Source organism: Sinorhizobium terangae, from assembly GCF_009601505.1.
GTDB classification, from domain to species: domain Bacteria; phylum Pseudomonadota; class Alphaproteobacteria; order Rhizobiales; family Rhizobiaceae; genus Sinorhizobium; species Sinorhizobium terangae.
Genome location: NZ_WITC01000007.1, coordinates 1 through 54691 on the forward strand (window position 1 = coordinate 1; position 54691 = coordinate 54691).

A 54691-nucleotide genomic window follows, 5' to 3' on the forward strand; every position below is an offset into this window, starting at 1 on the left:
CCGTGGACCCGGCGATCCGCAAGCTGAAGACGGCCGGATTTGCCGCGACTGTCAACCTGACGGACACGTTGCAGCAGTTCGAGAGCCTTGAGGTGGCGGCGGGTCCTGCGACGCTTCGGGGGCGGATCGAACGCCAGTCCTTCGCGGAGCAGCAGCCGAGCCTGTCGCTGCAGCTCAAGGGCAACCGCATCGACCTGGAGGCGCTGCAGGCATTGGCCGGTCTCGTCGCCGGCGATGCCTCGACCGGGACGCTGCTGCAGCATGCGATCGCCGCCGATCTTTCCGCCGATGCATTTTCCGCTTTCGGTGAGGAGGCGCGTGATGTGCAGGCGGTGCTGACGCTCAAGAACGGCCAATTGCAGGCCGAGCGGGTAGCGATCGGCTCGCTTTCGGGCGCCCAGCTTGCCCTCTCCGGCCGGATGAGCGGCGGCCTCGACCAGCCGGTGCTTTCGGCGAAGATGAAGCTCGCCGCCAAGGATCTGACGCCCTTCCTCGAAATGATCGGCCGACATACAGTCGCCCATCCGGCGCTGCAACGGCTCATCAAGGCCGGCCCCTACTATTCCGACGCTGCCTTGGACGTGACGCTGACGGCCGGCAGCAACGAAGGCAGTGCACCAGTTACCTTCGGGGTGATCGGCACCGCCAATGGCAGCAAGATTGCCGCAAGCTACCAGGCGCCCGATGTCGCCCAGGCGCTCACCGGCAAGGGCATGCTGCTGGAGGCGACGCTCGAAAATCCGCAGACGGTCGTCCTCGTCGGACAGGCGGGCTTCGATCCGCTGCCGTTCGACGCGGATCCCAACGGCATCCTGGCAGTCAAGCTGCAGAGCACGGAAGGTTCCAAGGCGAACGGCACGCTGACCTTCACCACCGAGAAAACGTCGCTCGCCGCCAAGGGTGACGTCGATCTTGCCCGGGACCACTATCTTGAAGGGCAGGCGAAGCTGACGCTGCAGACGCAAGATCTGGAGCCGTTTCTGCTTCTCCAGGGAATCGGGCTGCCGCAGATGGGCAGCGGACTACCGGTGACGCTGTCGACCGACATCACAACCGATGCCGAAAAAGTCGCGCTCTCGGCGATCGAAGGCAAGGTCGACCAGAATGTCTTTTCCGGCGCTCTCGCGATCGACCGCAAGACCGCCGGCAAGGCCGTCGGCGAGTTGGCGCTCGACACGCTCGACCTCGGCTGGCTCGGCGAGGGGATCCTCGGGCAATTCGAGGACGCGTCGATCGGCGGATTATCGATGGCGCCGGTCGCGCAGCCGGCCTGGACAGGATTCGACGTCGCGTTGAACGTCACGGCGAAGCGCTTCTGGCCGGGTGTCTACGGTCCTGTTACCGGCTTCGCCGGCAAACTCGAATGGAAGGGCGACGAGCTTGCGCTGAGTGACGCCACCGGTGATTGGCTCGGGGGCAAGCTCGAGGGGCGGCTGCAGGTCGGCAATGCCAACGGCTCGGGCTTCCTGCGCTCGCGCTTCGATCTCAAGGGCGGCGATCTTGCGGCTGCCGGGTGGGCACGCGAAGGCGGTCCGGTGGCGACCGGCCGGTTCGATCTGGCTTTAGCGATGGAGGCTTCAGGCGCGACGCCCCGGGCGATGGCACATTCGGCGAGCGGATCGGGAACGGCGATCTTCAACGGCGTCACGCTCAACGGCATCAACACGGCGGCGCTGTCGCCGCTGATGGCGGCCGCTGATGCCATGAAGACGGAGATTTCGCCGGACGCGATCCGCAAGGCAGCAGAACAAGTGCTCTTTACCGGTCAGTCGGTCGTCGGTGCAATCAAGGTGCCTTTCAGCGTTGCCGGCGGCACCGCCAGGGCGCAGAGCGTTACAGCCGGCGATGGCAATGCCGCGTTCACCGGCGAAGCGGCGTTCGACCTTGCCGAACAACACATGAATGGCGTGATCGACCTGACGTTCCGGCCGGGCGAAGAGGCGCTTGCTGGTGCGGAGCCGCGCGTACGCCTCGGCTTTGGCGGACCCCTGCACGCACCGGATGTATCGGTGGACGTCACTGACCTTTCGAATTTCCTGTCGCTGAGGGCCTTCGAGCGCGAGCGGCGGCGTGTGGAAACGCTGCAGTCGAATGTGCTTGAGAAGCAGCGGCTTCGCCGCGAAGTGGCGCTTTACAAGGCGCGCGCGGCCGAACGCGAGGTTGCGCGCCTGAGGGCAATCGCCGAGGAACGCCACCGCCAGGCCGCGGCCGCAGAGGCGGCGCGGATGAAAGCTGAGGCGGAGGCGCGCGCGGCGGCCGAACGGCGCGCCGCCGAGGAACTGCGCCTGCGCTTGCGGCAACTCCCGCCGCGGAGTCCCGCAGCACCGCCCCCGCCCCCGCAAAATGTCCATCCACTGTCCGGCGGCAACGCGGCCGGTGAAAACGCCGGCCCGACGCTGAACTTCGACATGCTGCCAGACATCACTGTGCAATAAGCGGGATGAGGAAAAGTGCTAAGCGGTTTTCCGCCCGCATCCCGCGACAAACAGGCAAGTTGGGATGAGGAAAAGTGCGAGGCGGTTTTCCTCCGGCTCGGCGCCGAAACAGTCAAAACCCCTAGAATTTTACTGGTCCATTTGAAGTCGCATTAGCATCCCTCAGGCACAATGCGCCTACAATTGGGGTTGCGAAATGAAATCGCTTGGGCCGGGGCTAGATCGCCGCGCAGTCATCTGGATCGGGAACTGTACCCTCGGTGGCACCGCCGGCTGCACGGCGATCGCGATGCTCATCACCTATTGTTGCACGGCCCACTTCGGCGCGGAGGTCTTGGCCACCACACTCAGCCTCGCCTTCTACATTCCCGTGCTTCTTGGTGTGCCGCTCTTTGCCTTGATCGGCGTCAAGATACAGCAACTGGCACTGACCAACCGGCTGCTTATCCAGGCGAGCCGCTATGACGGGCTGACGGGCTGTCTGAACCGGGGCGCTTTCACGGCCGATGTCATCGATTTCTTCGCGAAACAGAACCTCGCGCCATTTCCGTGTACATCGGCGCTGCTGATCCTCGATGCCGATCATTTCAAGAAGATCAACGATTGCCACGGGCACCTTGCCGGAGATGCGGCGCTCGTCGCGATCGCGGCGGTACTGCGCGATGCGGTAGGCGAAGCGGGTGTGGTGGGGCGGCTCGGTGGTGAAGAATTCGCTGCTTTCGTGCGGTCGACCGATGCGACTGCGACCGGTGCACTGGCGGAGCGCATCCGCCTCGAAGTCGCCGAGGATCGGGGGCGGGAAGGCGGCCGTGCGGATGCGGTTACCGTCAGCATCGGAATTGCCCTCTTCACCTATCCGGCAGTGTACGAGGACATTTTCAGGATCGCCGACGACCAGCTCTATCTCGCCAAGGGAGCGGGGCGGAACTGCGTTTCGATGATGGAGCACTCGCCCCGCGACATACGCGCCATGGCCGAGCAATTGCGCCGCGGTTTCGCGGTACTCCAGGCAGATGGGGTCGACACGATAATCGACAGCCAGGCATCGCGGTTGGCAGGACGCTGACTTCCAGGCGTGGACCGCCGCTTCATCGAAACAACATTCACCAACTCAGCACGATGCGGCGATTGTTGTGCGTTTTTACAAGAGGCACGGCGCGGTTGCGACCTCAGGGCGTTTCGGTTGCGCTGGCGTGTGATTTTACCCAGGCGAGAACGTAGACGCGCAGCGCCGAGGAGAGGTTTCCGCCAGGGTTGCGCCCGTCGTCGACTTCGGCGATCAGCCGGGCGAGCGGCATGGCACGGCTTTGCGCGATAGATTTCAGTTCCTGCCAGAACGGCTCTTCGAGCGTGATACTCGTTCGATGGCCGTGCAGAGTGGCAGAGTGCTTGACGATCGTCATCGCTCACAAGCCGATTCAAGGCGTTGGCAGTCCGATTCCGGAACCTGGCGCAAATCTTGGTGGCGGAATCGTTTTTCGGGATTGCAGACGACGCGGCTTGTCACGCCTTCTCCCCGTCTGGGGCACCGTCCGCTGAGTGTGCGGGCGTTGCCAGCCGGCCCTGGTCAAGCGTCTTGGAAGCTTTCTCGTTCAGGGCGCGGGTAAGCGACTTCTCCGCCTTGGTGCGGCCGAAGGAGATGCGGTTCTGCTCGGCCTGCCTTTCTTTTTCCGTGCGGGCCTGCTTCTTGCGGAACTGGCGCAGGTTGACGACGTCGCCGGCCATCACGCCTCCATATCGTTCAGTTCTTCTTGCGGAACGCGTCGAGCGAGACGACCGAGCCACCGCCATTTTTCGGTTCGCCCGATTTTTCCGCGCTCTTTTCGGCAGGTTCGTCGCCATCTTCGCCGGCCGGGTAAGCGGTGATCTCTGCCGAATCCTCTTCCTCCTCGCTGGCGGCAACGTCGAACTCCAGCTCGAAATTGACCGACGGGTCGTAGAAGCCCCGGACGGCGTTGAAGGGGATCACCAGTTTCTCCGGCGTGTCGGAGAAGGAAAGGCCGATCTCGAAAGCCGCCTCGGTGACCTTCAGGTCCCAGAACTGATGCTGCACGACGATTGTCATCTGCTCGGGGTACTTCGCCTTCAGGTGCTGCGAGATGCGCACGCCGGGGGCGCCGGTCAGAAACGTGATGAAGAAGTGGTGATCGCCGGGCAAATGACCCGTGGCTGCGACTTCGGCCAGCACCTTGCGAATGACGCCTCGAAGCGCGTCCTGCGCCAGAATGTCGTAGCGTATGTGGTCCTGGCCCATATGATCCCCGTCTTCCTTCGAACTCAACTGCTGCATGTTAAAGCGCCGCAGCGACCTTGCGCGCCAAAGCGGCGTGCAGCGCTCTACGGACACTCCTTTGCCCCGTCCGCTTATGACGAGTCAATTATCAAGCATCTATAGACCATTTCGCGACAGGGGAGAAGGTGAAGGCTTCTGTTGCCAGGTGCCTTCGGACCCCGCCTTACGGTGCTACCCGGAAGGGCTTGATTTGAAGTGCCGCACCGCCGTTAGGCAGCGAGACGTGCTTCAGCATAGTTGTCGTTTGCAACTATAAGTTTAGCCCGATAACGGTGGTACAATGCCGAGCAAAAAGTCGATCTTTACGCCCTTGTCGATCCTATTTCGCCCCCATCAAAAGCCGGTCCGCATTTCCAGGCCGGTTTTTGGTGGAGGCGCCGGGTACCGCCCCCGGGTCCAATGGGTTTATTTCATCGCCCGTTTATTGCCATAGCCGCCCGAAGACGGCACACGTGATATAGGTGTTTCCGCCGCCCAAGAAAAGGGGCGGTCAAGCGAAATGTGACGGATATATTATCCAGTGTGCCGCGCGCACGGAAACGCCTTGACTTACCCGATGAGCGTGAAAAACTCCTGCGGCTGCACGCGTTTCGCGAGGAGGGCGGCAGCATGGGAGCAAGTGCAAACTGGAGGCATCATGACTGACTATCTCGCAGACGTGCAGAAATACGACAGCGGCGCCGACGAAGCAGTTGTCAACAAGATCGTGCGCCATCTCGGCATCGCCCTTCGCAACAAGGACTCCGCCCTCGTTTCGGCCTCCGACCCGAAGGAACTCGAGCGCGTCAAGGAAAAGTGGTGCGAGAAGAAGCTCGGCGTCGGCGGCGCGGATGCGGATGCAGCAATCGCAGCCACGGCCAAGGCGATGGCGGACGACCGCTCGAAGTCGCGCGTGACGTTTTACTATCTGGTAGCCAAGAACCTCGGCAAGCTCCAGGCGCTCTGATCCACCGCAGATCTCCCGGATTCGGGAAGGCACGGCTTTCAGACGCGCAAAGATCGCCGTCACTCAGCGACCCCGGCCGTGCAGTCCGGGATCACTCCTGCATGTTTCCTTGAATCGCATCCGAGGCCAAAAACATGCAGCAATTTAAAGTGCTGCTGCGTCCGTAGCGTGTCTGACAAGATGCGCGGCGGTGTAGTGTGCTGCCGCATGCGGGTCGAAGGGCGGAGACAGTCCGGACGGTGTTATGTGTCTTCCTTGGTGCCGACGCTGTCGGGCCACAAGGCGCGGATTTCCTTCGATAAGGTATCGCGCACCTTTGCCGATTGGCCGAGGTCGACATGCCGTGCAAGAACCTGAAACACCGATTTGGTGGCTTCAGCAGGATTGACCGGGCGGCCGGGTTTCATTCCGTCCGCGACGCACTCGAGAAAGTCGTCGAGCGACCGCGTCGCCTTTTCGGGGCGATGGTTGGGACGGTATTGGTCGTAATAGGCGCCCCGCACGAGCAGAGGCAGTTCCGCGCCAAGGTGCGCGGCCACCTCGGGAGGAAGCTTGTCGCGCAGCGTCCGCAGCACAACACTCAATATGTGCCACGCCACTTTCCGGTCCGGGCCGTGATGCTCCATGATTTCGCCGAGCCAGATATTGGTGGTTTGCAGGGTCTTGTCGAAAACATCGAGGCCTGTCGCACTCATGGTCACACCTCTCTTGTCGGTCGAACTTCAATATCGATCTCAAAAGGACTAACCCCAGGCGGCTGCATTTGTTTCGTCGTCCGCCGAGAAAAGCGCGACCGACGTACTCCTATGCGGTCGACCTCGGAACAATCGCGAGCGCGCCGGGTTAGCCAAGGGAGATGCCCGGGCGCCGACCAAGGTGTACCTGGGCGCGGCCAGCAGAAATGGAAGGAAGTCCGATGACATCTTCCAAGCACCCGAAGACACGGCACCCCAACGACAAGGATCTCAAGCAGGACCCCGGCATCGGCCGGAGCAAGGGCATCCGGGGACCGTCCGATTATGAGATGCTGAAGCGCGGCAACACCATAGAAGGCGACGTCGCGAACGACACGACCACGCAGGGCGGGGCGAACCCGCGCCAGCGCGGTCGGACGAACAAATAGGAGGAAAGCCAATGGTCGGCAGGAAGACGCATGAACAGCAACAGCGCGTGCTTCAGCGCCGCGAGGATACGTCCAACGCGAGCAAGGATTTCGATGCCGAGGCGGAACTACACCGCTCCAAGGCGCTGAGAAAAGCCTATCGAAAAGGTGACAGCCTTGACACCGAGCATAGCGATGCGCGCGAGGAAGACGACCGCAGCATGACACGCGGAAAGAACCAGGAAAGCAGGCACCACCAGAGTTCAAAGAGCTGAAGCGAAAACCCTTCGCGGCCATCCCAGATAATGAAAGGAGACGGACCATGGCTCACGCCAGTCGCAAGCATGTCGGAAAGCCGGACAAAGGCAAGGGCTCAGGCAGCGGCGCACAGACTGAAGTAAAAGGTGGTGTTCTTGGTGAGAACGACGTTCTTTCCAATCGGGACAAGGCGCAGCATTCCGATACGCGCGGTCTCGATGAAAGAGCGGTGAGAAACGAACAATACCAGGATCACGCCGCAAACCGGCGTCCGGCGAAAGAGCGTGCCGAGTCGGACGATCAGGGACGCGGGAGGAAATAGCCTCAGCGCCGCCACGGCGGGACGAAACGCCTGTCGCTGTAGGAAGCGAGATATTCGGTGTGGGCAGGGGAAGCCAAAAACCTGGCTTTGAAGTAGGTAAATGCGTCGCAGCTCGGCCCAAATCTCTCAGGCATAATGCGAATTTGCTTTCGAAAATTGCCCGTCCGGCCTACCGCCTCCAACCGGTCAATCCGGGCGAGCATGTCGGGATCGACCTCATAAAGCTCGCCCCTAACACGGTGACCCTCGCCTGGTTCGTCCAGCATCATTGGAGCGAACCATGGTCCGGCAATCAGCATCGGATATTTCCGTGCTGTCCGATAAAACCCGACAAAATGTGCCCGAGCGAGGCCTCGTCCGTGTAGGGGAAAGCCTCTCTTCAACGTGCCGAAGACGAAGACGAGTGTGGTTTCGGACATGACGCGGTTGAACCTCGCCAGGGCTTGTTGTTCGAGAACGCTGACAGCGCCTGCCGCGTTCCTTGAGCACGATGGCTTAGCGCTACAGGCGCTGTCGCGGCATCAAATTGCGGGAAAACGTGCACCAGCCATTGGTTCGCCGGTGGCTTCGTCCTATTTTGGGCGAAGCGAACGAATCGTCGGCGAAAAAGCATGCGGCAATATCTCGATCTCCTCGAACATGTGATTACAACGGGAACCGACCGCGGCGACCGGACGGGAACGGGTACGCGTTCGGTTTTCGGTTACCAGATGCGCTTCGACCTGTCGCAGGGCTTCCCGGTGCTGACCACCAAGAAGCTGCACCTGCGCTCGATCATCCATGAACTGCTGTGGTTCCTCAAAGGCGAGACGAATATCGCCTACCTCAAGGAAAACGGCGTCAGCATCTGGGACGAGTGGGCCGACGAGAGCGGCGAACTGGGGCCGGTCTATGGTTATCAGTGGCGCTCCTGGCCGACACCCGAAGGTGGCCACATCGACCAGATCGCAGCACTCATCGAGGGCCTGAAGACCAATCCGAATTCCCGCCGCCATATCGTTTCGGCCTGGAATCCGGCGCTGGTCGACGAGATGGCGCTGCCGCCCTGCCATTGCCTGTTCCAGTTCTACGTGGCGGACGGCAAGCTCTCCTGCCAGCTTTACCAGCGCTCGGCCGACATCTTCCTCGGCGTGCCGTTCAATATCGCCTCCTATGCGCTGCTGACTTTGATGGTTGCGCAGGTGACGGGGCTGAAGCCCGGCGATTTCGTCCACACGCTCGGTGACGCCCACATCTATCACAACCACTTCGAACAGGCGCGGCTGCAACTGACGCGAACGCCGAAGAAGCTGCCGGAAATGCGCATCAATCCGGCGGTGAAGGATATATTTTCCTTTAAATTCGAAGACTTTACGCTCGTCGGCTACGAAGCTGATTCACATATCAAAGCGCCGGTCGCGGTCTAGGTTGGTAGCTTCCTTCCGCGTTCTTGGGACCCGCGCGGCCGGGAAAAAGCGCCGCGAGCCGGCGTAACAGGGAGGGTTCGATGCTGACACTCATCCATGCGCCACTGTCGCGCTCGTCGCGCATCATCTGGCTGCTCGAGGAAATCGGGGCCGAATACGAGATCCGCTACGTCAACATCCGCCGCTGGGACGGCTCGGGCGGTCCGGACGAGAATAATCCACATCCCCACAAGCAGGTGCCGGCACTTCTGCACAACGGCGCGGTGATCTGGGAGTCGGCCGCCGTCGTGCAATATTTGACCGACCTTTACCCGAACGCCAGCCTTGGCCGGCCGCCGGGCCATCCCGACCGCGGCGCTTATCTTTCCTGGCTCGCCTATTATGCCGGCGTCATCGAGCCGACGGCGCTTGCCCATATTTCCGGCGTGACCGTCAACAATCCGGCGCTGGCAAGGCTCTACAGTGAAATGTGCACCCATGTGATCGGAGTCCTCAGTCGCCAGACCTTTCTGCTCGGCGAGACCATGAGCGCGGCCGATCTGTTGCTGGCGAGCGCGCTGCAATGGATGCGCAAGATCCTGCCCGAAAGCGAGGTGATCGACCGCTACATTCGCGTCACGACCGACCGGGCGGCCCTGCAGCGAGCGCGCGAGATCGACAGCAAGCCGAGTGGTTTCCATGACTGAAGCAAAGACTGAAACGAGCGCTGAACCGAAGATCGTGATCGTCGTCGCGGTTGCGGCCAACGGGGTGATCGGCCGCGAGGGCGGCCTGCCGTGGCGACTCTCGACCGATCTCAAGCGCTTCAAGGCGCTGACGATCGGCAAGCCGGTCGTGATGGGACGGAAGACATGGACCTCGCTCGGGCGCCCACTGCCGGGGCGACCGAACATCGTCATCAGCCGGAATCGCGATTTCGAGGCGCAGGGTGCCGAGGTCGCCCCCTCGCTAGTGGCGGCGCTCGCGTTGGCGCGCAGCCACGCGGCGGCGATCGGCGCAAACGAGATCTGCATTATCGGCGGCGGGGAGATCTACCGCCAGTCGATCGGCATCGCGGACGTGCTGCACGTGACGGAGGTGCAGGCGGAGGTCGACGGCGACACCCGCTTCCCGGCGATCGATCCGGCGGTCTTCGAGAAAGTGTTCGAGGAAGAGCTGCCGCGCGGCGAGAAGGACAGCCATGCGATGCATTTCGTGACCTGGCGCCGGCGGGAGACACCGGAATGATTTTCCGCCCGCATTCCGCGTGAGGCAAAGAAACCGAGATGAGAAAAATGCGAGGCCTTTTTGGCGCGCATGCAGCGCTCACCTGTTCGTGTAGCGCGTCTCTCAACTATTTTAACCGATTTACGGTGAAGTCGGCCGTATCGCGTTGAAAGCAATGCATGTGATACCTATAACGGTTTCACATCGTGACCGCGTGCTCGTGCCTGCGGGCGGTCGGCGAGAGAGTTTTCTTGAAGAGAGGTTTTGATGCCCTGGAGCAATCAGAATGGCGGCGGCGGCCCATGGGGCGGCGGCGGCAATCAAGGGCCGTGGGGCCAGGGGCCCAATCGGCCACGAGGCGGGAGAGGCGGCCCGCCAGATCTCGAAGAGATCATCCGGCGCGGTCAGGACCAATTGAAGAATGTGGTCCCAGGGGGCTTCAACGGCGGCGTCTTCGTTATCGTCGGCCTTTTGATCGTTGGCTTCATCCTGCTCAACTCGATCTACACGGTCCAGCCGGACGAACGCGGCGTCGAGATGCGCTTCGGCAGGCCGAAAGAAGAAATTTCGATGCCGGGCCTGCACTACCACTTCTGGCCCCTCGAAACCGTCGAGTTCGTCAAGGTCACGGAACAGCAGCAGAATATCGGCGGACGCGCCAGTGGTCAGTCCAATGCCGGGCTGATGCTCTCCGGCGACCAGAACATCGTCAATGTGCAGTTCTCCGTGCTCTTCTCGGTGACCGACCCGAAGGCCTACCTCTTCAACGTCGAGAACCCGTCCGACACGCTGCAGCAGGTTGCCGAAAGCGCCATGCGCGAGGTCGTTGGCCGGCGTCCGGCGCAAGACATTTTCCGCGACAACCGCCAGGCAATCGCCGCCGACGTGAAGAACACGATTCAGGCGACGATGGACAGCTACGGCGCCGGCGTTTCGGTGAACACCGTCGCGATCGAGGATGCCGCGCCTCCGCGTGAAGTCGCCGACGCCTTCGATGAGGTGCAGCGCGCCGAACAGGACGAAGATCGTTTCGTCGAGGAAGCCAACCAGTACGCCAACCAGGTGCTCGGCAAGGCGCGCGGTCAGGGCGCGCAGATCCGCGAAGAGGCGGCCGCATACAAGGACCGCGTCGTCAAGGAGGCGCAGGGTGAGGCACAGCGCTTCATCTCGGTCCATGACGCCTATTCGAAGGCTCCGGACGTCACGCGCCGGCGGCTTTATCTCGAAACCATGCAGGATGTTTTCCGAAAGTCGAAGAAGGTCATTCTCGACGAGAAGAACGGGCAGGGCGTGCTGCCCTATCTGCCGCTCAATGAAATCGGCAGACCCGCGCAGTCGGGAGGTACCCAATGATAAACAATCGCAGTTCGATCATCCTGATCATCGTCGCGGCAGTGCTCGTCGTGATCTACTCGTCGGTCTTCGTGGTCAACGAGCGCCAACAGGCGATCGTCGTACGCTTCGGCGAGATCCGGGCCGTCAAGTCCGAGCCCGGCCTTTATTTCAAGCTTCCGTTTGCCTTCATGGATGCCGATCGCGTGCAATTTGTCGAGGACCAGGCGCTTCGCTTCGATCTCGACAACATCCGCGTGCAGGTCTCCGGCGGCAAGTTCTACGAGGTGGATGCGTTCGTGGTTTACAGGATCGCCGACGCCCGGCGTTTCCGCGAGACCGTTTCGGGCGACCGGGAGTCGGCCGAGGCGCGGCTTAGGACCCGTCTCGACGCGTCGCTGCGCCGTGTCTACGGCCTGAGGGGGTTCGAGGCGGCCCTATCGGATGAACGCGCGTCGATGATGCGCGAGGTGCGCACGGACCTCAAGACGGACGCAGAATCGCTCGGCCTCAACATCGAGGACGTACGCATCCGCCGGACAGACTTGACGCAGGAGGTTTCGCAGCAAACCTTCGAGAGGATGAAGGCGGAACGTCTGGCCGAGGCCGAGCTGATCCGCGCACGCGGTAACGAGGAAGGCCAGCGCCGCCGCGCGATCGCCGATCGCCAGGTGGTCGAGATCGTGGCGGAAGCCCAGCGTGATTCGGAAATCCTGCGAGGCGAGGGCGAAGCCGAGCGGGCCGGGATCTTTGCCGACGCCTTCACGCGTGATCCCGGCTTCTTCGACTTCTACCGCTCGATGACGGCCTATTCCCAGTCCATCGGGAACCCGGATACAACCGTGGTGCTCTCGCCGCATTCGGAATTCTTCCGCTATTTCAACAGTGCGGATGGTGCGGCGCTGCCACAGCCGCCGGCCGCGCCAGCGGCGCCTGCGACACCAGATTGAGCGGATGATGTCCGATTTCCTGATTGGGTTTGGTTTCTTCCTGATCATCGAGGGGCTGGTGTACGCACTGGCCCCTTTGGTTTTGGTGGAATTGGCGAAGCGTTTGCCGTATGTCCCGGAACATCAGCTCCGACTGGCTGGACTCTTCTCGGTGGCGGCTGGCGTCGGACTTGTATGGTTGGTTCGAGGATAATGCGAAATGCCACATAAACTGCTGATCCGGCTGGTCGATGCCGAATATGCCATTACCCGTCTGAATGTCGGGTCCGCGATACCGGAGTGGCTGCCGGGGCCGGGTTTCTGGACGGTGTCCAGCTCTCGCGAGGAAATGACACTGGTCTGTCGCGCCGCCCGCGTGCCGTCGAGCGTGCAGAGCTCGCTTGGATGGCGCTGCTTCCGCATCGAGCAGCATTTCAGCTTCGACGTACCGGGCGTGCTGTCTTCCGTGCTGCGGCCGCTTTCCGCGGCCGGCGTCGGCGTATTCGCCAATTCGACCTTCAGCACCGACTATGTCTTCGTCGCGGGCTCCAACCTTGAAAAGGCGGTGCAGGCGTTGAAGGAACACGGGCACGAGATCACCGGCTGAACGCGCGAAGGTGGCGCTGGCCGCAGGTGTCGGCCCTCTGCCTTCGTGGGGCGGATCAGGAAATCGTGTTTGGACGCTCCGGAATTCCGCCGTATCTTCAATGGAAGATCGCTTGTGTGCGAAGCCGCGGCAGCGGCGTATCGTGCAGGTGAAGGGAATCGATCACGCGGTGGTCCCGGTTTGCCAAATGCGGGACCGGTGCGTGGTCAAAGAGGAATAATAGGAGCCTAGTGACTTGTCGACACGACCCCAACTCTTCCGCGGCCTGGTGCTTGCGGCCGCGACGGCACTGCTTCTGAACAACACGGCGCTCGCCGAGACGGCAACGTCGCAACCGGCGGCCGGACCGCCATCCGTTGCCGACCTTGCCGAGGGACTGCTCGATGCGGTGGTCAACATTTCCATTTCGCAGAACGTCAAAAGCGATGATGATGACGCCCCGATGCCGCAAGTGCCGGAAGGCTCGCCGCATCAGGAGTTCTTCGATGAGTTCTTCAAGGGTCAGGGCGGCGAGGGTAACCGGCCGCGAACGGTCAACTCGCTCGGCTCCGGTTTCGTTATCGATTCGACCGGCTTCATCGTTACCAACAACCATGTCATCCAGGACGCCGACGACATCGAGATCAACTTCTCGGACGGGTCCAAGTTGAAGGCGAAGTTGGTTGGCATGGACACCAAGACCGATCTGGCGGTGCTGAAGGTCGAGCCGAAAAAACCGCTCAAGGCCGTTTCCTTCGGAGACTCGCGTAAGATCCGGATCGGTGATTGGGTGATGGTGGTCGGTAATCCGTTCGGCCTCGGTGTGTCCGTTTCGGTCGGTGTTGTCTCGGCGCGCGGGCGCAACATCAATGCCGGTCCCTATGACAGCTTCATCCAGACCGACGCGGCGATCAACCGCGGCAATTCGGGCGGCCCGCTGTTCAACATGCGGGGCGAGGTGATCGGCATCAACACCGCGATCCTCTCCCAGACCGGCATGTCGGTTGGCATCGGCTTCGCCGTACCGACGGAATTGGCGATGAACGTCGTCAATCAGCTCAAGGAATTCGGCGAGACCCGGCGTGGTTGGCTTGGCGTTCGCATCCAGCCGGTTACCGACGATATCGCCGAAAGCCTGAAGATGGAGAGGCCGCATGGTGCGCTGGTCTCCGGTATCATCGAAGGCGGTCCGATCGCCAAGGGCGAGATCAAGGCAGGCGATATCATTACCCGTTTCGATGGGACCGATGTCGCGGAGATCCGTGACCTGATGCGCGCGGTCGGCGAGAGCCCTGTCGGCAAGATGGTCGACGTGGTCATCATTCGTGACGGCAAGGAGCAGACGGTTCGCGTCACGCTTGGCCGGCTCGAGGACGGCGAGCATCTTGCCAATGTGCAGACGAACGAGAACGGCGAGGGCGCAAAGCCCACGGAGCCGCCCGCTGCCCAACTGCCAGCAACCGACGCCGTACTCGGCATGAAGCTCGCAGTGCTCGACGCCGGTCGCCGCAAGAGCTTCGGCATTGCCGAAGACGTCAAAGGCGTCGTGGTCACCGAGGTCCAGCCGAATTCCGCCGCGGCCGAGCGCCGGGTGGCAGTCGGCGACGTGATCGTCGAGGTCGGCCAGGAGGCAATGGACACGCCGGAGGACGTTTCGGCGCGGATCGAGGAACTAAAGGGCGATGGCCGCCGCAACGCGCTTCTGATGATCGCCAACAAGACCGGCGAGTTGCGCTTCGTTACCGTGCAGATGGAATAGGGGCGGGCGCGCGTCCTTTCCATGCAGCATTCCGAGGGCTTTGATTTCAAGGTCACCCTAAAGAGCTCAAGCGAGCCTCCGATCGTACTCCTCCATGGCAGCAGCGGAAGGGAGACGGACTGGAGTGATTTCGCGCAACATGTGGCCCCCAGTTCCACTTGTCTCTCGGTTCGTGGTCCAATCCCCTCGGAGCAAGGTTTCACATTCTTGCCTTCTGGCTGGTTGCGCGGCGGTTCGATGCGCTCTCCGAACCCGCCAGACGTTTCGTCGCGTGGGTCGAGCGGTGTTATGCTGATAGGTCTCGAAACGGTGCCTAACCCTGCGCCGGGACGCGCCGCGTCCACTCATCCGCCGTGATCGCGTAGAGCACGTGGCGCTTCAGATGGGCATGCGTGTCGGGGACGCGCGGGTGGTCGAAGTCGCGGTTCGGGTCCGGCCGCATGCCGAGCCGTTTCATCACGGCGGTGGAGCGGGTGTTTGCGGGCACGGCGAAGGAAACGATTTCGCCGAGGCTCCGTTCGGTAAAGCCGTAGTCGAGGAGGGCCGCTGCCGCCTCGGTCACATAGCCCTTGCCCCAGAAGGGCAGGGCGAGCCGCCAGCCGATCTCGATCGTGCCGTTCGGCAGATGCGGCTCCAGATCGGTCAGCGCAAGACCGCAGAAGCCGACCGGGGTGTCGCTGTCGCGCAATGCGAGGGCAAAGAAGCCGAAGCCGGTTTCGCTGATACCGCGGCCGATGCGATCGAACAGCGCATCGGATTCCGTGCGGCTGCGGCGGAAGGCGAAGAATTCCATCACCTTCGGATCGCTGTTGATCTCGGCAAAGAGGTCACGATCGGTCTCGTTCCAGCCGCGAATGCGCAGCCTGTCGGTTTCGCGGATGATCACGCCACGAAATCCGTCTTGCGATAGCCCTGCAGGTAGAGAAGGGCCGTCAGGTCGCCGTGGTCGATGCGGATCTTCGCCTGTTCGGCGACCACGGGTTTCGCGTGCAGCGCGACGCCGCTGCCGGCAAGCTGCAGCATGCCGAGATCATTGGCGCCATCGCCGACGGCAATCACTTCGGCGGTCGAGATGCCGAGCTTGCGGGAAATGTCGACGAGCGCGTCGACCTTGGCCTGCTTGCCGAGGATCGGATGGGCGACCTCGCCGGTAAGCGTGCCGTCCTTTTCGATCAGCACATTGGCGCGGTTCTCGTCAAAGCCGAGTTTCGTCGCGATGGGGTCGGTGAAGACGGTGAAGCCGCCGGAGACGAGGGCGGTATAGTAGCCCTTGGCCTTCATGGTCGCGATCAGCTCTCGGCCTCCCGGCGTCAGCGTGATGCGCTTGGCAATCACCTCGCCGATGACACTGCCGGGCAGGCCCTTCAGCAAGCCCACGCGCTCGATCAGCGCCGGCTCGAAGGCGATCTCGCCATTCATGGCGCGGGCGGTGATCGCGGCAACCTTTTCCTTCAGACCCACTTCGGCGGCAAGCTCGTCGATGCACTCCTGGCCGATCATGGTGGAGTCCATGTCGGCGATCAGGAACTTCTTGCGACGGCTTTCGGCATCCTGCACCGCGACGTCGATCGGAAAGCCGTTCACCTCCGCGCGCAACCGCATCTCGGCGGCGTCCGGATCGGTGCCGTCCGTGAGCGGGATGTCGCAGGCGACGCCGTCCGCCAGCCAATAGACCCCGGATGCTTTTATGGCGCTCGCTGCCGCTTCCGCCAGCTCAGGCGTCAGAACAGGATTTGACGGATTGGCGATAAGCGTGGCAACGAGAGCCATGATCAAGAACCTTGAAAGAGACACGGACGCGATCCTGATAACCGGGCCGACCGCCAGCGGCAAGTCCGCGCTTGCGGTGGAACTCGCGGGGCGGCACGGCGGCGTGGTGATCAACGCCGACAGCATGCAGGTCTACGACACACTGAAGATCCTGACCGCTAGGCCGGACGAGAAGGAGATGGGCGGGATAGAGCATTTTCTCTATGGCCATGTGCCGGCCGGACAGGCCTATTCGACCGGCGCATGGCTGCGCGAAGCCGAGGCCCTTGTCATGCGGTTGCGCGAGGAGGGGCGGATGCCAGTGTTCGTCGGCGGTACCGGCCTCTATTTCAAGGCGCTGACAGGCGGGCTTTCCGATATGCCGGAGATACCGGCGACCACCCGCGATGCACTGCGGGCGCGGCTGAAGGAGGAGGGGGCCGAGGCGCTCCATGCGGAGCTTGCCGCGCGAGACCCGCAAACGGCCGCGCAATTGCGGCCGGGCGACGGACAGCGGATCGTTCGCGCGCTCGAGGTGATCGAAGCGACCGGCAAGCCGATCCATCTCTTCCAGCAGAGCCGCGGCCCCATGATCGTCGATCCCGACAAGGCGCAAAAGATCGTCGTGCTGCCGGACCGCGCCCTCCTGCATGGCCGGATCGACCGACGGTTCGAGACCATGCTTGAGCGCGGTGCAGTCGACGAAGTGCGGGCACTCCTTGCGCTCGACCTCTCGCCCGACATGCCGGTGATGAAGGCGATCGGCGTCCAGCAGATTGCCGCGATGCTGAGGGGCGAGATCAGTGAGGAGGAGGTCATCGCCACCGGCGCAGCCGCGACGCGGCAATATGCCAAGCGTCAGATGACCTGGTTCCGCAACCAGCTCGATGAAAGCTGGCAGCGGATCGACAGGCCGGAGAGCCTACTGTAACACTTTGAATTGCTGTATCAGCCGATGCCGTGCTCCTTCAGCACGGCTTCCTCATCGCCACTGATCCAGCCGAAGATCTTGGGCTCGTCGTTGCGTACCTGGACCAGATAGTGGACCTCGAAATCGATAGCCACGTCCGGGCTGTCCTCAACGTCGTAGGTGGAGCGCCAGTCGATCTTGACGAGGAAATGCTGGTTGTCGATCGGCGTGACGGTGGTCTTGCGGATCTTCAACTCCTTGGTGCCGATCGCGCGATAGCGGGCATAGCCCCTCGCCATCGAGACCTGCAGGCTGTCGTCGTTCTTGCCGGCAAGCACACCTGCAGGCGAAGCGGCGATGAACTCCGAGGCGAAAGCGAAGGTCGTCTCGTCAACGTCAATTTCGTTGGCGAGCACGCGATTGGCCATGGTTTCGTACCGCTCGAAGAAGCGTCGGAGGATCTCTTCCATGATTCCGGTCCTGGATTTTATTTAAGCAGTTTGAATGAAAACGCGCGCCCGTGCCGCGCGGTTCCTACGACGTGCCGGCAGCGCCGGCCCATCAGCCAGTCGCCGCTTGCTGGTGCTGCACGAGTTTCCAACCGACCCCGGTATCGCAATAGGTCGAGGTGCAGTAGGCGAAGTAGGGCTTCCTATCCGGGCGAGGCCTTCGGCGCGATATGAAGGGTCTCCCATCGCTGCCTATGCCGCGGTGTCGGCGACGGTGTATCCAAAGAAGAGGTCGGTTTCGGTCCGCTTGAATCTTTGCCACTCGTCGGCAGCGATGTCACCGGGTTTAGCGACATGGTCGACATCGCTGCGGAACACGCGACCGCGAGCCTTTTGCAGGAGCCTCTCCTCGATGAAGCGAAGCGGGTGCTCCCACGGCTTGTCCTTGTGCGCCGCCCAGGGCGTATTGGCCGGGATCATCGCCACGAATTCGTCCTGGAAGGCGTTGCTTGCCAGCCAGGAAAGGTTGGCATAGTCCGCCGCCACGCTGCCGTCGAGCGTGGCATTGTGGCTGCCGTGATGGCCGACCTTGTAGAGAACCGTGCGGCCGAGAAGATCGCGCGCCGTGATGATCCTGCCATTGACATTCCATTTGAGCGGCGCCCAGGAGACCCAGTTGCCACGCTGGGCGTCGCCGGTGAAAAGCAGCACCTTGCCGGTTCCGGGAAGTTCGATCGCGATAACGAGGCTGGTGTTGTTCACCTCGTCATTCAGCCGGAGAGCCAGCGTTTCCCCGCTCTCAAGCCAGTCGCTATCGATCTGCCGCCAGGCCTCGGCGGAACCCCGCTTGCCTTTGACGCCGTAGTGGTCGGCAAAAAACGCCTTCAGAAACGCATCAGGCCCCTGTTCGACGTTCTTGCGCGAAATGCCGAAGCGCGGGTCGAAGGCGCGGTTGGTGTCCTCCGGGCCGCCGTCGACCGTCGCCGCAAGCAGGCTCAGCGTCGCTCCGTCGGCCGACAGTCTGAATTCCTCCTCGCCCTGAGGTTCCAGCGAAAGCAGCAGCTCGATGTCGCGCGGCGGTCCGAGCGCGTAGACTCGCACGCCATCGACGCCCGGCAGTCGGTAGGGCTCATGGTCGGGTCGCAGGAAAACCGGATCGCCGGCAATGCGGTCGCGCAAATATTTGATGGCGCGCTTGTTGGTGATCCCTTCGATGGCAAGCGCGCCCTGTCTTCGAGGAGAGAGTGCCGGGTGTTGCCGTTTGACCTTTCTGAAGCGTTCGCGAAGCGCGTCGGCTGCATCCTCTCCGGTCTCGAAGGAAAGGAGATCGCGCAGCATCGTGCGGTTCGGCGAATGGATACCGAAGCCCGCACGCTCGAGCCGCTCGTCGGCGCCCATCAGGGCGAGCAGCGTGTCGTGGAAGCGCTCGCGCAGGCTGTTGGCGAACGGATCATCACCATCCTCGGTCCATCCCAGCCAGAGCTCGCCGATCTCGATCGGGTCGAAGCATGGCTTTCTGGTCGCGGGATCCTTCGCCGCAAAGCCGTTGACGTGATCCATGTGCTCATGGGTCACCAGCACGACGTCCAATCGGTTGGCGGTCGCTTCGGCGATGTCGGCGATCACCTTGTCGATCGTCTGGTCGGGCTTGATTTCGGAGTTCGTCCACAGGCCGCAGTCGATCAGCATGTAAAAGGCACTGCCGTCCACCTTGCGCATCGCCAGAAGAAAACAGTCGCCATGGCCTTGCCGATACATGCGCACCGTGACACCGGACTCGGGCGCCTCCATTCTGGGCATCTCCTAGCTCCCCTGTCGGTGAAGATGGGCGAAAATCTCAGGTCGAACGGGTTTGCTCCCGCCAGCGGTGAAGGCGTTTTCCCGCCTCCGCGCCTGTCGGGTCAGGTAGGCCCGCATTCTTTCGAGCTCGGCGTCGTCGCAGATGTCGCCGGGCGTGCGGATGACCCGGCGGATCTCGAAAGTCTCGGCGTCGATGAGCAGCGTGCAGCCGCGGCGAAAATAGAAATCGTGGGGACCTCTCGGCGGCTTACCCTTGTCCGCCGCCTCCTGCTTCTTGGGGTCGAGGTAACCATGGCGGGTCTGCGTCAGTTCGACGACATATTCGCGCTCCATCTGGTCGCGGTTGCCGCGGCGTGCGGCCATGCGGACGCTGTGCACCTCGATGGCCGGACTGTCGACGATCTTGCTGCGCCGGGCCGTCGCCGGTGCGTCGACGTCGGTCCTGATGCGGATGATATCGCGAAGCGGCGCATTCTTGGCCTCGGTGATCAATCCCCAGAACAGCCGCCCGTAGAGGTCGCGCGCCAGCCATTCGACCTTGCGGTCGGCCTCGAGGCCGAGCTCCAGGAGATTGCGTCCGAGGATTTCCCGGAGCGACGATTTCGACCGCTTGGCGGTCTGCGGCAGGCGGTTGCCCATCGCCTTGTTCAGTTCATTAAAAATTTCCTGTGCGGTGCGGTCCAGCCCGTCGAGGAATTTCTGGCCCTCGCTGTCGTGGAAATCGCTGCGACTTTTGAGTTCGTCGATCATTTCGAGTGGCCGCGAAAGCAGATAGGCGACATCAGCTTTGAGATCGCTGAGGCTGGGAAAGGCGGCTTTGTAGTCGGCCGCTGCTTCGGCCATCGTCGGCCAGAGCAGCGTCTGGACCGAGACGATCGGCATGTCGCGCGGAACAATACCCCAAGCCAAAAAGGCCTCCATCACTGCGACGCGGTAGTTGTGCTCGTCCTCAGGGTAGAGATCGCGATCGGCGGTAATGATCGCGCGCAGATAGTCGCCGAAGGTGACGTCGACGGGCGGACAGTAGTCGAGCGCGCGGATGCACATCTGCAGGATGTGCCGGGCCGATTTCGATGCCTCCTTGGCCAGCCGGTTGATGAGATCGGGGTGCAGTGCGCCCGCCGGCAAAATGCCCGTGCCGCTCGACGCGATGCGCAGGAGATCGGATATGCGCGCGCGATAAATCGACAGGAACGCCCGGAACACGGCGGCCACCAGAATGGCACCGCGGTCATGCACCTCTTCCGTCTCGCGCAGAAGCCTCGGATTGGGCTCGTGCGCTCGCCAGATGCCGTCCTTCCAGCCGCCGAGCGCGTCGCGCAGCGCCGTTCCGCGGCCGAGGACCTGGCCGAATTCCTGGGCGAGCTGGCCGAGCAGGTTCTGGCTCTCGAGGTCGCCGCGCGTGCGGGCGATCTGGTCCTTCAACACGTCCGGATAGGAGAAATGCTGGAAGATCGCGACGATGTCCGCGAAGGCTTCGTGCAGCGCCAGCACGTCCGGATTGGTCGCCTCGCTGAAGCGGGGATGCATGCCGTCGAGCAGGGCATGCGACGTTTCGTGGGCGATGATGTCGTGGGAGAGGCACGTGAATATGATGGTCCCGGCAGGCGCCCCGGATTGGCCTTCTCCGGCCGCGAAATAGCCGAAAAGCAGGGCCTTTTTCTCGGGGCTGTAATAGGCATTGGCGTCACGCAGCGCATGCGGATAGATGCGCAGGCGCTGCACATATTGCGGATTGATCCAGCGGCCTTTTTCGTCGCGGTCGCGCGGCGCCCAGAGCGCGACACGGCCAAGGGCGCTTTCGAAATTGACGATGGTGTTCATCGCCACGGCATAGGTCATCTGCTGGTGGAATTGCGGGTTCCATTCCGCGGGCCTTAGACCATTGTCGGCGAGCAAGCTCGGATCGTGCAGATTGACCGGCCTGTAGACGAGATCGAGCGACGGGTCGAAGTCAACGACCTCGACATATTCGCCGACCGGACCGACGAACGGAACGCCGGGGTCGAGCTTGTCCATCTCCCAAGGGATCGAAACGATCACTTCGTTGAGCGGCAGCGTTTCGTGTCGTCGCCCCATGCTCGGGTCGAAGGCGAAGATTCGGAGTTTGCGCGGAGGCATGGTCGACAAAACGGACATCTGCTCCTCCCGGGATTGCCGCCGCTATGTGCTGTCCAGTCGATGCATTCCTTGAAGTTCGGCCGCCTTGATGTTGCAACAGGAAGGATTCGTCCGCGTCACAGGTTTGTCAACTCACGATTGCAAGCGCGAGTGAAGGAAGGTGACTTGCCTGGGCGTTCACCGGCGCGGACGCGCCGTGACGACCGCGAGGTGAGGGGAAGGCATTCCGCGTTGTCGCGACCTATTTGCGGATGAGGCTGCCGAGCGGGCGTTTGAGCAGGCTCTCGCGCAGCGACGAGCCCTCGCGGCGCGGCTCGGTTGCCGGCTGCGCGAGGCGTGGGTCCGGGGCTTGCGGTCTCGGACCGCTGTCCCTTTCGGCCTGGCCGGAGAGGATCTGCTCGCGGATCTGGTTGAAACGCTCGAGCTGCGGGTTAACCGGCTCGGCGCGCGGAAGCATGTCCGGCCGGTAGGGCTCGATCTCCGGCTCGTGCCAAGCTTCAGGCTCGGATGGCTGGATGGCGCCGTGGGCGATTTCCTGAATAGGCCAATCGTCTTCAAGGGTCGGGGCCTTGGCGCTCTGCGCTGCCAGGTAGCTCTGCTGGAAGTTTGAGATGTCAGGCCCGGAGATCGCCCGCATCCGGCTGACGATCGACCGCAGGTCGACGCTCGGGGACGCATCCTCGTCCGGCTTGTCGGTGATGCCGTGGGCACGCGGAAGGTGCCGGTCCTCGACGCGGGTGAAGCGCATGCGCATTGGCACAGCGACTGCCTCACCGAAGGCGATGGCTTCGCCGTTGCCAATCGAGGAGATGAAGCTGGTGGTGGAGATCGACGAGTTCGAGATCGCCGAGCGGATGATCTCCTGGTCGCGATCATTGGCAAGTCGCATGGCGAAGACGGTGGAGCATTGCGACAGGATCGTGGGGTCGAGCTCACCCGGACGCTGCGTGATGATGCCGAGCGAAACGCCGTATTTGCGGCCTTCCTTGGCGATGCGCGCGATCGCCTGACGGGTCGGCAGGAAACCGAGCGAGGCGTCGGCCGGAACGTAGCGGTGCGCCTCTTCGCAGACGACCAGCATGTGGATGCCGCCGTCGCTCCAGAGCCCGATTTCGAAAGCCATGCGGCAGAGCACCGATGCGACCGAATTGACGACTTCCGAAGGGATGCCGGCGAGTTCGAAAGTGGCAATCGGCCGGCCTTCGCCAGGGATGCGGAAGATTTTGGCGATCGTGTCCTGGATCGTATCAGTGATCGTGTTCGACGAGAACATGAAATGGTAGCGCGGATCGTTGATCGCGGAGATGATCTTGATCTTGAGCGAACGCAGATGCGGCTTGTCCGTGCGGCCCTCCAGCCGGCCGATGCGCTCGTCGATCATCGCCAGAAGATCGGCGATCCGATAGGGCACCGGTGTGTCGACCGTGATCGAACTCTTTTCGTTCTGGCGGCGCATCAGGCCGGATTCGCCGCCCTTGAAGGCCTTCTTCGCATCGGGAATGACATCGCGCAGGATGTCGAGCTCTTCCGGAACGGGCGGCCGACCGCGGAAAATCACTTCAGCGAATTCTTCCAGCCGGAAGAGCCAGAAGGGGAGGTCGAGCGTGTCCGTGTCGATGACGACTGCATGCTCCGGGAAAGCGGCAGCGAACTCATTGTGCGGGTCGAGGATCAGCACACGCAGCTTCGGGTCGGCGGCAATCGCCTTGTGCAGAAGCAGCGTGACGGCGGTCGATTTGCCGACGCCGGTCGTTCCGACGATGGCAAAATGCTTGGCGAGCATCGACGGCACGTGGATCGTGGCGTCAAGGCTCTCGTCCTGGGTCAGCTTGCCGATAACGCAACTGTCCGTCTGGCTCGACTCATAGATGCGGGCAAGGTCGGTGGCGCGGATGCGGTGGGCGATCGCGCCGAGATAGGGATATTGGCTGATCCCGGTGGAGAAGGATTCGCGCCCGTCGGGGTCGGTTTGGACCTCGCCCATCAACTCGACCTCGATGCGGAAGGTGTTGTTCGCTTGCTCGCCCCATTCGCTGGCGACCGTCTGCATTGCATAGACGAGCGCCACGACGCGGTTGGCGCCCACGGAAATGGAAATCAGGCGACCGACCGACCAGAGCTCCGTCAGCGAGGTTTCGCCGTTTTCGGCAACTGCGGCGATCGTTGCGCGCGAACCGCTGCAGCCAACGACACGGCCGAGGAAGCGATTACCTGGTTTAAGGGTGTCACGGCGATCCTGCTCTCCGGCACGGACCGAGGAATGAAGATTACTGTCGAGCAACTCAGCACCTCACGCGACGAATAGCTCGATAGATTAGCGGGGCGGATTTAATAAGTGGTTTCGTGCTCTTATCGAAGTATGTCGCTGTTTTCCGCCGTTCTGCGCGCAGTCGGAAAAGGCGTTGACGGGCAGGATTTTTCTGTTTATCAAATCGCCCCATGAAAAATTTCGCGGTTATTCTTGTGGTGGGACGGCGCATGGGCAGGATGGTGTAACCATCCGGCAGTAGCCACCCATGCGCTGAACGAGGCTCCTGAAGGGGCCTTTTTTTATGCCCTGAGAAAAGCTAATCACACCCCAAACCTTGAAAAGGGACGGAAGCAGGCCAATGAGCGGAACAGAAAACCAGATGACGGGCGCGGAGATCGTTCTCCAGGCACTGAAGGACAACGGCGTCAAGCATATCTTCGGCTATCCCGGCGGTGCCGTGCTTCCGATCTATGACGAGATCTTCCAGCAGGAAGAGATCGAGCACATTCTGGTCCGCCACGAGCAGGGGGCCGGCCATATGGCCGAGGGCTATGCCCGCTCCACCGGCAAGGTCGGCGTCATGCTCGTCACCTCCGGCCCCGGCGCGACCAACGCGGTCACGCCGCTCCAGGACGCGCTGATGGATTCGATCCCGCTCGTCTGCATCTCCGGCCAGGTTCCGACCCCGCTGATAGGATCGGATGCCTTCCAGGAATGCGACACCGTCGGTATCACCCGGCCTTGCACCAAGCACAACTGGCTGGTCAAGGACGTCAACGATCTCGCCCGCATCATCCACGAGGCTTTCCGCATCTCGCAGTCCGGCCGTCCCGGTCCGGTCGTCGTCGACATTCCGAAGGACGTCCAGTTCGCGACCGGCACCTATACCCCGCCTTCGGCCGTCCCGACCCAGAAGAGCTACCAGCCGAAGACGCAGGGCGACCTGAAGAAGATCGAGGAAGCCGTCGAACTGATGAAGAACGCCCGCCGGCCGATCATCTATTCCGGCGGCGGCGTCATCAATTCTGGCCCGCAGGCATCGCATTTCCTGCGCGAGCTGGTCGAACTCACCGACTTCCCGATCACTTCGACGCTGATGGGGCTAGGCGCCTATCCGCATTCCGGCAAGAACTGGCTCGGCATGCTCGGCATGCACGGCACCTACGAAGCCAACATGGCCATGCACGACTGCGACGTCATGGTCTGCATCGGCGCCCGTTTCGACGACCGCATCACCGGCCGCCTCAACGCGTTTTCGCCGAACTCGAAGAAGATCCACATCGACATCGACCCATCCTCGATCAACAAGAATGTCCGCGTCGACATTCCGATCCTCGGCGACGTCGCGACGGTCCTGGAGGACATGGTCCGCCTGTGGCGCGCTGCGGCGAAGACCGTCGACAAGGCGCGGCTCGAGGACTGGTGGAGCGGCATTGCCAAGTGGCGAGCGCGCAATTCGCTGGCCTACACGCCGAATGACGACGTCATAATGCCGCAATATGCGATCCAGCGGCTCTATGAACTCACCAAGGACCGCGACACCTACATCACCACCGAAGTCGGCCAGCACCAGATGTGGGCGGCGCAGTTCTTCGGTTTCGAGCAGCCGAACCGCTGGATGACCTCGGGCGGCCTCGGCACCATGGGTTATGGCTTCCCGGCCGCCGTCGGCGTCCAGGTAGCGCATCCGGAAAGCCTCGTCATCGACATCGCCGGCGACGCCTCGATCCAGATGTGCATCCAGGAAATGTCCTGCGCGGTCCAATACGGCTTGCCGGTCAAGATCTTCATTCTCAACAACCAGTATATGGGCATGGTCCGGCAATGGCAGCAGTTGCTCCACGGCAACCGCCTGTCGCACTCCTATACGGAAGCGATGCCGGATTTCGTCAAGCTCGCCGAAGCCTATGGCGGTGTCGGCATCCGCTGCGAAAAGCCCGGCGAACTGGACGAGGCGATCCGCCAGATGATCGACACGCCGCAGCCGGTCATCTTCGACTGCCGCGTCGCCAACCTTGCCAACTGCTTCCCGATGATCCCGTCGGGCAAGGCGCACAACGAAATGCTGTTGCCCGACGAGGCGACGGACGAGGCGGTCGCCAACGCGATCGACGCCAAGGGCCGCCAGCTCGTTTGATGAAAAGGTAGGAACGAACAAAATGAGTGCACATCTTCAGCCGACGGGCTCTGCCTATTTCATCGCCAAGGAGACGGAGCTTGCGGAAACGCACACGCTCTCCGTTCTCGTCGACAATGAGCCGGGCGTGCTCGCCCGCGTGATCGGCCTCTTTTCCGGCCGCGGCTACAACATCGAGAGCCTGACGGTTTCCGAGACCGAACACGAGGCGCATCTGTCGCGTATCACCATCGTCACGCGCGGTACGCCGCATGTGCTGGAGCAGATCAAGCACCAGCTCGAACGCTTGGTGCCCGTGCATCGGGTCGTCGACCTCACGGTTCGTGCCGCCAACCTCGGCCACGACCGGCCGATCGAGCGGGAGCTGGCGCTTGTCAAGGTGCACGGCTCCGGTGATCACCGGGTGGAGGCGCTGCGGCTCGCGGATGCCTTCCGCGCCTCCGTCATCGACGCCAATATCGAGCACTTCGTCTTCGAGATCACCGGCAAGCCGTCGAAGATCGAGCAGTTCATCGCCATCATGAAGCCGCTCGGTCTGATCGAGGTCTGCCGCACCGGTATCGCCGCGATGAACCGCGGCCCGCAGGGGATGTGAGGCGTAACGCTGCGTTGCGATGGCAATTGCCCCTCACCCTAACCCTCTCGCCGCAGGCGGGGAGAGGGGACTTGGGGCGGCGCGGCATATCCCTTCTCCCCGCAAGCGGGGAGAAGGTCGCGGCAGGCGGGATGAGGGGCCATTTCGGCTCGTCAATCACCAGAATCAAATAACCTCCAACCGCATCTTCCTCCTTGGCGGCGGAAAAAGCCGGTCCAATTCGGCGACGTTCTCGGCCGTGAAGTGAATGTCCATCGCGTCGCGGTTTTCGTGCGCGCGTTCGGCCGATCCGGTCTTCGGGATCGAGATGACGCCCGGGCGGCTCTTCAGGAAGGCGAGCGCCACCTGCGCTGGCGTCGCCTGGTGCGCCTTGGCGATGTGGATCAGGTCGGTGTTGTGAAGCAGCCGGCCCTCGTCGAGCGGCGAATAGGCCATGACCGGTACACCGCGGTCGCGGCACCAGGGCAGGAGGTCGTATTCGATGCCGCGGCGGGCGAGGTTGTAGAGCACCTGGTTGGCGGCGACATTGCTGCCGTCCGGGACCGCTTCCAGCTCCTCCATATCGTCGACGTCGAAATTCGAAACGCCCCAGGCGGCGATCTTGCCAGCCTTCTTCAGCGTCTCGAAGGCGGCGACGGTTTCGGCGAGCGGGTATACGCCGCGCCAATGCAGAAGATAGAGATCGATCCGGTCGGTACCGAGACATTTGAGGCTGCGTTCACAAGCGGCAACGGTGCCGGAACGGCTGGCATTGGAGGGCAGCACCTTGCTGACGATAAAAACCTCGTCGCGACGGCCCCTGATCGCCTCGCCGACTATGCGCTCCGCGCCGCCATCTCCGTACATTTCCGCCGTGTCGATCAGCGTCATGCCGAGGTCGAGCCCGATTTGCAGGCTACGGATTTCCTCCGCCGCCCTTGCGCGGTTCTCGCCCATGCGCCAGGTGCCTTGGCCAAGTACTGGAACCGTGCGGCCGTCGGGAAAGGTGGTGGTCGGGATTGGATCGTGCATCGGAAATCGTCCTGAGGTTGGCTCGACACTTCAAGTTTAAGATCCGATGCGAGAAAGTCCATCAGGACAAGCGCTGCTATCGTGGTGGAAAGTGCGTTCGTGTCGCTGCATCCTCCCGTTGCGGTAAGATGACAATATCGGCGCGGCGCCGCTAACTCGTCGAGAAATAAAAATAAATCGCGGCCTTGCAAGGGACACAATTGTAACCTACATAGTTGTAATCGATATTGATCGACGATATTTGTTTCTGCGCCTTGGCGTATCGTCACGAAGATCCTGACAAAATCGGTTTCAATACATCGCGGAAACGCGATGTTGTTTTTCCATGAGCGATTGAAAGGATGCTGACGTGGCTTCCGGAACAGTAAAGTGGTTCAATAGCACCAAGGGCTTCGGGTTTATTCAGCCGGATGATGGAGCCTCTGACGTGTTCGTGCATATCTCGGCCGTTGAGCGCGCCGGCCTGTCCACTCTCAAGGACGGCCAGAAGGTGAGCTTCGAACTCGCTCAGGATCGCCGCACGGGCAAGACGTCGGCGGAAAACCTGCGCGCCCTTTGAGTTTGCGCACGCGATTGTGCTCCATGATCGCATTAGACGAGATTATCATCTCCCGGCCTTTGACCACGGATGTACTGGCACTGGCAGGTTGAGATGATGAGGGAAGGTCGGGTTCGCCCGGCCTTTTTTTGTTGCCGTCAGTAAGGAGTAAATTGATGAAGGAAAGTCAGGCCAACAGCGTCTTCAAGCAGGGCAAGAAAACTCCGTCCGACCGCGCTGACCAGGCGACGATCGCCTCGCGCGCCATTATGGAACAGGAGAAGGTCGCTCGCGAGAAGAAGACGGCCCGTCTCCGGCAATTGCGGCTGGAAAAGGAAGCCGCCGAGGAGGCGGCAAATCCTGCCCCTGTGCCGAAAGAGAAGCGAAAGGCCCAAAAGCGGAAATAGATAATCCGCTTTCCGGATACTCGTTGCCTAACGCTGGGCGGCGATGAGAAGCATCATTGGCCGGTCGACTTCTTCCGCGAGATCGGGCGTAGCGGCGATCTGTTCGGCTTTCGGGCTCCACTCCTCGACATGGCGGATCGAGAAGCCGGCCTTGACGAGGGCGTTAACCGTAGTGCCGATCGTGCGGTGATATTTGACGACACCCTTGGCGAGCCAGTCGGTGACGCGTTTCCCCTCGGCCGAGTAACGGTCGAGCGGCCAGACGCGGCGGCCTTCGGCGTCCGTCAACCAGCCGGGGTTCGTCGGTGCCATGAAGATCGGATGCTCGATCGTGAAGACGAAACGCGAGCCGGGAACGAGACCCGCGTGGATCGTCCGCACCATCCGGTCGAAGTCCTCGATGTAGTGGAAGGCGAGCGAGCTATAGGCGAAATCGAAGCTCGCCTCCGGCAAGGCCAGGAGCTCGAGATCGGCGATGCGGTATTCGATCGCCGGGTCGCTCGTATCCTTCCTCGCCCGAGCGATCATGTTTTCGGAAAGGTCGAAGCCGATTACCTGCGCGGCGCCGTTTTCCCGCGCCCAGCGTGCGAACCAGCCGAACCCGCAGCCGAGGTCGACCACACGCAGGCCCTTGAGGTCCGGCAACACGGCCCGGATCGCCGGCCATTCGGGGGCGCCATCGAGCCCGTGTACGGATCGCGGGAGCTGTCCGTAGCCCGCGAAGAATTCGGGTTTGTCGTAGATATTTTGTGCCATCCAAGCGTTCCATGTCGTGCGCGCGTCCAATTTCCACGCGTTACTGCATGATCCCTTAAATCGGAATCGATCTAAGGACGAAATCATGCAGCAGTTCAAAGTGCTACAGCGACGTTTGCGCGTCCGGTCATCGTAGACGACAGCAGCATAGTTTTCTTCGCCGTCATCCCTGTGTTTGTCACAGGGAATCCAGCAGCGGCCCATGTCCGCGGCGCGGAAGAGTCTTTTCAGCCCAAGCACTTGGGCTGGCAGGATTCTTGTGACCGCGGCGTCCGACGCGCCGCGCTGTGGGAACAAGGAAACGGCGAAAAGCCGGATCATCCGTCCGAAGACGCCCACCAAATCCCGTTTTGTAACCATGACAAGAATTGGCTGGTCATCGCATTTACGGCAGGTAGGCTGACCTAAATTATCTAGAACCGATTCCGGTTCTGACGGATTGCCAAGATAAATCAGATGGATGTGGCGCGTCGCCACGGCGGTGCCGCGCTGCTGGAGGAAATTCATGCAACTGGATACGCTGCTCGCGCTGTTCCTGTTTGCCTTCACGACGTCGATCACGCCGGGGCCGAACAACATGATGCTGTTTGCCTCAGGCGTGAACTTCGGCTTCGCGCGCACCATTCCGCACATGCTCGGCATCGGTGTAGGCTTCTTCGTGCTTTTGCTGGCAGTCGGCCTCGGCCTCGGCGCGCTGCTCCACTCGGTACCGCTCGTCTACACCACGCTGAAATTTGCCGGCGGCGCCTATCTCGTCTGGATCGCCTGGAAGATCGGCTCGTCGCGATCGCTTGGCGAGGGCATGGCGAGTGCGCGGCCGATGACCTTCCTGCAGGCGGCCGCCTTCCAATGGGTCAACCCCAAGGCCTGGGTGATGGCGGTCTCGGCCATGGCCACGTACACGAGCGGCGACAGCTATCTCGTCAGTGTGCTCTTCGTCGGTCTCGTCTTCGCGCTCGTCAATGTGCCGAGCGTTTCGACCTGGGCTGGCTTCGGCTCGGCACTGCGGCAATGGCTTTCGGAGCCGTCGCGGCTCAAATGGTTCAATATCACCATGGCGGCGCTGCTCGTCGTCAGCCTCTGGCCGATGCTAAAATAGGGTGATGTCGGGCTTCGTCAGCATCAGCCAGAAAATCGCAATCACCGAAGCAAAGGCGGGAAACCCGCAGGCGAACCAGATGCGATAGAGCCTATCGAAGGCCGGCGGCAGGGGCGCCTTTGCTGCGACGGCCTGCTTCGCCAGGTCCCGCAGTCGAATCTGGATCCAGACCACCGGCAGCCAGAAGAGGCCGGCCAGGACATAGAGTGCCAGCGACAGTACGATCCAGCCCTCGCTAAGCGGCCAGCCGATCGCGCGCGCCAACCCGTAGCCGGTCAGCGGCTGCAGCACGACCGCGGTCGCGGTGAAGACCGTATCGGCGATGACCACAGTCCCGGCGACATGAGCGATGATGCGCGGATCGCGGCTGCGTTGGGCCATGACCATGAAAAAGGCGATGCCGGCGCCAGTGCCGAGTAGCACGGTGGCACCGAGCACGTGCAGAAGTCTCAGCAGATCTTCAAGGATCATCAGCGTTCGTCCAGTATGGCAAGCGCGGCGAGCGTCAGCAGGATCGACGGTGGAACCTTGACCAGCGGGCCGAGCGGATCGAGCCAGAGTGCAGGTTCGGCAAGCGTTGCCGCAAGCAGGTAGGCAAGCGTCAACAAAAGCATGCCGAGGAGCGCCCGCTTTGCCGAGGGCCGGACGAGAACCGCAAGCCCGAGCGCGATATCGGCAAAAGAGGTCGCGATCGTCGCCGCGCTTGCAAGCGGCGCCGGCAGGAAGGCCGCGAAATGAATGCTCGCCGCACCGAAGGCGAAAAACGGCACGAGGCCGGAGATGAGCCAGAAAAGCGAGAGGGCTACGATAATCAGCGGCTTCAACAGGTAGAGCCTGGCAAACCAGAGATCCTGGATGCCTGACGGGGCGGCGGCCAGCATTTCAGCGGCGGACGACAGTCCCGGCTTGAAATCCGACGATGGCCTGCTCGCGATGCCGCCGGACATGGTCGTCATCGCGGTGGAGCGCAGTGGTGAGCGCCAGCCGAGCATGCCGGCCGCATCCGCGAGCCAGGTAACCGGTCGCGCCAAGACGGGCGGCAGGACAATTACCGGAGCGGGCGGGAGGCCGAGCCAGCGGCGATGAATGACAACGAGATCCTTCAACGTCAGGCCTTCGCCGCTGCCGAGCGCAAGATCGGAGCCGGCCGGCAGGTCGCCGTTGACAGCGTCGCTGGCGGTGTTTGCGACATCGTCGAGCGCGACTGTTGCTACCGAATTTTCGGCATGGACGAGCGGGATCGCAAAGGGGAGGGCGGCAAGGGCTCTCAGCAGCGCGGAGCCACCATGGGCGTTGCGGCCGATGACCAGCGCCGGACGCAGGATGACAAAGGGTAGCCCGCTCGATGCGAGCGCCGCGTCCGCCCTGCGCTTGGTCGCCAGAAAGGCGAGATCGCTGGCGGCGCCCTCGGTTTCTGCCGATACCTGCACGACAAGCCGCAGTCCGCTGTCGCGTGCGGCCTCGTAGAGCGCCAACATCGCGTTCTCCTGGGTGGCGACGAGGTCGTCCGAAAGGCCGTCCTGCAGGGCGCCGGCACAATTGACGACCACATCCTGGCCCTCCAGTGCGTCTCGCCAATTCCCACTCGCCGTCATGCCGGCAAGGTCGGCTCTGATCCAGCGAAAGACAGGCATCTTCACCGCGGCGCGCGAAGGGTCGCGGCCAAGCCCGGTGACCTGGTGGCCGTCGTCAACGAGTTTTCTTGCGATCGCGGAGCCGATGAAGCCGGTTGCGCCGAGAATCAGGACGTTCATGGCACGACCTTAGCTGAAACCGGTAGGCGCGAAAGTACCGCTTGCAACCTCGCCGCTAGCGTCCATGTCAAGCGGAGCTTGTGCTTGCCGCTCTTCTGAGCCATGCCAGTCGGAAAGCAGCGAATGAGGAGATGAGCGGTGCCACCCATTCTCGAAGGACCGAGCATCACGCTCCGGCCCCCTTGTGACGCGGATATCGAGGCTCGCCTTCTTTTAGGGAGCGATCCGAAGATCGCCGAAATGTTCGGGGTCAGCAGAGAAGACGTGCGGCCGATAACGAGAGACAAGGCGGCCGCCTGGGTCCGGAACTTGGGTGAGCACCCACATGCCTGGATCATTGAAATTCAGGGGAGGTGCGCTGGTGAGATCAGGCTGGACCGCGTCGACCAGCATGATCGGCGCGCCTCGATGGCAATCGGAATATACGACAGCGCCTTGCTTGGGCGTGGGTTTGGCAGCGAGGCAATCGGCCTTCTTCTGAGGCATGCCTTTGGTCCGATGGGGCTTCATCGAATTGGAATACGTGTGCTCAGCTACAACGAACGGGCGATCAGGGCGTATGAAAAGTCCGGCTTTGTTGTCGAAGGGAGAGAGCGCGAGGCCGCCCTCGTCAACGGGGCGTGGCACGACGATGTGATGATGGGCTTGCTCGATCATGAATTCCTCGGCAAGGTTCCCATCGAGTGAGTTCCATCGTGACAACTTTCGGTGTCAATCGGTTCAGAAATCGATTCCGGTTCTTGTGCTAATGCACTAAAAAGAACGGCGTTTCCGGCAGAGGAGCGGCGGAATGTCAGAACATCATCATGGTGAAGGCCATGGGCACGATCACCATCACGACAATCATTTCTCCGACATCGAAGCGCGAGTGAAGGCGCTGGAAACGGTGCTGACGGAAAAGGGGTTGATCGACCCTGCGGCAATCGATGCGATCGTCGAGACCTACGAGACCAAGGTGGGGCCGAGGAACGGTGCGCGCGTTGTCGCAAGGGCCTGGAGCAACCCCGAGTTTTCCGACTGGCTGAAGCGCGACGCAACGGCGGCGATCGCGAGCCTCGGCTTTACCGGACGGCAAGGCGAGCACATGCGCGCCGTGTTCAACACGGCCGACACGCACAATCTCGTCGTCTGCACGCTCTGCTCCTGCTATCCATGGTCGGTGCTGGGCCTGCCGCCTGTCTGGTACAAGGCGCCGCCTTATCGTTCGCGCGCGGTCATCGATCCGCGCGGCGTGCTGTCCGAATTTGGGCTCGAACTGCCGGCGGAGAAGAAGATTCGCGTCTGGGATTCGACGGCGGAACTGCGCTACCTCGTCGTGCCCGAACGGCCGGACGGAACCGAAGGCTTCAACGAGGAGCAACTGGCCGACTTGGTGACGCGGGACTCGATGATCGGCACCGGCCTCGCGCTTTCGCCGGAGGTGGTGCGATGAACGGGCCGCACGACCTCGGCGGCCAGCATGGTCTTGGGCCGATCGCGCCCGAAAAGGACGAGCCCTATTTCCATGCGGAATGGGAGAAGCGGGCGCTCGGCGTTACGCTCTGCTGCGGCGCCTTCGGCGCATGGACGATCGACGAGAGCCGGCATGCGCGCGAAAGTCTACCCCCCGCGACCTATCTGTCGGCAAGCTATTACGAGATCTGGACCCGCGCGCTGGAGATCTTGCTCAAGCGCCATGGCTTTGTCACGCAGGCCGAACTCGACGCTGGCCGTATGTTGGAAAAGGGGACGGAACCAAAGCGGGTGCTGAAGGCCGAGATGGTGGCAGGCGTGCTCGCCAGGGGCGGTCCCTGTGACCGACGGGTCGCACCGCCGCCGCGTTTCGTCGTCGGAGAGAGGGTGCGCACGAAGAATTTCAATCCCGAAACCCACACGCGCCTGCCGCGCTATGCCCGCGCCAAAACGGGCGTTGTAGAGGCCGTGCAGGGTGGCTTCGTCTTTCCGGACGACAATGCTCACGGCTGGGGCGAGAACCCGCAATGGGTCTATACGGTCGTGTTCGAGGGCAGCGAGATCTGGGGTGAGGCGGCGGATCCGACGCTGACGGTCTCGATCGACGCCTGGGAGAGCTATCTTGAGCGTGTGTAAGACTTCTTCGCGATTGGACGGGAGTGCGGAGGGTAAACCGGCGTTCACTTCCCCACTGCTCGCTTCGACGGAACTGCCGAAATCCACAGAGGGCGATCCCGTCTTTGCCGAACCCTGGCAGGCGGCCGCTTTCGCCATGGCCCTCAGCCTGCATGAGCAGGGCGTGTTTTCCTGGGGCGAGTGGGCGGAAGCGCTCTCGGCCGAACTCCACAAGCCCGGCCGCAAGGCCGACGCGAGCGATTACTACGATTGCTGGGTGGCTGCACTTTCCCGGCTGATAGCGGAGCGCTCCATCGCTTCCGGATGTGAACTCGAGGCGCTCACCCGAAGCTGGCAGCGCGCGGCCGAAGCCACGCCGCACGGCAAGCCGATCATCATCGAGAACGATCCGCTGAGGTGAACGGGCAGGGCGTGCGGTAAAGCGTTGCTCTGCTCGCACCCTTGCTCCTCTCTTTACGACTCTGATGACCCCTCGAACTGCCGGTAGCATTCATGGGCGACCTTCTGCAAAAGGTCGCGTGACACCTCGCCGGTGACGGCGTAGCCGATCCCGCTGTCGATCCAGTAGAAGGTTTCGACGCCGCTTTGGCTGGCAATGCGGAAGCTCGTTTCGCGGTTCTCGGTGTCGCGGCCGAGAAGGACGGTCAGCCGCTGGCCGGTGCCGTCCTCGTACATCAGCATGGCGCCTGCCTTGCCGTTGACCGGAACGAGCCGCCCGCCGACGAGCGAGAAGCCGAGTGTGGAGAGATCGGGAATCCTCAGCGCATAGTCGAGCCGCTTGCCGAGCCAGTTGGCGAGATGCCCCTGCTCGTCGGCGCCCACCTCGACCGGGTGGCGCACCTCGCTTGCATAGATGAGGAACGCCGACTGTGCCTGCCGGGGCAGTGTTTCGCGCTCTTCAGCGATCTGAAGCGGCCTGTCGGGTGCCACGATCGCGGGTGTATAGAGGCCGGTGAGCGCGCCCGCAGCAAAAATCAGCAGACCGGCGGCGGCGCGTCTAACAATGCCACTCGATATCGCCCCGACCTTGGGCGCTGCCCGGCGCGTGGCGACGAGCACCCGATCGCTGTCGTCACTGCGGGCGTAGCTGGCGAAGTGCGATTTCAGCGCCGCGGCCTGCGCCTGCCATTGCCGCACTTCCTCTGCGCGCGCCGGGTGCCTTTCGAGCCAAGCCTCGATGCGCTCCCGCTCCGGCTGGCTCAACTGGCCATCGACATAGGCGTGCAGCTCGTCTTCGGAGACAGTGTTGAAGTCGTCGGTCATTTCGGTCTCCGCAGGGCAACCACGTTGTCGTCCTTCATCGCTTCGGCGAGCTGGCGGCGGGCACGCGACAGGCGCGACATGACCGTGCCGATCGGGATCGCCATCATCTCCGCCACGTCCTGGTAGCGGTACCCCTCGATCACCACCAGCATCAGCACCGAGCGGTTTTCAGCCGAAAGCCTGTCGAGCGCGCGTTCGAGGCGCAGCTTCTCCAGCGGGTCGGCGTTGTCTTCGGTGGCGGCGAGACCGAGGTCCTCATCGAGCTCCACCTCCGGATGCTGCGCCCTGTGCCTGTGCCGGTTGCGGTAGAGATTGGTCATGATCGTGAAGGCCCAGGCGCGCAGGTTCACCCCGCGCCACTGCGCGCGGCGCGCCAGAACCTTCTCGACGCAATCCTGCAGCAGATCCTCGCCGTCCGGATCGGAACGGGTGAGGCTGCGCGAATAGCGCCGCAGCGCAGGCATCAGGGCGAGGACTCCCTCCTCGAATGCATCGGGGGCGGTGGGGTCCGTCCCCGCGCCCCCCTCCTGACCGTCACGGCCGTGCGACATCCCATTCGCCCTTCACACCGTCGCCGGTGACATCACCCATCTTCTTGTCCTTGATGAAGAAATAGAGCGGCATGCCATCCTTCGCCCACTGCTTGCCGCCATCCTTGCGGTCGACGATGGTGTAGCCGCCTTCGGCCATGGCTTTTCCTTCGACCAGGAAGGGCGGCCAGTTCTTCGCACATTTGTCGTAGCAGCTGGAAACACCACCGTGGTCGTCCTTATAGGTGTAAAGCGTCATGCCGTTCGCTGCGGCCAGCACATTGCCCTTTTTCGATTCAACCGTCTTGACCGGCGGTGCGGCGAGGGCGGAAGTGCTTGCGACAAGGCAAATGGCGATGACTAATGGAAACGTTCTCATGGGGGCCTTCCTTCCTCAATAGGTTTCTCTCGCGGGGCAAGGATTCCCTCGTCCCGTCCTCGCTGAAGCGGAACCGCGTTCTGGCAGGTTCACAGATAAGACACGGAGGACGCAGGATTTATTCCCTATGCGCTCGTGATGGTTGAGGCGGCTGCGGGAAGGAACCGTTCGCGGCGCACAGGAGCGCGATACCGTCTGCTCAGGCGCGGTCGGCGACGAAGCGGGCGAGAGCCGGGCCGAGCAGGGTGATGATCAGCACCCGTACCGTCTGTAGTGCCATGACGAAGGACAAATCGACATTGCTCGACGAGGCGATGACAGCGATCGAATCGAGGCCGCCGGGGCTGGTGGCGAGATAGGCCGTCAGCGGATCGATGCCCGCGGCGAAGATCAGGAGAACCGCAAGCAATCCGGAAAAGGACATCAATGCCAGGATGGAGATGACCGTCGGCACCAGTGCCCGGCGCGCATGGGCCAGAATCGCACGCGTGAAACCGAGGCCGATGTTCCAGCCGAGCATGACGGAGCAGAGCGCGATCAGCCATTGCGGCAGTTCCGTCGTCAGCGCGCCGGTGATGTTGAGAACAGAGCCGATGGCGAAAGGCACGAGGAAGACGCCGCCCGGAACACGCAGGACCTTGCCAAGGAAGCCGCCGGCAAGGCCGACGGCAAGCGTTGCCAGGAAGGGGAGGCCGGCGATCGGCGCAAACCAGTCGGTCGTGGCGCTGACCTCGGCGCCGGTGACCCACAGATGGGCGACCAGCGTGGCGGCGCTGGCGACGAAGACGACGCGCAAGTACTGCATGAAGGCAACCAGCCTCGCATCGGCACCATAGGCATCCGCCATCAACAGCATGGTCGAAGCCGCACCGGCCGAGGAGCCCCATATCGCGGTCGTGCCGGGCAGGATGCGCATCCGCGTCATGATCCAGCCGCAAAGCGTGCTGACGCCAATGACGGCGAGAACGACGGCGAGGAAGAGGAGCCAGTTACCGGAAAAGGCGACCAACAGCGCGGGCGTCATCGAACCGGCGATCATCATCGCCAGGATGAACTGGACGCAGAAGTAGAGCTGACGCGGCAGGCGGATCGTGCCGCCGTTCATGCCGACGAGCGCGCCGGCGAGCATCGGGCCTATCAGCAGTCCGGCCGGAAGGCCGATCGTCTCAAGTATCGCCGTAAAGACGGCCGAAAAAGGTGCGAGCACGCACCACTGCAACGCCGGCGGCAATCGACCGATCCCTGCGTTTTCCGGCGGGGAGGGCGTTGCGGGGTGTTCCGGTCTCAAAGGCCTTCTCCGGTGTTCGCTGGCGTGTGCGGCGGGCGAACGATATGGCGGCGCAGGGTTCGGAACGGTTGGTAGCGCATAAGCGGAAAATCGGAAATCGATTTTGGGAAAAAGCGCCTGCGCGATTTCATGGTGCCACTGCTTCTAGCCGCGTTGAATGCCGCGCAGGGTAGAAGCATTTGCGACCGGTTCAAGGTGCACCGCAAAAAAGTGCCACAGCCGGATGGGTCCTTTTTAGAAGCTGCCTCGTCGAGGGCCGTGATTGCGAAATCCGCACTTGCGCACCGCCCCCGAATCCTGACACTGCGGGCCATGCAGTTCGCTCCGCAACAGGATGAGGCCTTGCAGGCCGTTTCGCGCTGGCTGAAGGAAGGGCGCTCACCGCTCTTCCGGCTGTTCGGCTATGCCGGAACCGGAAAGACCACGCTTGCCCGCCATTTCGCCGAGCACGTGGACGGCGAGGTGCTGTTTGCCGCCTTCACCGGCAAGGCAGCGCAGGTGCTGCGTTCCAAGGGCGCGAGCAATGCCAAGACCATCCACTCGCTGATCTACCGGCCGCGCGGAGAGGAGGAGGTGGAGGACGAGGAAACCGGCAAGACCTCGATCGCGCCGATGTTCTCTATCAACCGGCAGAGCCCGGTCGCGAAAGCCGCGCTGATCATCGTCGACGAGTGTTCGATGGTCGACGAGGCGCTCGGCAAGGACCTGATGAGCTTCGGCACGCCGATCCTCGTTCTTGGCGACCCGGGACAGTTGCCGCCAGTTTCGGGCGGCGGTTACTTCACCAATCAGGAACCGGATTACCTGCTGACGGATATCCACCGCCAAGCGCGCGACAATCCGATCATCCAGCTGGCCATGCAGGTGCGCGAGGGCAGCGAGATCATGCATGGCGACTACGGCACGGCGCAGGTGATCGGGCGAGGGCAGGTGACGCAGGAACTGGTGCTGGAGGCCGACCAGGTGCTCGTCGGCACCAACAGGACGCGGCGGCGCTACAACCAGCGGCTTCGCGAGCTGAAAGGCTTCACCAGCGAATATCCGCAATCCGGCGACAAGCTGGTTTGCCTTCGGAACGACCCGGCCAAGGGGCTGCTCAACGGCTCGCTCTGGCAGGTGATGAGCTCCTCGAAAGAAACGGTGAAGCCGGGCATCAACCTGATGATCCGCCCGGAAGACGACGACATGGATCGCGGCGCGGCGAAGATCAAGCTCTTGAAGGCCGCCTTCGAGGATGTCGAAGGCGAGATCCCTTGGTCCACCCGCAAGCGCTACGACGAGTTTGACTACGGATACGCGCTGACGGTGCACAAGGCGCAGGGCTCGCAGTGGAACAATGTCGTGCTCTTCGACGAGAGCTTTGCCTTTCGCGACACACGCGAACGCTGGCTTTACACGGCGATCACCCGCGCGGCGGAGCGGCTGACGATCGTCCGGTGAGGCAGGAATGCCGGCCAAGCCGGCGGATAATCCATGCACTGATCGCGGTGTTGGGGATGACCTGTCCGCATCCGATTGGCGCCGCAGGCAGATTGACATTCCACCGCCATCGATCAGTATTTGCTAATACGAGAGAATCTGGCAGACAGCATCTTGTGCGTTTTTGGGCGGGTGCGGCGTTGTTGTTCATGATAGCCTCCGCGGGAATCTGATCATGGACGAGATCATGCGGTAGCGCGACCGGCTAGTCGCGGGACGGCAGGGGGCGGGAGTGGTGCATGCTTCGCGAGAGTCGGACCAACACACCACGACGATTGACCAAGCGCGCACGGGGCGGTTCATCCACGCATGACAGCGAGCGGCGCATCGTAACCGCGCTCTGCTACGACCTCGTGGGCTCGACCGATCTCTTCCAGCGCATGGACATCGAAGACTATCAGGAACTGATGAGCGCCTTTGCGGCTGCGGCGAGACAATCGATCGCCTCCCATTCCGGCATCATCCAGCACGAGGCGGGCGACGGCGGTGTGGCGCTGTTTCCGATCGAGCTCGACGCGAAGGATGCGGCCTCGCTCGCCATCCGCGCCGGCTTGGACATCATCGAAGGCTGCCGGCGCGTCGGCCACGAGGTGAAGCGTGACGATTTGCACGTTCGCGTCGGCGTCGCGACGTCGATCGCGCTCGTCAACGAAGCAAAGATGGAGAATTGGACGCAGGAAGCTGTCACCGGCGCGGCGCTCGCCATGGCAACCCGGCTCGAATCCATCGCTGAGCCGGACAGCGTCCTGGTCTCCGAGGGCACGCGCAATCTCGCGGGGCGGTCGCATGCCTTCGTGTTCCAGGGCAGCAAGACGCTCAAGGGATTTTCCGAGCCCGAGAAGGTGTGGCGCGCGCTCGGGCACAAGATCGAGGTCAATCGCTTTTACGCATATGGAAGGCTCGGTGGTCCTTTCATCGGGCGCGAAAGCGAGATGGCTGCGATCGCCGCGGCCTGGGAGGGCGTGCTTGGCGGTGAGGGCGAGGTGCTGCTTATCGTGGGAGAGGCTGGTATCGGCAAGTCCCGGCTGTTGCGGGAGGTCCGCCGGAACACGCGCGACCGGCGATCAAAGCTGTTTTTCTTCCAGTGCCTTCCCGGCGGTTTCCGATCGACGCTACATCCGCTGCGCAACAGTATTCCGGGAGACATCTCGGAAGCCGACGGGCAACTGACGGCGGCCGCGGTGACGGACCTCTTTGAACGCAACGGCATTTACGATGAGGAAGCAACGGACGTCTTCGCCTACCTGCTCGGAGCGCAGGGGCGAAACGAGTTTTTGTCAGGCAGCGATCCGAAGGCGGTCCGCGAAAAGGCGCATCGCGCCGTGTTCCGCACGCTGAAGGCCGCCTGCCAGAACGGACCGATCGTCGTCGTGGTCGAGGACGTGCATTGGATCGACCCCACCTCGCAGGATCTGCTGGCGGAAGCCGCACAGGTCTTGCGCGAACTTCCGATCCTGCTCGTTGTCACCTCGCGCCCGCGATCGCAGGCGACGGGACACCAACCGTCCGGGAGCCCGGTGCACTGGCTCGATGCCGCAAATCCGACGCGTATTACCCTCCAAGCACTCGATCGCGACGAGACGCGGCTGGCGATCAGGGCGAGATGGCCGGAGCACAGGCTCGCCATGCTTCCCGAACTTTTCGATGTGACGGAAAGAATATCGGGCGGCGTTCCGCTTTTCATCGAAGAGATTTGCCAGTGGGCGTCGCAGAACGTGGGCGCCGACACGATGAACCTCTCGGAAAGCGTCAAGCCCAGCCACGTCTCGGCCTTCGAGAGCATCCTTGACGCTCGCCTCCAGCACTTAGGTCCCGCCCGGGATGTGGCGCGGGCCGGTGCGATTGCGGGCCCCCAGTTCACGCTGCCGGTGCTGCACGCGTTGTTACCCGATTTCAGCAAGAAGTCGCTGGCAAGTGCCGCCGATACCCTCTGCGAAACTGGATTCCTGATTCGCATCAGGGCGCCGGGGCGCACCGCCTACGGCTTCCGGCACGTACTGATCCAGGAGACGATCTACAACGCGCTGTTGCGCAAGCAGCGACAGACATTGCATCGCCGCCTTTTTGGCGCCATCAGCCAGGACCGCCAGCTCGCAGCCTGGATCGATACCGGCGAGCTCGCCGAGCATGCGGAACGGGCGGGGCTTCTCGAAAGCGCGATCGAGCTGTTCATTGCGGCGGGAAAGGAGAGCTCGAGCCGCTCGGCGATGGTCGAGGCACGCCAATATCTCGAACACGCGCTGACGCTCGCGGAGCGGATGGGCGATGGGCACGCGGTCGAGCTGCTGCAGCTTTCGGCGCTGGTCGCCCTGGGACCGATCCTCATCGGAATGGTGGGAATGAGTTCGCAGCCGGCGCGTCAGCTCTATGAAAAAGGCGTGGCGATCGCGCGCCGGCAACCGATGGAGGACCAGCCGAAATGGTTCCCGATCTATTGGGGCTGGTGGCTGACGGGCGCGGATTTTCCCGCCATGCACGATCGCGCGCTGCAGGTGCAGGCAATGCTGGCCGGAGTGGAGGATCCGGAGGTCAGGCTACAGGTCAACCATTGCATCTGGGCCATCGATTTCAATCTCGGCCGTCATCGCGAGACCCAGGCGGCGATCGAAGCGGGGCTGGCGCTCTATGACGAGCAATCGGCCAAGACGAGCCGCACGCTTTATGGCGGGCATGACGCCAAGGTTTGCGGCCTCGGACAACTGGCGCTTTCGTTGTGGCTGACGGGCCAGCCAAAGGCATCGGACGCGGCGCTTTCAAAAATGATCGCCTTTGTTGAAAGGATTGCGCATGCGCCGAGCACAGCGCATTCGCTGGACACGGAAGCGGTGTCCGCCTTCTACCGCAACGACTTTCAGCGGCTTACGGACGTTGCCGGAAGGATGGCCGAATTTGCGAGCCAGCACGAGATGCAGTCGCTTTCCGGCCTGTCGCTTCTTTTCGGCGGCTGGGCCGAGGCTCATCTCGAAAATCTAGCGGGTGGCCACGAGACGTTTCAAAGCGGCCTTTCGCTTTTGAAGCAACTCGGCACGGTCATAGACCTTCCGATTTACCTCTATATGCACGCCATGATGCTGGGATTGGCGCAGAAATACGAGGCGGCGATCGATGTCGCCAATGAGGCGATCGAGAAGGCGAAGGAAACCCACCACGCCTATTGGCTCCCCGAACTCCATCGATGCCGTGCGGTTCTCCATGCTCGAGCCAAGGCACCTCACGATATCGTCGCCGCGGATTTGCGCGCCGCTATCGAAATTGCCGAGGATCAGGGCGCCGAGGCGCTTGCGGAGCGGGCCAGGCAATCGGTCCGGGAGCTTGGCATTGTCATCGAGCGTTGAACCCGAAGACTTGCCGCTGAAGGAACGATCGCGCTCGGGTGGTGCCCTTTCCGGATTTCGGGATGCGATTCTTTCCGGCCTGCGAAGTCCTTTCGCAACGCAGACAGGGCCGGGAGAGGCCGAACACTGCCTTCGGAGGGTTCTGCCGCTCTGTCGCCGAGCGCGGATAACGCGGGTCGCGGACCTGACCGGGCTCGACCGGATCGGCCTCCCGGTCGTCCAGGTGGTTCGGCCGGCAGCGCTCTCGGAAGTGACGTCTCTCGGGCGCGGCCTCGCCATGTCGGAGGCGGCGTTGGGTGCGATCATGGAATCGCTTGAGCGGTTCTTCGCCGAGTCCGTTCCAGCCGAGCGCGTTTTCCTCGCCTCTGCCGACGACATCGGACTGGCGGAAGGGCTGTTTGAACAGCTTCTGGCACCCGGGGTCGGCTCGAACTGGCGGACCAGGGAGATCCATTGGATCACCGGGATCGACATCGCCACCGGGGCCGCTGAGCCTGTTCCCCTTGAACTTGTACATACCCGCTATACCGAGCCGCCGCCCGCCCGAGACGGCCTGTTCATCCGTACGACGACCGGTCTTGCCTGCCATACGTCGGCCTATGGCGCATTCCTGCACGGGCTGTTCGAATGCATCGAGCGCGACGCCATGGCGCGTGCCTTCGCCACGCATGGCTTCTTCGATCGCATGCGGATCGCCCCCTCGGGGTTGGGGGACCGTGTCGACCGCATAGGATCTGTTGCTGGGGAGTGCGGGGTATCGTTCGGCTTGTGGCTGGCGCCCTCGCCAACCGGTGTTCCAGTCGTCTGGTGCCAGGCGATCGAAACGGGGCCCGGCGAACCAATCCTGGCACTCCCGACCGAGGGCTATGCGGCGGGTCCAAGCGTCGCTGCAGCCGCGGCGAGCGCGATGCTGGAGGCGCTCTCGGCGCGCGCCGGCGCGATATCGGGCGCTCGCGACGACCAGACCCGAGGCCACTATCGAAGAAGCATGGACGCGGTCGTTTCCCAGGCGCGCCAACTCATTGTCGAGCGAGCGTCCACGGCGCGATATGTTTCGGGCGAAGTACCGATCGTCGACGATCTTGCTGCGCTCATCGAGAAAACAATGGCGGCACGAGTTGGACCTATACTGGCAGTGCCGGTGGGTTCCGACTGCGAAACGGGCGTGCACTGCGTGAGGGTCATCCTGCCGGGAGCGACGCCCTTTTCCATTCTGCGATGAGGATGACAATGAGCGATACGAGCGATCAGGGCCCGATCCTGGTGTTTCTCGGACCGACACTGAGGCTCGCGGAAGCGGAGGCAGTGCTCGACGCCATCTATCTGCAGCCTGTCGCCCAGGGCGACATTCTGCTTGCCGCCCATGCATTTCACCCGCGCGCGATGGTTCTGATCGACGGACAATTCGAAGACCGGCCGGCCGTGCGGCACAAGGAAATCCTATGGGCAATGGCGCAAGGAATCACAGTGATCGGCGCCGCCAGTATGGGAGCGCTTAGGGCGGCGGAACTCAGCAACTTCGGCATGGTCGGCGTCGGCCTCATCTATCGGTGGTATCGGCGCTGGCGGCTTGCGCCGGACGATGCGGTTGCCGTTCATTCGGGCCCTGCCGAACTGGGCTTTCCACCACTGACGGACTCGCTCGTTGATATTCAGCGAACATTGTCGAGCCTGATGCGCCGTGGCCTTATCGGAGCCGAGGAGCGTCGTCTGCTCACAACGATCGCGCGAGAGATGAACTTTCGGGAACGCTCGTTCGATGCAGTCTTGCGGACCGGCGGGTGGCGGGACGACGAGGCCAAGAGGCTGAGAAATGATATCGTAAGGCAGAAGAAGCGCGACGCGCTTCTTGCTCTGCAATGCGCTTCAGATCTTGCAATGCAACGTGAAAGCGTGCGCGCGCCTGATTCCTGGGTCGCGACGAATACCTTCATGCGGGACCTCGAGGCGGGCGGCATTGACTCAAATTTAGTGAACACTTATAAATTGAATCTCTAATTGCCAGATTTTCCATCGGGGGGCGATTGTGCAATGCGTCTGCCTGGGGACGATGCCCTCGGATCGGCAAACGCGCGTCTTGGCACGCGCTTCTGGATATATCCCCAGCCCCCGTTCATCCCCGGATATGAGCAACCGGATCGTGTGTGGCTGTCGATACCGCGGGACGAAATCGGCGAGGGGCCGAGCGATTTGACCGTCTACGTGGTCGATCCGCTCGTTGACAAGCAGCCTTACGGTTTCAATCAATTCCCGCCCTTCGATGGAGCGAAGCGTCTGCCGGCAATGCCTGGCCCGGATCGCCACTTCGACAATCTGTCACCCAACTCAAGGGCGTTTCTCAGCGTACATGCCTATGCCTGCGTGCGTTTCGTCCTTGACATTTGGCAGAGCTATCTGGGTCACCCGATCCGGTGGTTTTTTGCGCAGACCTTTCCGAGACTTGAGATCATCGCCTTTGTAAACTGGGACAACGCCCACGCGGGCTACGGTTTCCTGGAACTGGGGTGTTCCGACGTCGAGGGTATAAGGCGGCCGTACGCGTTGAATTTCGACACGATCGCGCATGAAATCGGTCACATTATCCTCCTTTCCGAGACGGGGATCCCGACGGCCCCTCTGCGTGACAGCGACTTCTTTGCATTTTCCGAAGCCTTTTCGGACGTGGTGTCACTGATCTCGTTTCTGCAGTTCGACTCCGCCATCGACCGGCTGCTGCGCCGAACGAGAGGCAATCTGCTGCTTTACAACGAGCTCAATCGGTTTGCGGAAACGAGTCCCGAGACCCAGATCCGTCTTGCCACCAATTTTCGCCGCATGTCCGAGACGACGCGCGAAGTGCACGACCGGGCGCTCCCTTTCATCGGCGCCATCTTCGACACCATCGTCGAGCTTTATCATCGGGAACTGGTTGAGCGCGACTGCGCCGACACGCGGCTTCTGGATTTCGATATTCGAGATTTGGAACAGGATGAATTCGACCGTTTCCGCCAGATGACGGCGGCGGCCTTCCAGGTCAAACCGATGTTCTTCAGATTGGCGCTGACCGCTGCCCGCGATGCAGTCGGACAAGCGCTTGCGGGGGCGCTGCCGACACTCGATCCAGACACGTTGCGGCTCGATCAGGCGGCAAATGCTGTCATTTCCGCCGCAAGCGGGGCGACCGCCGAACTGCTGGAAGCCAATTTCGCATGGCGTGAGATCATCAGTCAAAGATAGAGCTGGGAAAGGAGTGGAGCATGAGTGATTGCTGTGGAAATCCAAGTTTGTTCACTGACCCGGGTGAGATAACGGGACGTACGGGTCCCTACAATCCCGGAGAAATAAGGCTCTACGGAAGGCCCGGTAATATCGTTAGAAAGCCAAAAGATTCAGTCGAAGCGCATGCTTATTATAAGGAAAAAATCGGAGAACTTTTGGGAAAAAATCCAAAAATTTCACCCGATAATTACGGTGATTTTATCGAAGTGATGGAAGTTGTTATTGAAGATTTGCTTAACAAAACAGTAATTTCTGCAGACAACGTTATTGTTGGGGTAATAGCATCTAAATATTTCCATTATTTATCCGTTTCCACTGGGGTGAGCGAGGGCTTTGAAAGCGTTGGAGTAATTTATGGCTATGCCTATGAAGGGCATTGCTACAAACTCCCCAAGCCGCAAATCATGATTCTACCTGTCTCCCCGCACAAAATCGTCGCGGCGAAATGTGAATGCGAACGCGAAACCGAAGACGAGCGTGGGAGTGAGCGCAAACATGATTGCAACTGCGGATGGGAGTGTGGATACAGCGCCAAGCTTGGCTATGTCGTTTGGTCAGTCGACAAACTGGAGCAGGCGGTGGCTCTCGACGTTCGCTCAGATGACCTGAAAACGTTGATCCTGGACGAGAACATGCCGGGGAACCGCTCGCCACTGGCCTATGCGCAGGCGATGTCGCTGGCGCCGCAGCGCCAACGCGATTGATGTCTTGGCAGGTCGCTCGACGCGGCGGCCAACACCCGTCGGGCGCATCGTCTTTACGAGCAACGTCGATATCGATGCGGCATCGACGTTCTATCTCACGCCAGCCAACCGGGATGCCGCCAGGCGTCGCCGGAATCTCGTCGTTCTTCAAAAACGCGCGCGCAAAGCGTTACGCGACCTTCTCGCCGGAAAAGAAACGAGGTGCGCCAACGGTGGTCCGCGCGAGCGAAGTGTCCGCCAGTTGGAAGTGCGCGATCAGTTCGCGCAGCCGGGCCGCCGCGTCGGCGAGCGCTGCGCCCGCCGCGGTCGCTTCCTCGACCATTGTTGCGTTCCTTTGGGTAACCTGGTCCATTTGGGTGACCGCGGAATTGACGCCGGCGAGGTCCGATGATTGTTCGCGCGCCGAGAGCGCGACTGCGTCCATGTGTTCGTTGACGGTCACGATATAGTTCTCGATCGCACGCAGCGTTGCGCCGGTCTCGCTGACAAGCTTCACTCCGTTCTGGATCTCGGCACTCGAATTGCGGATGAGTTCCTTGATCTCCTTGGCTGCCTGCGCCGAGCGTTGCGCCAGTTCGCGTACTTCCTGCGCGACGACGGCAAATCCCTTGCCCGCTTCGCCCGCCCGCGCGGCCTCCACGCCGGCATTCAATGCGAGCAGATTGGTCTGGAAGGCGATATCGTCGATGACGCCGATAATGCCGGAGATCTGCGTCGACGACTGTTCGATCCGGCCCATGGCGTCGACGGCTTCGGAGACGATTCTGCCGGACTGCAGGGCGCTGCTATTGGCCTGAGCCGCGACGAGGCGGGCTTCCTCCGCCCGTTTGGATGCGTGGGTGACATTGGCGGTGATCTGATCAAGAGCGGCTGCGGTCTCTTCCAGAAACGCCGCCTGCCGTTCGGTGCGTGTCGAAAGCTCGCTTGAGCTCCGGCTGATATCGTGCGAGTTGCCGTCGATAGCGGCTGCCGCGTGTGCCACGCCTTTCAAGGTTTCGCTGAGCTGCGAGACCGCTCCGTTCAGGTCGTGGCGAAGCGCCTCGAAATCCGGGGCGAAGGGTTCGGTGAGCTGAAAGGCGAGATCGCCCGCTGCCAGCCGGCGCAGGCCGGTGGCAAGCCCTGCCGTTGCCTCTTGCAGGCGCATCTGAGCGGTCTCGTCCGCTTCCGCCGTCAAACGCACGCGCTCGGCTTCGGCCGCGAGGTCGGCAGCCCTTGCCTGCTCGGCCAGCGCTGCGTTCTGGCGATGAGCCTCCTCTGCTTCGTGCGTCGCCTTTTCCGCCGAGACCAATGCGGAGACCAGCGAAAAGACCATCGCGATGAGAACCGCGCTTTCCAGCGTCAGGATGACTGCATGGAGCAGCACGCGCGAAAAATCGGAACTTTGCGGGAAAACCGCGAAGGGCGAGACGAAATAGAGAAGCAGATGATGAACGCTGACCAGCACCGCATAGCCGACGATTGCGCGCCAATCGATCCAGGCGGCGCAGATCGCAAGGCTGGCGAAGAAATACATGTGCATGTCGATCTGCAGCGGCGAGCCGGAGAAGGCGAAGACGAGCAGGGCAACGGTGGCGGCGTGAGCCATTGCCGTCACGATCCGGGTTGTCGGCCCCGTCCTGTCGCGGATCCAGCCGACGGTTGCCGATACCACGATGACTACCGCGGCGCCGACGGCGAAGCGGTCGAAGCCGTCCGCGCGCATGACAGTCGTAATAGTGATCAGTGCGACGTTGATCCAAAGGAGCGCGATGATCCCCGGCGACACCTTTTGGCGAATTTCTTCGAGAGCGCTCATTTTAAACTTTCCTGCGAGCAAGCGGCGGAGAGGCTTGCGTTGAGAACGAGCAGTGCGCCGGCGCGAAGCAACCTCGCCGGGAAATCTTCGGAGTTGGCATGCGCCAGCGAAATCCACGGCAGCCCCCCGCTGCCGACGAAGGAACCGCCGGCGGCAGCAATAAGCGATATGGCCTTTTGCGGCGGGTCGTTCGGATGCGTGACCACAAGCACGAAGGGGCCGCGGGGCATTGCCCAAGCGGACAGGGCAAGAAGAACGAAGAGCAGAAAATGGAGGCAAAGCGCTGTTTTGTTGACCGGACGTTCCCCGCGCCGTCCGTGATCATCCTGGGGGATCGCCATGGTGGTATTTTCCCGTGCTCCTCTACCGCACGTTTTCCTTAAAACCTACTCGATTTAAGGATAAAACATGCAGCAATTCAAAGTGCTACAGTGCCTTGCTCGTCTGATAAGACGCGCGGCGCTGTAGAGGTCTGTTCCGCAACGAAGCGTTTCCCTGTCCGCAAGTTGCGCGTCCAGAATTTGCCAAAATGATTGATTTAGCGTTAAGCGGCTAAAGGTGAGAGCAAGTTGTTTCTCGCGTTGCGCCGGTCATCTTAGCGGATGATTCTTCCGCGTCAGGTTCGCTCTACATGGATAAAGCTGTGGCGATCGCACGAAGACGGGGCGTTGCGTTCAAAGGGGACAGTAACGCACTCTTGATCCAGAGGCGGGGTACATGAAGCTGGGCTTCTCTTCTTGCCCGTTCCCTTGAACGTGCAAGGCGCATAACAATCACAGGCGGCCGCGCGCCTACTGAAGATGGCCGTCGCCGCTGCGGTCGGCGGCCTTGAAATCGGCCATGACCCTGTTCAGGAACTCGCTCTGGGTGAGCCTGCCGTCGCGGTTGGCGTCAGTGGCGGCAAATTGTTGCGCGTTCAGAAGCTGGCCCACTTCTTCTTTGCGCAGGCTGCCGTCCTTGTTCTTGTCCAGGCTCGCGAAAGCGGAGGTCATGAAGGACTCGTACTCGGACTGGTCGACCGCGCCATTCCTGTTGCGGTCGAGCCGATCCATCTGGCCCTGGTTCATGGCCGCCGGCCGATCCTGCGCCGCGGCCGCAATGGCCTGTGAAAGTGCGAATGCGGCCAGCAGCACTATCCTTTTCATGATCCCGGCCCCTCGCATCAATAGCAGGTCAAGGCATTGCCGCCTGCCGCGCCCAGCGTGGCGCCGGAGCCAACAGCCCAGAGTTGGCCGGTTCCCGCGCCAATGGTCGAGCCGACCAGGCCGCCGACAACCGCTCCGCCGACTGTACCGGCGATGCAGCCGAACTCGCCAGCGCGGGTGCTGGAGGTCGTCATGGACTGGCAACCGGACAAAGCGAAGCCGCCTGCGAGAAGGATCATTACAGTGAGCTTGTTCATCTTTTCCTCCAAGTATATCCGCGCGCATGCAATAAAGATCGGCGGACGCGCCATTTTCTGGCGCCGGATGGAAATAAGCTTCTGAATATGCATCTCGGCTAGCGAGAAGCTCTTCTGCTCGGTCAGAAGCATATCGCTGGCAAGACATGCGGGTCGTCGTTAAAGACGTGCCTGGCCGTGCCCAAATGTTACTGCCGCACCGGGGCGGTGACAATTGTCAGGGCCTATTCCGCTCGTCAAATATTACGACAGGTTGTATCGGTTTGTGGTCGGCCTGAACGTTTTTTCTTCCCTACTCCGATGCAATGAGGCCGGCGAGAACGGCCTTGGCGACGGCTTGAAAGCGATTGTGTGCGCCGAACTTGCGGATGATCCCGGATTCCAGCGTGAGCGCCGCGGTCAGGTCCATGTCCATCAGCTCGGCTATGCGGGAGGCGGGATAGCCTACGGCCATGAAACCGAGGCAATTGGACTCGATCGGCGACAGGTGGACATTCTCCGCTCCCGTCGGATCGTCTTCGCCCTCCACCGATCTCGCTTCGAGCAACTCGGCGATCTTTTGCATCTGACGGCGCAGGATCGATTGCTGGGCGGCGAGCTCGCGGCGACGGGCCTGCAAGGCGGCGTCGAACAACTCGTCGGCGCGCGCCTGGCTTTCGGCGCGATCAAGTCCCGCCATCAGCTCCTGGATCGCGGCGATCGGCATGTCGATCTCCCGGCAGGCATTGATCACCGCCATGCGACGGACATGATCCTCGCCATAAACGCGCATCGGTCCCATGCGGGCTGCGGTCAGCAGGCCCTTCTCCTCGTAGAAATGCAATGTCCGGTGCGTCACCCCGAAAACCTCCGCCATCTCGGCGATGGCGAGCCGGTCGTCCTGACCATGGTAGGGCACGGGCAGTTGCGGCAGAAAGCCGAAAGTGTCGTCTGCGTGTTTTCTGGAATCCTGCGACATTTCCAATGTCCCCCGTTCCGAGCGTCGCAACCCGCCAGCCCTGTGGCGGAGACCGTTCGTCCAGCCAAGCGTCCGGCCGGTTGTGGACCTCGACACCTGCTGCTCGTGGGACACATCCGTGCGCAAGCACGGCTACTGCTGACCAATGTGCAGGCCTGCGACGAAACCGGTCGCCACAGGTCCGTTAGCTGGAGCCCCGTCACGCATTCGCCCGAACGCGCGGTGCTCCAGTGAGCAACCCGGCATGAAATCCAACGCACGCACTCACGGTAAGTGCGAATCACTCAAATGAACAGTCCTTAATATTGCAGGAAAAACGCAGCTTCGGACTGAGTGCAGTGGGGCACACGGACTCATCCATTGCGCGCGACATGCGTCAATGGCCGATGACCTTGAGTGGGCTGTTGGCGGAAATGATGAAGAGCGGCTCGTCGCCCTTGAGCGGACCGAGCTTCTGCTGGCAGTCCCACGCCTTCTCAAAGCTGTCGCGCGTCAGCAGCCGGCGGTAGCGCGCCGTTGCGGTCATGCATTCCATAAGCGTGCTCTGGATTCTTTCCGCAGCGGCGTGGGCGTAGATCTCGCCGTCGACGGCAAAAAGCAGCGCGGCAAGCGAAGTACTTTCGAAAAAAACGTCCGGCTCGCTCGTCAGCCGTTCCGCGCTGATGAAATCACGCCGCAGCGGGATGCCAACACCATCATGCGAGAGGGTGATGCGGATGCCTGCTGCGGGCGCGTCGTACCAGGCGAGGTCGATCGAGAAAGCCAGAGCCTGATTGCTGGAGGCGGAAGCACCTTTGTCCTTGACCGCGCTCGCCTTGGCGAGCGTCTTGTGGCGAAGCGCCGCCTCGTGGAGTGCATTTGCGAATTGCCTGGTGGCTTTATGTTCCGGGCCGGACACGCTGATGCTGACTGACGGCAGGCCGCGGATGGCCGCCATAGGACCCGCGACGAGCTTCGCCTCCGCATCGATATCCAGCGTCATTTCGGGCGAGGGGAGGGGTGCGAAGAGGAGCAGCGGCAGCACGCTGAGAACCGCCCAGGGAGAAGACAAAGGAGCCGGCTGCCAGGGAGCGCGGCGCCCGGACAACGACCGGCTGGCGACCTTTTCCTGCTTCACCGAAACCTCGCCGGCGTCGCCGACTTGCACGCGGTGATACTCCGGGACATACGTTCCCTTCGGAATGGTGATCTGCCATTTCTCGCTGGCGCCTTCAGTGTCGTAGAAGGCCTTGAGCTGCTTGCGCAACTTGCCGGCGTGGACGCGGACAAGGGGGTCTCCGTCGGCATTGAAGCTCTGGTCGCGGCCGAAGACGTCGACGCCGATCGAATAGCCCTTGAGCTGGGCGCCTTCGCCGATCATTTCCTTTTCGACGACATAGGCGAGGAAGGCGCGCAACCTTTCGGACCGCCGAAAGCTGCGGCTGTCGAGAATCCGGCGCAGCGCCAGCCGGATCGTCTCGTCGCAGGGCCTTTCGGCTGGCGTCATCGATGTAGCTCCACAAGATAAAGGCGGAATGCCGGAACCAAGATTGCCGGGAAGAAACAACTTAAACCTGATTCGGACCTTAAGCCCAAAAATGGCGGTTGTCAGGTTCGATGGCAATTAATCGCACTTTTTCTGAAATACGCGACTCAGGCCTGCGGCCGGGCATCGGCAGGATCGCGCTCTCCCGCCAGGTGTGACGGGAGAGCGCGTGCAGATCGCGAATGCGACGATGGTCGGCGGCGCTTTCACCCGCCGTTGGGATATTCGAGCTTCGGATACCAATCCTTGCCGCGGCCTTCGGGCGTGGTGTCGAGGAGGGTCCACAGCGGGTCAAGGTCCGGCGCGCCGCGCGGGTCCTGGCCGGGATCGGCCATCTTGCCGTTCATTTCGCTGCTCCAGAAATGCCGGATGATGCCGTCGCGGCGGGTGAAGACCGTGTAGCCGGGGACATCCGCATCCTCGGCGCTGACATAGTCGCGGGTAAAGGTGCCGTCTCCGTCGGAATAGACCTTCAAGCGTGTCCAGCCGCGTGCCTTCTTGGCCGCCATCAGCCGTTCGATCGGCGAGCGAGCAAGCAGCGCGAGCGCGACGCGCTGCTCTATATCCGGCACCTTGCGCTCCCATGCTCCCATCAACGAGGTGCACATGGGGCAAGGTTTTTCGCGCTGCGGGCCGAACATGTAGCTGTAGATGATGAGCGTGTCCTTGCCGCCGAAAAGATCGGCAAGCGTGACAGGCCCGTTCTCGCCCTCGAATCGATAGTCCTTGGTAACTTCTCCGCCCGGCGGCAGCTGCCGGCGCAGTTCGGCCACGCGCTCGATATGGCGCCTGAGTTCGATTTCCTCCGCCAGAAGCGCATTGCGGGCCCGTCGATAGTCGTCACTTTCATTGGGAAAGCTGGCATGGTTCCGCGCTGCCAGTTCGTTTGCCGGGATGAATGTGGTCGTCATGATCGCCTCCTCTTGCTTCTATGCGATTTACCTTCATCTTGCCGGATAAACGTTGATATCAACATAATTTCGTGATGTCAAAACGTGGGATGAGGCCATACAAAACGGCGATTCCGGTTTTATAAAATCCGCGGTAGAACAGCGACATCAATGATGTTGCCCGCCTCTGTGAAAGTTTCGACATGCCCGCAAAACTGTCCGTGAATCTGAATGCCGTCGCGATGCTGCGCAACCGGCGCGATCTTCCCTGGCCGTCCGTTACCGGGCTTGGCCGAATTGCCCTTCAGGCAGGGGCGAGCGGGTTGACCGTTCACCCGCGGCCGGATCAGCGCCACATCCGTTTCTCCGACCTCCAGCCTATCCGCAACCTGATCGACGACGAGTTTCCGCAGGCTGAATTCAACATGGAAGGCTTCCCCAACGAGGATTTTCTTCAACTGGTCGAACGGCACGAACCGGAGCAGGTGACGCTGGTGCCGGACGATCCGGCGCAGGCGACCTCGGATCACGGCTGGGATTTTCGCAAGAACCACAACCTGCTTGGGAATGTAGTCGGGCGGCTGAAGAAAAAGGGCTTCCGCGTTTCGCTCTTCGCCGATGGCGATCCGGATCCGGAGGCATTGAAGATCGCCAAGGAAACCGGGGCGGACCGGATCGAGCTTTATACCGGCCCCTATGGCGGCTGCTATGACGAGCCCGAGGAGGCCGAGCGGATCGCTGCAGAACTCGGCCGCACCGCGGAAATCGCGCTTGACCTCGGCCTTGCCGTCAATGCCGGCCACGACCTGACCGTCGCCAACCTGCCGTTGCTGGCAAAACACATCCCGGCGCTCGCCGAGGTTTCGATCGGCCACGGCCTGACGGCGGACGCGCTGGAATATGGCATGGCGGAGACGGTGCGCCGCTTCCGTCGTGCCTGCGGCGAGGCGATCTAGTCTAAAGAATAGTCGTATTCAGGCGAATGCGACGGCGCTTGCTCTGGATGCCGCATCCATGCAATATCCATACATTGTCGAAACGGGATGTTGTCGATGGGCAAGGATCACGCACGTCTTTCCTGGATGCCGGCGCTGAGCAGGGAGGCGGGGCCGCTTTATCTGGCGATCGCGGATGCGTTGGCGACGGATATCGCGGCCGGCGAGCTTAAGGAGGGAACGCGATTGCCCCCGCAGCGGGCGCTTGCGGGCGTGCTCGGCATAGATTTCACCACCGTCAGCCGCGCCTATAACGAGGCGCGGGCGCGGGGACTGGTCGAAGGCCGCGTGGGGCAGGGCACGTATGTCAAGGCGCGGCGAAAGAATGGCGGCCGATCGTCCGGCGGCGGGCTCGTCGACATGAGCATGAACCTGCCGCCTCTCTTCGACGATCCGGGACTCATCGCCCGGATGTGGGGCGGCATCGATGCCCTTGAGGACGAGCGGGGATTGGAGCTCCTGCTGCGCTACCAGGCGGTCGGTGGCGCCCTGTCGGATAAAGCGGCGGGGGCGACCTGGCTGCGGCCGAGGCTCGGCGAGGTGGCGGCGGAGCGTGTGCTCATCTGCCCCGGTACGCAAGGGGCGCTGCTCGCCACGGTCAGCATGCTTGCCGCGCGCGGCGACGTGATCTGCGCCGAGGCACTGACCTAT

At 62.2% G+C, this 54691-nt stretch carries 59 protein-coding genes and 1 other RNA gene (1 of these 60 cut by a window edge); 33 read left to right on the forward strand and 27 right to left on the reverse strand.

The genetic code is table 11. From position 1 onward, the window contains the following. The coding region (locus tag GHK62_RS00635; protein WP_153436442.1) for an AsmA family protein at positions 1-2435 on the forward strand (2435 nt) is incomplete at its 5' end. A 196-nt stretch (positions 2436-2631) separates the two neighbouring features. Beyond that, entirely contained in the window at positions 2632-3501 is an 870-nt protein-coding gene (locus tag GHK62_RS00640; protein ID WP_153436443.1) for a GGDEF domain-containing protein, read from the forward strand. A 103-nt stretch (positions 3502-3604) separates the two neighbouring features. On the opposite strand, the gene GHK62_RS00645 is transcribed toward GHK62_RS00640, so the two are convergent. From GHK62_RS00645 to ssrA, 4 genes are all read right to left on the reverse strand, one after another. Further along, complete coding sequence (locus GHK62_RS00645) at positions 3605-3838, reverse strand: ribbon-helix-helix domain-containing protein (protein ID WP_153436444.1); 234 nt, start codon at positions 3836-3838, stop codon at positions 3605-3607. Positions 3839-3938: 100 nt separating this feature from the next. Then, on the reverse strand, positions 3939-4160 hold the full coding sequence (locus tag GHK62_RS00650; protein WP_153436445.1) for a DUF4169 family protein: 222 nt from the start codon (positions 4158-4160) through the stop codon (positions 3939-3941). Between the two features lie 16 nt (positions 4161-4176). After that, positions 4177-4689 (reverse strand): SspB family protein, encoded by a 513-nt coding sequence (locus GHK62_RS00655; RefSeq protein ID WP_153436506.1) that lies wholly within the window; start codon positions 4687-4689, stop codon positions 4177-4179. Positions 4690-4852: 163 nt separating this feature from the next. Further along, positions 4853-5215: a transfer-messenger RNA gene (ssrA, locus tag GHK62_RS00660) on the reverse strand. Between the two features lie 150 nt (positions 5216-5365). Between ssrA and GHK62_RS00665 the strand changes: the two genes are divergently transcribed. Continuing rightward, positions 5366-5674, forward strand: a complete 309-nt coding sequence (locus GHK62_RS00665) for a DUF2853 family protein (protein ID WP_153436446.1) — start codon at positions 5366-5368, stop codon at positions 5672-5674. A gap of 242 nt (positions 5675-5916) precedes the next feature. Here the strand turns inward: GHK62_RS00665 and GHK62_RS00670 are convergent, their stop codons facing one another. Further along, complete coding sequence (locus GHK62_RS00670; RefSeq protein WP_153436447.1) at positions 5917-6369, reverse strand: DUF2267 domain-containing protein; 453 nt, start codon at positions 6367-6369, stop codon at positions 5917-5919. Between the two features lie 221 nt (positions 6370-6590). On the opposite strand from GHK62_RS00670, the gene GHK62_RS00675 reads away from it, so the two are divergent. The 3 genes from GHK62_RS00675 to GHK62_RS00685 are packed head-to-tail and all read left to right on the forward strand — an operon-like array spanning position 6591 to position 7356. After that, positions 6591-6797 carry a hypothetical protein gene (locus tag GHK62_RS00675; RefSeq protein ID WP_153436448.1) on the forward strand — a complete coding sequence of 69 codons (207 nt, stop codon included), beginning with the start codon at positions 6591-6593 and terminating at the stop codon, positions 6795-6797. 11 nt (positions 6798-6808) lie between these two features. Then, positions 6809-7051, forward strand: coding sequence for a hypothetical protein (locus GHK62_RS00680; protein WP_153436449.1), 243 nt, complete (start codon positions 6809-6811; stop codon positions 7049-7051). 47 nt (positions 7052-7098) lie between these two features. Beyond that, positions 7099-7356: a hypothetical protein gene (locus tag GHK62_RS00685; RefSeq protein WP_153436450.1), complete on the forward strand. Its 258-nt coding sequence runs from the start codon at positions 7099-7101 to the stop codon at positions 7354-7356. A gap of 2 nt (positions 7357-7358) precedes the next feature. Here GHK62_RS00685 and GHK62_RS00690 read toward each other — a convergent pair whose 3' ends face one another. Next, positions 7359-7775 (reverse strand): gamma-glutamylcyclotransferase family protein, encoded by a 417-nt coding sequence (locus GHK62_RS00690; RefSeq protein WP_153436451.1) that lies wholly within the window; start codon positions 7773-7775, stop codon positions 7359-7361. Here GHK62_RS00690 and GHK62_RS34000 point away from each other — a divergent pair. The 9 genes from GHK62_RS34000 (at position 7741) to GHK62_RS00730 (ending at position 14574) form a co-directional block, all read left to right on the forward strand. Further along, positions 7741-8001, forward strand: coding sequence for a hypothetical protein (locus tag GHK62_RS34000; protein ID WP_210253343.1), 261 nt, complete (start codon positions 7741-7743; stop codon positions 7999-8001). The two genes, GHK62_RS00690 and GHK62_RS34000, sit on opposite strands and share 35 nt — an antisense overlap. Next, positions 7968-8762 carry a thymidylate synthase gene (locus GHK62_RS00695; RefSeq protein ID WP_153436452.1) on the forward strand — a complete coding sequence of 265 codons (795 nt, stop codon included), beginning with the start codon at positions 7968-7970 and terminating at the stop codon, positions 8760-8762. The genes GHK62_RS34000 and GHK62_RS00695 overlap by 34 nt, the downstream gene beginning before the upstream one ends. 80 nt (positions 8763-8842) lie before the next feature. Then, complete coding sequence (locus GHK62_RS00700) at positions 8843-9448, forward strand: glutathione S-transferase (protein WP_153436453.1); 606 nt, start codon at positions 8843-8845, stop codon at positions 9446-9448. Continuing rightward, a complete protein-coding gene (locus GHK62_RS00705; protein WP_153436454.1) occupies positions 9441-9989 on the forward strand; it encodes a dihydrofolate reductase in 549 nt (182 codons plus the stop codon). Before GHK62_RS00700 ends, GHK62_RS00705 begins: the two co-directional genes overlap by 8 nt. Positions 9990-10235: 246 nt before the next feature. Beyond that, positions 10236-11321 (forward strand): FtsH protease activity modulator HflK, encoded by a 1086-nt coding sequence (gene hflK, locus GHK62_RS00710; protein ID WP_153436455.1) that lies wholly within the window; start codon positions 10236-10238, stop codon positions 11319-11321. Beyond that, positions 11318-12250 (forward strand): protease modulator HflC, encoded by a 933-nt coding sequence (hflC, locus tag GHK62_RS00715; RefSeq protein ID WP_153436456.1) that lies wholly within the window; start codon positions 11318-11320, stop codon positions 12248-12250. The genes hflK and hflC overlap by 4 nt, the downstream gene beginning before the upstream one ends. Positions 12251-12257: 7 nt before the next feature. Beyond that, positions 12258-12443 carry a DUF2065 domain-containing protein gene (locus GHK62_RS00720; protein ID WP_153436457.1) on the forward strand — a complete coding sequence of 62 codons (186 nt, stop codon included), beginning with the start codon at positions 12258-12260 and terminating at the stop codon, positions 12441-12443. A gap of 6 nt (positions 12444-12449) precedes the next feature. Beyond that, positions 12450-12836 carry an ACT domain-containing protein gene (locus GHK62_RS00725; RefSeq protein ID WP_153436458.1) on the forward strand — a complete coding sequence of 129 codons (387 nt, stop codon included), beginning with the start codon at positions 12450-12452 and terminating at the stop codon, positions 12834-12836. Between the two features lie 235 nt (positions 12837-13071). Continuing rightward, entirely contained in the window at positions 13072-14574 is a 1503-nt protein-coding gene (locus tag GHK62_RS00730; RefSeq protein WP_153436459.1) for a Do family serine endopeptidase, read from the forward strand. A 313-nt stretch (positions 14575-14887) separates the two neighbouring features. On the opposite strand, the gene GHK62_RS00735 is transcribed toward GHK62_RS00730, so the two are convergent. Both GHK62_RS00735 and serB read right to left on the reverse strand, forming a co-directional pair. Beyond that, positions 14888-15460 (reverse strand): GNAT family N-acetyltransferase, encoded by a 573-nt coding sequence (locus GHK62_RS00735; protein WP_184108547.1) that lies wholly within the window; start codon positions 15458-15460, stop codon positions 14888-14890. Further along, complete coding sequence (gene serB / locus GHK62_RS00740) at positions 15457-16344, reverse strand: phosphoserine phosphatase SerB (RefSeq protein ID WP_153436460.1); 888 nt, start codon at positions 16342-16344, stop codon at positions 15457-15459. The genes GHK62_RS00735 and serB overlap by 4 nt, the downstream gene beginning before the upstream one ends. On the opposite strand from serB, the gene miaA reads away from it, so the two are divergent. Then, positions 16343-17254, forward strand: coding sequence for a tRNA (adenosine(37)-N6)-dimethylallyltransferase MiaA (gene miaA / locus GHK62_RS00745; protein WP_153436508.1), 912 nt, complete (start codon positions 16343-16345; stop codon positions 17252-17254). The genes serB and miaA overlap by 2 nt on opposite strands. A gap of 17 nt (positions 17255-17271) precedes the next feature. Here the strand turns inward: miaA and GHK62_RS00750 are convergent, their stop codons facing one another. The 4 genes from GHK62_RS00750 to GHK62_RS00765 form a co-directional block, all read right to left on the reverse strand. Continuing rightward, positions 17272-17703, reverse strand: a complete 432-nt coding sequence (locus tag GHK62_RS00750) for a nuclear transport factor 2 family protein (RefSeq protein WP_153436461.1) — start codon at positions 17701-17703, stop codon at positions 17272-17274. A gap of 231 nt (positions 17704-17934) precedes the next feature. Beyond that, the gene (locus tag GHK62_RS00755; protein ID WP_167528117.1) at positions 17935-19473 is read right to left on the reverse strand and encodes an MBL fold metallo-hydrolase; all 1539 of its coding nucleotides are present in this window, start codon (positions 19471-19473) and stop codon (positions 17935-17937) included. Between the two features lie 12 nt (positions 19474-19485). Continuing rightward, entirely contained in the window at positions 19486-21621 is a 2136-nt protein-coding gene (locus tag GHK62_RS00760; RefSeq protein ID WP_153436463.1) for a gluzincin family metallopeptidase, read from the reverse strand. A 223-nt stretch (positions 21622-21844) separates the two neighbouring features. Beyond that, a complete protein-coding gene (locus tag GHK62_RS00765; protein ID WP_153436464.1) occupies positions 21845-23884 on the reverse strand; it encodes an ATP-binding protein in 2040 nt (679 codons plus the stop codon). Between the two features lie 328 nt (positions 23885-24212). Here GHK62_RS00765 and GHK62_RS00770 point away from each other — a divergent pair, with 328 nt between their 5' ends. Both GHK62_RS00770 and ilvN read left to right on the forward strand, forming a co-directional pair. Then, a complete protein-coding gene (locus tag GHK62_RS00770; RefSeq protein ID WP_153436465.1) occupies positions 24213-25991 on the forward strand; it encodes an acetolactate synthase 3 large subunit in 1779 nt (592 codons plus the stop codon). Positions 25992-26013: 22 nt separating this feature from the next. Continuing rightward, on the forward strand, positions 26014-26586 hold the full coding sequence (ilvN, locus tag GHK62_RS00775; protein WP_153436466.1) for an acetolactate synthase small subunit: 573 nt from the start codon (positions 26014-26016) through the stop codon (positions 26584-26586). Between the two features lie 165 nt (positions 26587-26751). On the opposite strand, the gene GHK62_RS00780 is transcribed toward ilvN, so the two are convergent. Continuing rightward, a complete protein-coding gene (locus GHK62_RS00780; RefSeq protein ID WP_153436467.1) occupies positions 26752-27597 on the reverse strand; it encodes an aldo/keto reductase in 846 nt (281 codons plus the stop codon). 349 nt (positions 27598-27946) lie between these two features. Here GHK62_RS00780 and GHK62_RS00785 point away from each other — a divergent pair, with 349 nt between their 5' ends. Further along, positions 27947-28156, forward strand: a complete 210-nt coding sequence (locus GHK62_RS00785) for a cold-shock protein (protein ID WP_173509830.1) — start codon at positions 27947-27949, stop codon at positions 28154-28156. A 155-nt stretch (positions 28157-28311) separates the two neighbouring features. Beyond that, positions 28312-28542, forward strand: a complete 231-nt coding sequence (locus GHK62_RS00790; protein WP_153436468.1) for a hypothetical protein — start codon at positions 28312-28314, stop codon at positions 28540-28542. A gap of 27 nt (positions 28543-28569) precedes the next feature. Here the strand turns inward: GHK62_RS00790 and GHK62_RS00795 are convergent, their stop codons facing one another. Continuing rightward, a complete protein-coding gene (locus GHK62_RS00795; RefSeq protein ID WP_153436469.1) occupies positions 28570-29298 on the reverse strand; it encodes a class I SAM-dependent methyltransferase in 729 nt (242 codons plus the stop codon). A gap of 505 nt (positions 29299-29803) precedes the next feature. Here GHK62_RS00795 and GHK62_RS00800 point away from each other — a divergent pair. Beyond that, positions 29804-30397 carry a LysE family translocator gene (locus GHK62_RS00800; protein WP_153436470.1) on the forward strand — a complete coding sequence of 198 codons (594 nt, stop codon included), beginning with the start codon at positions 29804-29806 and terminating at the stop codon, positions 30395-30397. Here the strand turns inward: GHK62_RS00800 and GHK62_RS00805 are convergent. Beyond that, entirely contained in the window at positions 30389-30865 is a 477-nt protein-coding gene (locus GHK62_RS00805; protein WP_184108563.1) for a DUF2269 family protein, read from the reverse strand. The genes GHK62_RS00800 and GHK62_RS00805 overlap by 9 nt on opposite strands. Positions 30866-30867: 2 nt before the next feature. After that, complete coding sequence (locus GHK62_RS00810; protein ID WP_153436472.1) at positions 30868-32151, reverse strand: SDR family oxidoreductase; 1284 nt, start codon at positions 32149-32151, stop codon at positions 30868-30870. Between the two features lie 165 nt (positions 32152-32316). On the opposite strand from GHK62_RS00810, the gene GHK62_RS00815 reads away from it, so the two are divergent. The 4 genes from GHK62_RS00815 (at position 32317) to GHK62_RS00830 (ending at position 34639) form a co-directional block, all read left to right on the forward strand. After that, positions 32317-32838 (forward strand): GNAT family N-acetyltransferase, encoded by a 522-nt coding sequence (locus GHK62_RS00815; RefSeq protein WP_380785518.1) that lies wholly within the window; start codon positions 32317-32319, stop codon positions 32836-32838. 103 nt (positions 32839-32941) lie between these two features. Continuing rightward, positions 32942-33583, forward strand: coding sequence for a nitrile hydratase subunit alpha (gene nthA, locus GHK62_RS00820; protein ID WP_153436473.1), 642 nt, complete (start codon positions 32942-32944; stop codon positions 33581-33583). After that, positions 33580-34239: a nitrile hydratase subunit beta gene (gene nthB, locus GHK62_RS00825; RefSeq protein WP_153436474.1), complete on the forward strand. Its 660-nt coding sequence runs from the start codon at positions 33580-33582 to the stop codon at positions 34237-34239. The genes nthA and nthB overlap by 4 nt, the downstream gene beginning before the upstream one ends. A 13-nt stretch (positions 34240-34252) precedes the next feature. Next, a complete protein-coding gene (locus GHK62_RS00830) occupies positions 34253-34639 on the forward strand; it encodes a nitrile hydratase accessory protein (protein ID WP_153436509.1) in 387 nt (128 codons plus the stop codon). A 53-nt stretch (positions 34640-34692) separates the two neighbouring features. On the opposite strand, the gene GHK62_RS00835 is transcribed toward GHK62_RS00830, so the two are convergent. The 4 genes from GHK62_RS00835 to GHK62_RS00850 all read right to left on the reverse strand — a co-directional run bounded on the left by GHK62_RS00835 (position 34693) and on the right by GHK62_RS00850 (position 37699). Beyond that, positions 34693-35502: an anti-sigma factor family protein gene (locus GHK62_RS00835; protein WP_153436475.1), complete on the reverse strand. Its 810-nt coding sequence runs from the start codon at positions 35500-35502 to the stop codon at positions 34693-34695. Next, the gene (locus tag GHK62_RS00840) at positions 35499-36053 is read right to left on the reverse strand and encodes an RNA polymerase sigma factor (RefSeq protein WP_153436476.1); all 555 of its coding nucleotides are present in this window, start codon (positions 36051-36053) and stop codon (positions 35499-35501) included. The genes GHK62_RS00835 and GHK62_RS00840 overlap by 4 nt, the downstream gene beginning before the upstream one ends. Next, complete coding sequence (locus tag GHK62_RS00845) at positions 36037-36411, reverse strand: COG4315 family predicted lipoprotein (protein ID WP_153436477.1); 375 nt, start codon at positions 36409-36411, stop codon at positions 36037-36039. Before GHK62_RS00845 ends, GHK62_RS00840 begins: the two co-directional genes overlap by 17 nt. A 199-nt stretch (positions 36412-36610) precedes the next feature. Next, the gene (locus tag GHK62_RS00850; protein ID WP_153436478.1) at positions 36611-37699 is read right to left on the reverse strand and encodes an AbrB family transcriptional regulator; all 1089 of its coding nucleotides are present in this window, start codon (positions 37697-37699) and stop codon (positions 36611-36613) included. Between the two features lie 312 nt (positions 37700-38011). Between GHK62_RS00850 and GHK62_RS00855 the strand changes: the two genes are divergently transcribed. The 6 genes from GHK62_RS00855 (at position 38012) to GHK62_RS00880 (ending at position 46475) form a co-directional block, all read left to right on the forward strand. Beyond that, a complete protein-coding gene (locus GHK62_RS00855; RefSeq protein WP_153436479.1) occupies positions 38012-39139 on the forward strand; it encodes an ATP-dependent DNA helicase in 1128 nt (375 codons plus the stop codon). A gap of 278 nt (positions 39140-39417) precedes the next feature. Then, entirely contained in the window at positions 39418-42513 is a 3096-nt protein-coding gene (locus GHK62_RS00860; RefSeq protein ID WP_153436480.1) for an ATP-binding protein, read from the forward strand. Further along, the gene (locus GHK62_RS00865; RefSeq protein WP_167528116.1) at positions 42497-43735 is read left to right on the forward strand and encodes a YcaO-like family protein; all 1239 of its coding nucleotides are present in this window, start codon (positions 42497-42499) and stop codon (positions 43733-43735) included. Before GHK62_RS00860 ends, GHK62_RS00865 begins: the two co-directional genes overlap by 17 nt. An 8-nt stretch (positions 43736-43743) precedes the next feature. Next, positions 43744-44511 (forward strand): TfuA-like protein, encoded by a 768-nt coding sequence (locus tag GHK62_RS00870; protein ID WP_153436482.1) that lies wholly within the window; start codon positions 43744-43746, stop codon positions 44509-44511. A 33-nt stretch (positions 44512-44544) separates the two neighbouring features. Continuing rightward, positions 44545-45729, forward strand: a complete 1185-nt coding sequence (locus GHK62_RS00875) for a gluzincin family metallopeptidase (protein ID WP_153436483.1) — start codon at positions 44545-44547, stop codon at positions 45727-45729. A 20-nt stretch (positions 45730-45749) separates the two neighbouring features. Next, complete coding sequence (locus GHK62_RS00880) at positions 45750-46475, forward strand: hypothetical protein (protein ID WP_153436484.1); 726 nt, start codon at positions 45750-45752, stop codon at positions 46473-46475. Positions 46476-46644: 169 nt separating this feature from the next. On the opposite strand, the gene GHK62_RS00885 is transcribed toward GHK62_RS00880, so the two are convergent. From GHK62_RS00885 to GHK62_RS00915, 7 genes are all read right to left on the reverse strand, one after another. Continuing rightward, positions 46645-48270, reverse strand: a complete 1626-nt coding sequence (locus GHK62_RS00885) for a methyl-accepting chemotaxis protein (protein WP_153436485.1) — start codon at positions 48268-48270, stop codon at positions 46645-46647. Then, positions 48267-48611, reverse strand: a complete 345-nt coding sequence (locus GHK62_RS00890) for a hypothetical protein (RefSeq protein ID WP_153436486.1) — start codon at positions 48609-48611, stop codon at positions 48267-48269. The genes GHK62_RS00885 and GHK62_RS00890 overlap by 4 nt, the downstream gene beginning before the upstream one ends. 450 nt (positions 48612-49061) lie before the next feature. Beyond that, on the reverse strand, positions 49062-49415 hold the full coding sequence (locus tag GHK62_RS00895; RefSeq protein WP_153436487.1) for an EF-hand domain-containing protein: 354 nt from the start codon (positions 49413-49415) through the stop codon (positions 49062-49064). 17 nt (positions 49416-49432) lie between these two features. Further along, complete coding sequence (locus GHK62_RS00900; RefSeq protein ID WP_153436488.1) at positions 49433-49672, reverse strand: hypothetical protein; 240 nt, start codon at positions 49670-49672, stop codon at positions 49433-49435. Positions 49673-49964: 292 nt separating this feature from the next. After that, positions 49965-50630, reverse strand: coding sequence for a MerR family transcriptional regulator (locus GHK62_RS00905; protein ID WP_153436489.1), 666 nt, complete (start codon positions 50628-50630; stop codon positions 49965-49967). Positions 50631-51006: 376 nt separating this feature from the next. Continuing rightward, complete coding sequence (locus tag GHK62_RS00910) at positions 51007-52116, reverse strand: hypothetical protein (protein WP_153436490.1); 1110 nt, start codon at positions 52114-52116, stop codon at positions 51007-51009. A 245-nt stretch (positions 52117-52361) separates the two neighbouring features. Next, on the reverse strand, positions 52362-53066 hold the full coding sequence (locus GHK62_RS00915) for a DUF899 family protein (protein ID WP_153436491.1): 705 nt from the start codon (positions 53064-53066) through the stop codon (positions 52362-52364). 182 nt (positions 53067-53248) lie between these two features. On the opposite strand from GHK62_RS00915, the gene GHK62_RS00920 reads away from it, so the two are divergent. Next, complete coding sequence (locus GHK62_RS00920; RefSeq protein WP_153436492.1) at positions 53249-54001, forward strand: pyridoxine 5'-phosphate synthase; 753 nt, start codon at positions 53249-53251, stop codon at positions 53999-54001. 96 nt (positions 54002-54097) lie between these two features. Continuing rightward, positions 54098-54691: the 5' end (the start) of an aminotransferase-like domain-containing protein gene (locus GHK62_RS00925; RefSeq protein WP_153436493.1), read on the forward strand. Its footprint extends 804 nt past the window's final position; only the first 594 of its 1398 coding nucleotides appear in the window; it begins with the start codon at positions 54098-54100; its stop codon lies beyond the right edge, outside the window.

What these genes read in the sequence shown, in the direction of transcription:
- hflK (WP_153436455.1), top strand. Translation starts at nt 10,236, where the DNA reads ATGCCCTGGAGCAATCAGAATGGCGGCGGCGGCCCATGGGGCGGCGGC.
- GHK62_RS00655 (WP_153436506.1), bottom strand. Translation starts at nt 4,689, where the DNA reads ATGGGCCAGGACCACATACGCTACGACATTCTGGCGCAGGACGCGCTT.
- GHK62_RS00800 (WP_153436470.1), top strand. Translation starts at nt 29,804, where the DNA reads ATGCAACTGGATACGCTGCTCGCGCTGTTCCTGTTTGCCTTCACGACG.
- GHK62_RS00690 (WP_153436451.1), bottom strand. Translation starts at nt 7,775, where the DNA reads ATGTCCGAAACCACACTCGTCTTCGTCTTCGGCACGTTGAAGAGAGGC.
- GHK62_RS00725 (WP_153436458.1), top strand. Translation starts at nt 12,450, where the DNA reads ATGCCACATAAACTGCTGATCCGGCTGGTCGATGCCGAATATGCCATT.
- GHK62_RS00910 (WP_153436490.1), bottom strand. Translation starts at nt 52,116, where the DNA reads ATGACGCCAGCCGAAAGGCCCTGCGACGAGACGATCCGGCTGGCGCTG.
- GHK62_RS00650 (WP_153436445.1), bottom strand. Translation starts at nt 4,160, where the DNA reads ATGGCCGGCGACGTCGTCAACCTGCGCCAGTTCCGCAAGAAGCAGGCC.
- GHK62_RS00755 (WP_167528117.1), bottom strand. Translation starts at nt 19,473, where the DNA reads ATGGAGGCGCCCGAGTCCGGTGTCACGGTGCGCATGTATCGGCAAGGC.
- GHK62_RS00795 (WP_153436469.1), bottom strand. Translation starts at nt 29,298, where the DNA reads ATGGCACAAAATATCTACGACAAACCCGAATTCTTCGCGGGCTACGGA.
- GHK62_RS00900 (WP_153436488.1), bottom strand. Translation starts at nt 49,672, where the DNA reads ATGAACAAGCTCACTGTAATGATCCTTCTCGCAGGCGGCTTCGCTTTG.
- GHK62_RS00915 (WP_153436491.1), bottom strand. Translation starts at nt 53,066, where the DNA reads ATGACGACCACATTCATCCCGGCAAACGAACTGGCAGCGCGGAACCAT.
- nthB (WP_153436474.1), top strand. Translation starts at nt 33,580, where the DNA reads ATGAACGGGCCGCACGACCTCGGCGGCCAGCATGGTCTTGGGCCGATC.
- GHK62_RS00885 (WP_153436485.1), bottom strand. Translation starts at nt 48,270, where the DNA reads ATGAGCGCTCTCGAAGAAATTCGCCAAAAGGTGTCGCCGGGGATCATC.
- GHK62_RS00895 (WP_153436487.1), bottom strand. Translation starts at nt 49,415, where the DNA reads ATGAAAAGGATAGTGCTGCTGGCCGCATTCGCACTTTCACAGGCCATT.
- GHK62_RS00665 (WP_153436446.1), top strand. Translation starts at nt 5,366, where the DNA reads ATGACTGACTATCTCGCAGACGTGCAGAAATACGACAGCGGCGCCGAC.
- GHK62_RS00835 (WP_153436475.1), bottom strand. Translation starts at nt 35,502, where the DNA reads ATGACCGACGACTTCAACACTGTCTCCGAAGACGAGCTGCACGCCTAT.
- GHK62_RS00840 (WP_153436476.1), bottom strand. Translation starts at nt 36,053, where the DNA reads ATGTCGCACGGCCGTGACGGTCAGGAGGGGGGCGCGGGGACGGACCCC.
- miaA (WP_153436508.1), top strand. Translation starts at nt 16,343, where the DNA reads ATGATCAAGAACCTTGAAAGAGACACGGACGCGATCCTGATAACCGGG.
- GHK62_RS00780 (WP_153436467.1), bottom strand. Translation starts at nt 27,597, where the DNA reads ATGCACGATCCAATCCCGACCACCACCTTTCCCGACGGCCGCACGGTT.
- GHK62_RS00855 (WP_153436479.1), top strand. Translation starts at nt 38,012, where the DNA reads ATGCAGTTCGCTCCGCAACAGGATGAGGCCTTGCAGGCCGTTTCGCGC.
- GHK62_RS00880 (WP_153436484.1), top strand. Translation starts at nt 45,750, where the DNA reads ATGAGTGATTGCTGTGGAAATCCAAGTTTGTTCACTGACCCGGGTGAG.
- GHK62_RS00760 (WP_153436463.1), bottom strand. Translation starts at nt 21,621, where the DNA reads ATGTCCGTTTTGTCGACCATGCCTCCGCGCAAACTCCGAATCTTCGCC.
- GHK62_RS00675 (WP_153436448.1), top strand. Translation starts at nt 6,591, where the DNA reads ATGACATCTTCCAAGCACCCGAAGACACGGCACCCCAACGACAAGGAT.
- GHK62_RS00790 (WP_153436468.1), top strand. Translation starts at nt 28,312, where the DNA reads ATGAAGGAAAGTCAGGCCAACAGCGTCTTCAAGCAGGGCAAGAAAACT.
- GHK62_RS00695 (WP_153436452.1), top strand. Translation starts at nt 7,968, where the DNA reads ATGCGGCAATATCTCGATCTCCTCGAACATGTGATTACAACGGGAACC.
- GHK62_RS00875 (WP_153436483.1), top strand. Translation starts at nt 44,545, where the DNA reads ATGCGTCTGCCTGGGGACGATGCCCTCGGATCGGCAAACGCGCGTCTT.
- GHK62_RS00685 (WP_153436450.1), top strand. Translation starts at nt 7,099, where the DNA reads ATGGCTCACGCCAGTCGCAAGCATGTCGGAAAGCCGGACAAAGGCAAG.
- GHK62_RS00640 (WP_153436443.1), top strand. Translation starts at nt 2,632, where the DNA reads ATGAAATCGCTTGGGCCGGGGCTAGATCGCCGCGCAGTCATCTGGATC.
- nthA (WP_153436473.1), top strand. Translation starts at nt 32,942, where the DNA reads ATGTCAGAACATCATCATGGTGAAGGCCATGGGCACGATCACCATCAC.
- GHK62_RS00705 (WP_153436454.1), top strand. Translation starts at nt 9,441, where the DNA reads ATGACTGAAGCAAAGACTGAAACGAGCGCTGAACCGAAGATCGTGATC.
- GHK62_RS00670 (WP_153436447.1), bottom strand. Translation starts at nt 6,369, where the DNA reads ATGAGTGCGACAGGCCTCGATGTTTTCGACAAGACCCTGCAAACCACC.
- GHK62_RS00905 (WP_153436489.1), bottom strand. Translation starts at nt 50,630, where the DNA reads ATGTCGCAGGATTCCAGAAAACACGCAGACGACACTTTCGGCTTTCTG.
- GHK62_RS00920 (WP_153436492.1), top strand. Translation starts at nt 53,249, where the DNA reads ATGCCCGCAAAACTGTCCGTGAATCTGAATGCCGTCGCGATGCTGCGC.
- GHK62_RS00645 (WP_153436444.1), bottom strand. Translation starts at nt 3,838, where the DNA reads ATGACGATCGTCAAGCACTCTGCCACTCTGCACGGCCATCGAACGAGT.
- GHK62_RS00810 (WP_153436472.1), bottom strand. Translation starts at nt 32,151, where the DNA reads ATGAACGTCCTGATTCTCGGCGCAACCGGCTTCATCGGCTCCGCGATC.
- ilvN (WP_153436466.1), top strand. Translation starts at nt 26,014, where the DNA reads ATGAGTGCACATCTTCAGCCGACGGGCTCTGCCTATTTCATCGCCAAG.
- GHK62_RS00720 (WP_153436457.1), top strand. Translation starts at nt 12,258, where the DNA reads ATGTCCGATTTCCTGATTGGGTTTGGTTTCTTCCTGATCATCGAGGGG.
- GHK62_RS00770 (WP_153436465.1), top strand. Translation starts at nt 24,213, where the DNA reads ATGAGCGGAACAGAAAACCAGATGACGGGCGCGGAGATCGTTCTCCAG.
- GHK62_RS00870 (WP_153436482.1), top strand. Translation starts at nt 43,744, where the DNA reads ATGAGCGATACGAGCGATCAGGGCCCGATCCTGGTGTTTCTCGGACCG.
- GHK62_RS00890 (WP_153436486.1), bottom strand. Translation starts at nt 48,611, where the DNA reads ATGGCGATCCCCCAGGATGATCACGGACGGCGCGGGGAACGTCCGGTC.
- GHK62_RS00700 (WP_153436453.1), top strand. Translation starts at nt 8,843, where the DNA reads ATGCTGACACTCATCCATGCGCCACTGTCGCGCTCGTCGCGCATCATC.
- GHK62_RS00845 (WP_153436477.1), bottom strand. Translation starts at nt 36,411, where the DNA reads ATGAGAACGTTTCCATTAGTCATCGCCATTTGCCTTGTCGCAAGCACT.
- GHK62_RS00860 (WP_153436480.1), top strand. Translation starts at nt 39,418, where the DNA reads ATGCTTCGCGAGAGTCGGACCAACACACCACGACGATTGACCAAGCGC.
- hflC (WP_153436456.1), top strand. Translation starts at nt 11,318, where the DNA reads ATGATAAACAATCGCAGTTCGATCATCCTGATCATCGTCGCGGCAGTG.
- GHK62_RS00680 (WP_153436449.1), top strand. Translation starts at nt 6,809, where the DNA reads ATGGTCGGCAGGAAGACGCATGAACAGCAACAGCGCGTGCTTCAGCGC.
- GHK62_RS00750 (WP_153436461.1), bottom strand. Translation starts at nt 17,703, where the DNA reads ATGGAAGAGATCCTCCGACGCTTCTTCGAGCGGTACGAAACCATGGCC.
- serB (WP_153436460.1), bottom strand. Translation starts at nt 16,344, where the DNA reads ATGGCTCTCGTTGCCACGCTTATCGCCAATCCGTCAAATCCTGTTCTG.